This is a genomic window from Photorhabdus australis DSM 17609 (assembly GCF_000711895.1).
GTDB lineage: Bacteria > Pseudomonadota > Gammaproteobacteria > Enterobacterales > Enterobacteriaceae > Photorhabdus > Photorhabdus australis.
Map to the genome: position 1 here is coordinate 1 of NZ_JONO01000024.1, position 57671 is coordinate 57671.

Consider the following 57671-nt stretch of genomic DNA (forward strand, 5'->3'; position numbering starts at 1 on the left):
CAAATTCCAGCAGTGTCCCGTGCAGGGCGTTAATCTGTGCTGTCCGGAACCTCACCAGTTGTCTGCGCGAACGGTGCAGAACTAGCACCGACTGCTGCTCTTCGGTTTTTACTGCTATCGCCTTACCGGGTTGCTGTACTGCCATCCAGATAGCACGGGCATCCATCACGTCGTTCTTGTTACCCATGACGAACGCCTTTACAAACCGCCCCTGCATCAGCCGGACTTTATGGCCCAGCTTTTCCAGTTCGCGCGCCCAGTACTGAGAGCCTCCGCAGGCTTCCATACCAATCAGGCAGGGCTCCCGGTTACTGAAGAACGCAAGAAAATCCTTGCTGCGAAGCTGCTTATCCACCACTTCACCTGTGTACTCATTGATGAAGTGAACCTGAATCAGATGTTTTGCGATATCAACGCCAATCGGTGTATATTTCATTTTGTGGAGTCTCCAGTCTGAGGGAGCATATGCATCCCGTATTGGGCACTATGATGCCGGAAATCTGTGAGGCTCCACATCTCACTGTTCATCTTTTGTGCACCCAGTCAATGTTAGGTGGGATGCGTTCATGACATTTCCTTTGGTTTGCTTCAGACACAGTATTGCGGATCTAAAAAAATGCGGCGACAGGGGCAATGCGATTGAATTCGGATATGACGCATAACCGAATTAAACCGAAGTTAGCCGGACGTAAGGAGAAAGTTAGCCCTGCATAATGCGGGCTAAGGAATCAAGGATAGTCAGGAAAAGGAAACATGGCGAAATATTCTGATGAATTAATCAAGGTGGCGAAGTCGCTGTATCTGCGCCGCTATACTCCGGCTGAAATTGCCAGTGAACTCAATCTGCCCAATCGACGGATTGTGTACTACTGGGCGGAAAAGTGGCACTGGGCGGATATGCTCAGCCATGAAACTGTGCAGGAAGCGATTACACGCCGGGTTGCTCTGCTCAGTGAACGCAATGATAAAAATGCACTGGAGCTGGACGAACTCGACCGCCTGATTGCCCATCATGTCAAACTGATGGCACAGGAAAATAAGCACCAAGAAAAACTGGCCGATATTAAAGCACGGGCGCAATCAGGCCATGAAGGTGATGATGTTGCCGCCGGGAACGGCGAGCCGAAGAAAAAGAAACGTTATCGTAAGAATGATATTTCGGCATTGACGGAAGAAGACTTCCAGACCTTTGTTGATAATAACCTGTTCGGTTACCAGAAGCATTTACGCAACAATATCGCCAAACGACTCAGAAATATTCTCAAGAGCCGACAGGTTGGGGCGACGTGGTACTTTTCCTTTGAAGCCTTTGAGAATGCGGTGCTAACAGGTGATCCTCAGATATTCATGTCCGCTTCCAAACCGCAGGCCGAAGTGTTCCGCTCCTATATTGTTAATATTGCTGAACAGTTTTTCGGTGTGACACTGACCGGAAACCCAATCCGCCTGAGCAATGGCGCAGAATTGCGTTTCTTATCAACCAACAAGAACACCGTTCAAGGCTATGCCGGGCATTTGTATTGTGACGAGTATTTCTGGGTGCCTGACTTTAAGCGCATGAATGAAGTTGCCTCTGCAATGGCCACCCATGACCGCTGGCATACCACCTATTTTTCTACGCCCAGTGCCAAAACTCACCCAGCTTATCGGTTCTGGATGGGTGACGAATGGCGCGGTAGTGATGCTAAACGTAAGAATGTAGTATTTCCTACTTTCAATGAGATGCGAGATGGCGGTCGCGATTGCCCTGATGGGCAATGGCGTTATGTCATTACGTTGGAAGATGCCATCAAGGGCGGCTTTAACCTTGCCAACATCGACCGGCTGCGTAATAAGTACAATGCAGATACCTTTAACATGCTCTATATGTGCCAATTTGTGGACAGCGGTGCCTCCGTCTTCAAATACCATCAACTGGAAAAATGCGGCACTGATATCAATCTCTGGGAAGATCACAACCCCAACGCCCCGCGCCCGTTTGGCGAGCGTGAAGTCTGGGGCGGCTTCGACCCTGCCCGCTCTGGTGATACCTCGACCTTTGTGATTGTGGCTCCGCCATTGATGGCAGGCGAAACCTTTCGGGTACTGGCCACATTCTACTGGCAGGGCATGAACTGGAAGCATCAGGCCAAACTGATTGAAGACCTGTTCAAGCGCTACCGCTTTACCCATATCGGCATTGATACCACGGGGATTGGTCACGGGGTTTATGAGATGGTGCAGGACTTCGCCCCACGGCAAACCCACGCCATTCACTACAGCCAGCAAAGCAAAAATCAGTTGGTCATGAAGATGATTGATGTGGTCAGTGAAGAACGCCTCGAATGGGATCAGGAACAAAAAGAAATTCTGGCCTCTTTTCTGGCCATACGGCACACCACCACAGCCAAAGGCGGCGCCATGACCTTTGTCGCTGACCGTTCGCAGGAAACCGGACACGCTGACGTGTTCTGGGCAATCGCCCATGCCCTGATGAATGAACCGCTCAATTACGAGAAAAAACGCACCTCTAAATATACATTTTCAAAGGCAGCATGATGAGCAAAAAAAAGTTAAGGAAAACGGCAAAAGCACCCCAGACAAATCACCCTAAACGGAAAATGAGCCTGATCACGTTGGGTAAACCAGAGCCAATACTTACCACCATGACGGATTACCAGAAAATCTGGTATGACAATGATTATGATCATTACACCCTGCCGATTGACCGTCTGGCGCTGGCACAACTGACCAACATGAACGGGCAACATGGCGGCGTTCTCTATGCTCGCCACAATATGATTGCCTCCGATTACCTCGGTGGCGGGCTGACGCATGAGCAATTTAAGTCGGCGATGATGAATTTTCTAATTTTCGGCGATGTGGCGATCCTGAAAGTGCGCAATTTTTGGGGTGATGTGGTGAGACTGGCGGTGTTGCCCTCGCTTTACCTGCGCCGCCGTAAAGACGGGGATTTTGTGGTATTGCAGGAAGGCGAGTCCTTGATGTATGCCCCCGAAGAGGTGATTTTCATCAAGCAATATGACCCACAACAACAGGTTTACGGCTTGCCGGATTATATCGGCGGTATCCATGCAGCCTTGCTTAACTCGGAAGCGACCATTTTCCGCCGCCGCTATTACCACAATGGTGCTCACACGGGCGGCATCATTTACACCAATGACCCGAATATCTCCGATGAGACCGAAGAAGAAATTATTTGGAAACTGCAGCAAAGTAAGGGTATCGGTAACTTTGACACCTTATTTGTGAATATTCCCAATGGTGACCCGGACGGCATTAAGTTTATTCCGGTTGGCGACATTTCCGCCAATGATGAATTTGCCAATGTGAAAAGTATCAGTTCACAGGATGTACTGACCGCCCACCGATTCCCGGCAGGACTGGCGGGGATTATCCCGACCAATGTCGGCGGACTGGGCGATCCGGAAAAAGCCCGTGATGCCTACCGCAAGGATGAAGTCATTCCCGTGCAAAATATGTTCATGAATGCCGTAAACAGCAGTGATATTCCTGAAATATTACACCTCCGTTTTCAGCAAGATAACGTAAGTTCGTGTGCACAATGAGCAAGAAAATGGTAAAATCGAGGAAAATCGATACTTTTGGAATGAGGAATATGCGCGTATTAAAAATAATCTGCCCTGAGTGCGGCGCTAAGTCTGTCATCCGCAAAACCAACCGGATGCACCATCAGATCGCTGATATTTATTGTTCGTGTGCAGATGTGGAATGTGGTCATACGTTTGTCATGAATCTGACGTTTTCACACACCCTCAGCCCCAGCGCCAAAACCGGGGATATCCTGCTGCGAAATGTGATTAATAACCTCAGTTCGCAGCAGCGCCAGATGGCGTTAGATTTATTGCAGACCAGTGCCGCTTAAGTCGAGATGTGAGCCACTATTGAGTGGCTTTTCTACTTGTGTTCCCAGTTCCTTTTTCATTTCTTCAACCAATTCACCCAACCAATAAAAAACCGTCCGCCTGTCATTATCGTTAAGATCTTCCGAACAGCCCATTTTGCACATCAATTCAATACGTTCTACAAGAACGAAGGTATGTAAAGCGTCTAACATTTTTCCCTACTACTTAAAATATTATATTCAAATACTGTATGTATCCACAGATCATTATTAATATAATTGCTCTCTGAATTAATTGCATCCGTCAATATTTAATTATGTTACTCAGCTAATACCTCTAGAATTTTTCGCTAAAAATCTCTCATAAATAGCTTTTGATTTGAAAAAAATAACTTTTAAATCAAATGGATAAAATTAGGTTCTGGCTGAACTCTTTCGCATCTTACCAATACTGCTAATCCGCGCCCGCAACCTGTCCCGGCGCGCCTCTTTTTGCTGTTCTGACTCCACAGGAATAAAACTGCCATTCGTCCATAACTTAAATGACTGGCCGCCGATGTTGATTTTTCCGGCCATGGTTAATGACTTCGCCATAAATCGGCTGAAATCCATCCCGACCGAATCGGCGTAATCGATAATTTTTTCAATAAGCCCCTCACTACTGCCGCTGACCGCACCAGCCAACCCCGTACAGTTATTGACAGAACTCCTAGGCGGTGCGGACGCACCGCTAAAACCCGCCTCCGCTAACGCTTCGGCCAACTTCGGCACAATCTTCCAGCTTTTCAGACGGGTTAAGATAGGCGTATCCATGCCCACAGGCGGAGAGAAAACCCCCTTAATGCGGATCACTTCCTCACCGTGGACGTTAGTTTCCTGCTCCGTCTCATACCACAGACGCGCCACCAAATCGTCACGACGCACAAACGGACCACCCTGCGCATTGATATAGTTCGCCCAGTCGCCGTTATCAGCGGCATCATGCACAGCGGCAAACTCCACACTTAAACCGATAGCCGTATCGTGATCAGCCATGCGACGCAATTCACGGTAAACGGTCACAGGTGCACCGCCCACAAATTGAAACTGACGGACACGCCAACGCGCCGCCCATGCACTGGCCGCCAGCGCGGCTTCTTTCATGGGGCGGTCGCTTTCATCATCAAGCTCGTCGTCCATCGCGTAGCCATCAATGTTTTTAGATATGTATTTCGCCACATAGCCCGTTGCTGACCCTTTTTCCGGATCAATCTTCTCGGCATGAAACCGGGCTTTCAGAGCTTTTTCAGTTCGCAGTTCGTGGCGGTCTTCCTGTAAGGCATACTCACGGATGATGTCACGCACCTGATCAGCCTGGTCTGGCTGCATAAAAAACAGCATATGCCAGTGGGGTGTACCATCGTGATGGGGTTCAGCCACGCGGATACCAAAGATACGTAAATTGTTACGATGGAGTTTGGCTCTGATTTTTGCCCAGATACCGCTTAAATATTTCTGCGTATCCGCTGGGCTGCATCCGTTCCATTTGCGGTTACGGTGTCCGTGCCAGGTTGTGGCGTGATATTTAGAAGGGGCGGTCAGCGTATAAAATTCAGCCACGTAACCCAGTTCGTTGCAGATATTTTCAAAGCCCCGGATACGTACCATCATTTCAGTACGGCGGATCGCCGGATTCGCCACACTGCCATAATATTTATCAATCAGGCTGATGCGGTTGCCTTCCTCGTCTTCCAGCTCCATCAACTTGATAAACTCTTTCGTGCGCTGCTTCTGCTCTTTCCATTCGGAAATCGCCATCTTGCTGGCGTAGATACTGGCTTTTTTGCTGACGCGATTAATGGAAATCTGCAAATGCTCACGCCACTCTGCTGCCAGTCGGCGTAACCGACCTAACCACCATGTATCGGAAGTCATGCGGGAGATAGCCGCAATTGCCTGTGTTTCATCAAAAAAGCGGCCAGTCAGCTTATCCCAGCGGGGCGCATCCTGACGATAGGCTTTGGTGATCGCGGCTGCACGCATGTATAAGGCACATGCCCGTTTCAGATCGCTGTCTTCTGATGGTATGTCATCTGCAACCGTCTTCAATTCCTCAAGAATAAACTGAGCAATATCGTTTGCCAGTAATTCGAGATCTTCCCGTGACATATCAGGAATGCGGTTAAACCGTGCCATATATAGCGCATTATCTACATCCATTTTCTGAATCTGGTAACGCCCGGTCACCAAATTAACTCTGGGTAAAATGCGATCAACGAATGTCTTAGATAAAAAAGCCTCGGCGCGGGGTGTCCCTTGCTCCTTTTCTAAAACATTAGCCTTAAATTGAACATCCATACGAACGATAGCAGGCTGCTGCTTTAATAGCTGCTGAACACGGGCGAATGCCATGTTCTCCTTCTCAATCGCTTTGTATTCTTCTTCTTTCTGGTATTGCTCCGCATAAGTCGGGAACGGTCTGGCTATCGGTTGGATGGGTTTATCCCACGGCAGAGAAATGCACTCAGCCAGAGCTGATATCTCTGGCTGAAATTTGCTGCGTTGGCGGCTCGGTGTGGATTGAGCGCTGCTGGCTGCTGATACAGGATTCACTCACAAACCCCAGCATGTGAGGAATTAACTGCTTGACAGGCATCTAAAAAGTGCCCGGCTTTTAACAATGAGTATTCATAAAATGAAATACCAGGCTCATGGGAATTATCCATTCCGTTTTGAAAATGATAGACTTCATCAATTGTCACAACAATCCGGTATGGAATTTCATCAGGCCAAACATATTCCTCTTTCATAGAAAAAACGACACGATCTCCTTTTTTACAATGAGTCGGTAAATTTTGATTATCGAAAATATTTTCAATACCCACACATCTGACAATAAAGCATTGGCTTAATTTACCGAGTGTTTCAACATCAACTTTTTCGAAACAATTGCTTAAAACACCAATACAATGGTTTTTATTATTTACTATGAAAGAAAAATGAAGCGCATTAAGATTAACAAAGTGGACATTAGCCATATTACATACCTCTATAATGTTTCTTAATTAATTCAAAATCAGCCTGACAATCTACACAGCGGGAACAACCCAGAACCTGAGTGCGGCGCATTTCGGGAATGGCTTCGCTGCAGTCTTCACATTCCACCGCTGAAGCACTGACCCGGCGGTTAACATGCGCGGTAATCTGGCGCTCCAGTGTTGCCGCTGCGTATTCACTGGCGCGGTCAATATCATCAGCCTCAAACATAATTCCATTCCTGTATCTGGAGCTCGATTTCACTGGCTTCGCTTTCCAGCAAGCTGACAATCGCATCGCAATCTAAGTGATCACGTTTTGCAATCATGGCGAGGTAGCGCAAGCGTGAGGCTTGACCATCTGCACGAATACGTCTTTCATCTTCACGATTTTGTTTGATGCAATTTTCAATAATGACTACGTGGTTATCGGTGTTTATTTCCACCGGGAGAAATATAGGGTCTGGTATATTCATTTGTTTATTTCCTGTTTTTAAATAAAAAGAATCCCTGACGTGTTGACGCCATTAAAATTAAATTGGTATTTATTATTATTTAATTGAGTAGTGATAAATTATTTGGCAATGATGCACTCGCTGCCTTAATTAAATTCACTGCCTTTATAAGACTAATTTTTTCTTCACTGGTAAACTGCTTTAATTCCAGTTTATGCCGTTCTTTAGGAATACGGGCAAGATAGAAAATAGCGCCTAACAATCGGATGTTATCAGCATAGTGCTCATTGCGTTTATCACGCATTTCATCAATAAAGGCAGCCAACTGCTCATTGGCAGATTTAAAAAGTTTTGCCCTGATTTGAGCAAGTTGATTTAAACCATTAACACGCGTTTCAAAAGGGATTGGAAAAGCACGCGGTTCTGTTAATTCCATTTGGTATTCCTTGTTCATTTAAACCTCACCTAATTAGAAACAAAATAAAATAAGCGACGGAGCATAAGACAATTGGGAACACAAATCCGTTACCTTTGTTCGTATGGAACGACTCACTGGTTAGTTTGGTATTGGTACTGCTGTTGCTTTAACGCGTTCATTTTTACCTCAGACTAAAGATGCTCCCATCCCTACCACAACATCAACCGCCGAATTAAATACAGGGTTAGAATGCAATCTTGATGACACAGTGACACCCGCCAACGTTAATAACCTGATTGCGTTATTAACCGTCTTCTTAAACTCCGCCACACGGGTATGATTAAGACGCTCACCCGAAACAGCCTCACTTGCCAGCCTGCCCACTTCTGCCGTTGCTCCTAACAGGTAGCCTGGCATACTGGCATCACAAACTTCATTCACCGGCACGGAGGGCTGACACTGTAATTGCTCCAGCAGGCCATCCAGAATGAAGGCATCTTCGGTTGCATCGGTTAACTTCATTAAGTCAACACAAGTCAGCATGTGAGGCTGCTCTGGGTTCAATTTATTTCGCAGCATCTGCGGAGCCATACCGATAGAGTTCGCTATTTGTACCAAATCTCCCTTATGGGCATTAGAGAACGCACGACACGCATTATCAAAATGGGATTGTTTGGAAACTTGATAGTCAAACATGCTAGTCCCTCCAAAAGCTCTTATAATTGGTCTTACTAGCCAACAATGATGCGAAAATTGGAATGACCAAGAGATTCACGAACCTGATCAGTTTTGTACATCAGATAGCGCAGGCTTACCCGCTCATTATTTTTTTCTTTTTTAACCATGTACTTAGCGAGTTTTCCATGATGAATCTTCTGGTAAACAGAACCGCGAGAAATACCTTCCCATTCTGCAAACTCTGCTGGCGTTGCAAGCTCTTTTGGTACACGAATTGATATATCTATGCTCATAGTGCATCATCTCTAGGTTTAAGCGCATTTTATCTTATTTTATGAGGTTTGCTTTACAAACCACAAGTAGATATTAAGGTCACAACTTTTGTACGTCAAGGATTTTTCTTATGGGTTTAATCAAGGTTGGCAACGATAGCGGCGGGCGCGATGCGATTAATAGGCTTATCAAAGCCTATAATTTCAGCTCTCGGCAGCAACTTTGCGATCATTTATCTGTATCAAAAAATACAATGTCAAACAGATACTTAAGAGATAGTTTTCCTGCTGAGTGGATAATCCAGTGCGCTCTTGAAACCGGTGCTTCATTACTTTGGCTGACTACGGGACAAGGAGAAAAAAATTATAGTGAAGCACAGAACCAAGGGTTTGTTTTTGTTGACCAAGGTCACATCAAACCATCATCTGAGATTGCTGCTCCTGAGATCGATAAAGCTACATTGAATAGCGGCACGTTGGTAGATCAAGGCAAAACCATACTGGATAACAGCTTGATACCGTCTACAATTGAAAACCCTCTCCTAATTCATGCCGATGATGGTTCTTACCTAATTGATCGAAGCGACACGCCTCCAGTAAATGGAGTCTGGCTCATTGACATTGATGGAATAAAAACTATAGCGAAACTCACTCGCCTGCCAGGCAACCGCTTAGTAGTTCAGCAGGGAGAGTCTTCTTTTGAATGTTCTTTGAATGACATTAAAATTTTAGGTCGAGCAGTCAAGACCATAAAGAGCGTTTAATTATGACCATAAGAAAACAGCCTAATGGAAAGTGGTTGTGTGAATGCTACCCGAATGGGCGGGATGGAAAGCGGATGCGCAAGCAGTTTGCGACAAAAGGCGAGGCCATAGCTTTCGAAAACTTCACCATGGAAGAAGTGAATAAAAAACCATGGCTGGGTGAAAAGGAAGATCGGCGGCATTTGTCTGAAGTGATTGAACAATGGCATTCACTCTATGGACAGACGCTGGCTGACCCCAAGCGGCTAATGGCTAAACTAAGCATTATCTGTAATGGGCTGGGCAATCCTATTGCCTCAGAGCTGACGGCTGGCGATTTTACAAAATACCGAGAAGCCCGGTTAAAAGGTGAGGTCAAAAATGAAGAAGGTACGCTGATGTCGCCAGTTAAGCCCCGGACAGTGAACCTTGAACAGCGCAACCTATCATCTGTTTTTGGTACTCTGAAAAAATTAGGCCACTGGCCCGCTCCAAATCCGCTTGCGGGTCTACCTACATTTAAAATCGCAGAGGGCGAACTGGCGTTCTTAGCGCCGGAAGAAATTAAGCGCTTACTTGACTCCTGTGCCGATTCCCAAAGCCCCAGCCTGTTAATGATTGCAAAAGTTTGCCTGTCTACCGGAGCGCGCTGGAGCGAAGCCGAAAACCTGCAAGGCCATCAAATATCAAAGTACCGAATCACCTACACAAAAACCAAAGGCAAGAAAAACAGAACCGTTCCGATATCTCAGGCTCTATATGAGGAACTACCCAAAAACAGGGGAAAACTATTCACCCCATGCAGAAAAGCCTTTGAACGTGCAGTTAAACGAGCTGGGATTGACCTACCGGAAGGGCAATGTACTCACGTTCTGCGCCATACTTTCGCTAGCCACTTTATGATGAACGGCGGAAACATATTGGTATTAAGGGATATTTTAGGTCATGCAGATATTAAAATGACCATGGTTTACGCTCACTTTGCGCCTGATCACTTGGAAGATGCAGTGACAAAAAACCCACTTCATAATCTCAACTGGAACCGCTAATTGATGGCGGCACTTTGGCGACAAAGAGATAAAAACGCATAAAATCAGATAACGCCAGATAAATTTAACTATTTGAAAAACAAAGTAAACAATTGTTTTTGATACTATTAAAATGGTATGTAGGAATTTCGGACGCGGGTTCAACTCCCGCCAGCTCCACCAAATTAGTAGGGACAGTGACAGGACAACAGCTTTAAAAACAGTAAGTTAGCAAAGTTGATTGGACACTGACCGGACAATGAAGGGACACAAAAGGATACGCAAAGGAGCCGCGGAGCTTTTGGAAAAACCAACCATAATTAGGTTGGTTTTTTTATGTCTGTAGCACAGCAACTACCTCCATTTTATAATGCATAGTGCAAAATAAAATGCTTCACCAAATCTCTGCCTCATAGGGCATTATTCATAAATCCAGCACCTGATACCGCCAGCTTTTGACGCATGCGTGTAACCTAACTTCATGTAACAATCGCCTTAGTGATAGGTGTTTCTGGTGTGGCATATCCTATGTTCATGGAGTTCGGTTTGTGCCACTTAAGCGGTCATTTTATTTACCAATGTCACCCTATCAGCGAAACGGCTATACTATGATGAGTCGATAAACAGTTTATATTTGTGGAGTAATTTTGAAACGTATGCCGCCAGAATTGTTTAAGTCTGAAATGAAACGAAAAGGCTGGACGCGCCGCGAACTGGCTATACGGTGGGGCAAATCAGAAACATGGATCAGCAAAATAGTGAATAATATAGAACGGGATCAACACTGGAATGACGCACTCAATGGACTGCCTGAAAACGAAAAGCCCAGGTAAACTATAGGTCACATTTTTATTGCAGAAAAGTGACCTATAGTTCATAATTCAACATTGAGAGACTATTTTCACTGACGCAGAGCTACCGGGCGGGCACCCGATAACCCTGCTTACCACAACTAACTATATAAGGTAGTTAATTATGGCTAAACGCGATAATAAAACAATTCACCGAATTTCCCAAGCTGAACGTTTTGGCAAGGTAGCTAAAAACGGCATTTCTTTAAAAGGAAAATGGTTACAGGAGGCGGGATTTACCTTCGGAATGCCACTAAAAATCCGGGTGATGCCGGACTGTATTGTTATTACCGCCCAGAACACCCAGGAACTCTGGCAATGCCTGGAAGGACTGAGTATTGAGCCATTTAACCCCAATGCTGCTATTGACTGGATTAAGTATTATCCTGGTGGGTTGATGATTATCTAATAAACTAAAGCATAAATGGACTACACCTTTAAATGTTGGATGGTTATCCAACATTTTGAGGACGGTTCAGTCAGAGTAGTGCAAAAAAGCCATATTTGATTAGACTTATCTAACTATTGGGGGTCGATTCAATTGGCCCTGATTCCATTATTCTAAGGGTTTTTCGGGCCAGTTAATATCTGACGCTAAATTAACATCAACGCGGTTCAATAATACTCTATATTTTTTTAACTCTGCTAACAGCGATTTTTCCTCATCACTCGACATCTCCAAATCTACAGCATCTTGTAACGGAGCGATCTGTTTACTTACAGTGAGCATAAGTTGCTGTTTCTTATGTTCTGCTTGTTGCTGCTGTTCCCGTCTGAGCTTTATTTTATCACTTTCTGATATTATCCACTTTTCACTATCCCACTTGTGATAAACAGACTGTGCTTGTTCTGTAAGAATTGGATAACCCTCTTTATCACTGACGATAGCAAAACCGCGTGATTGACCGTCAAGTAATTCATTGTGTTTTTCTGCTGTTATTTCAACACATTCTTCATGAGCTTCATTATAAAAAACACATTCTTTTCTGGAGAAATAGACCATTTGTACCCCCCAAAATAATATATGTACAACTTTGCCTGGATTCTCATCATTGTTAGGAGTACCTGCTTGATATTCAAATGTCGATAGTGTTGCATTACGTACTAATGTGTGGCCAGTTGATGTATTGATACTCGACATACTTGCAATATAGCCAAAAAGCTTATTTTTAAAAGAAATTGGATAATTTATCTTTATCCATGATTGTTGAGCTGATGGGACTTTAACCCATTGAATAATTACCCCCGTATCTCCACATTGCCACCAGCCATTTTCGGATTTTATAGCTGTATTTTGTAATGCAAGAGTACCACTTCTCTCAGGCGTTAATATATTGTAACGCCGCTGATTCTTGGGATCGTCAGAATAGATATGCAACAATTTCCCTTCAGAACCGTTAATTCCCAATATATATCCATCTTTCGATTTGAAACGCAATTTAGGAAAAGGAGTTTTACTGTCAATCAGTAAACTGCCAACGGTTGCAGTTTTATTGCTAGAAATGCGTAAGAAAGTATTATCGCTCTCAGATTTAGCATAACTTCCCACATCCCCAGCATTCAAACTAATATCCCCGGTCAACGGCTTCCCGTTAATTTTCCGGCTATTCGGCACCGCCCCTTTAGCCAACTCCACCGTTTCCGACAAACCGATATTTTTTACAAATTCAGTTTTATTGAAGATGTCAGCACCATTTTGATTTTTAGCGAGCTTATTATTGGCATTATCATTCACATCAGAAACAAATTTCTGAGTTGCTGCAAGGGTATTACTGTTACCTGTCTTGTCTGTAAGTTGGGTGATACCTTTTTCTATGAGTGTGGCGTCAGGAATAAAATCTTGAGTTGCAATCTCTCCCAGTCCCAAATTATTACGCGCTGTCGCTTTGTTATTAATATCAGATAAGTTATTAGCTTTCTGTAGAAATAACCCATTAGGATCTGCTAGTAGATTTTTCCAACCGGAAACTGATGTACTATCCGGATCTGTATTGTTATCTTCTACCCCATTCCACCAAATTTTACTTCCATCAGAACTGGCAACAATGGCTCCTTTAGGATAACCATCAATGGCAGCACTAAAGTCAGCATTATATGAATACAAACCACCAGACATTGAATAACGTATTGCGGTAGTAATATCATTCAATATCCCGTTCATATCCTTGCCAGATGGGGGAACTCCACCAGCAGATATTGCAGTCATCGTTAACGGGGGAAAACCGCTCTGATACGTAGCGATACCTTTCGCCAGACTGCTTTCAGTAGATTTTGTTGCAATTTCGTTATAGTTACCATCTTTTGCGAACGGAACCGTAATAAGAGTGGGTTTTTCAGTTGATTTCATTTGTTGGTATCCTTTGAACGATTGCGACACTGACACCAACCGGGTAAGGCAGTGCTCCCGATGTTTGAACAATTGCTAATTCTGCTGTTGATAGCTGAAATTCAAATACATAACTCATCTTCATATTTCCATCATCAGTGATATATGCACGTCCGCTATCGCTAAACATATAAACAAGCATTCTGTTGATGTTTGGTATAGTGCAGTCAGATATATTTGACATGGCTTTCATCATAATTAGCTTTCGGTACATCTGATCTGATAGCTCAATAGTTTTTGTTTTTGACTCCCCGGAATAAAATGGTGCTTGGTCAAATGGATTTGGATCTGTCGTTGTCGGAACATTCAGTAAAGCTTCACCAAAACCTATATATTTTACATTTTCATTAACAGTAAGCCGCCTGCTGACATTCACTATTTTTCCCCACACATCCAGTCCGTAAGTATTTGCTGTGTCAATGTTCCAAATCAGATCGTAAAATGTATTAATAAATTCAGCAGAGGAAACAGCGGCATTGAAGCTTCGAATAAGTGAGTTGAGTTTTGGACTAGCGGCATACTGAGCAAGAATAGTTGCTCCCACATTTTCCATTTATGAACCTACTAATTTCACAGATATATTATCAACGTCAAGCGTTGGGATTTCATCAATACCAAAACTAATTGATGTTGAATAAGTAATACCGTCACGGCTAAGCGTAATATTGTAAATATCAACACTCGATGTATCTATGTTATAAACGCCTGAATAATATCTACCAGCAAATAATGTAGATGCTATTCTTGCTCGGGTTCCACCGTCTTCTCCGTTAAATGCTTGCGCTATAGCTGACTTAACCTGTGTTTCAATATCAGCAGGAAGGTAATCGCTATTAGCAAGTGAGACGTCAACATAGACACGAATGGGCTCTGGTATCACATAGTTAATTTCATATTCGGGATAAGGCTGAACATAGTTTTCATCATCCACAATTGTGTGAGTTGTATTTCCGTTCGTAGGAATACCTGGAGGCTTTTTCTTCCAGATTACTCTAGCGACATCCTCAGTCTTTCCCCCATACACAGCACTATAAATAGAGTTCGGCACCATTCTGTATTTTGATACCCCGACCGTTTTTACTACCGATGTATCATTTGAAATAACGTATGCGTCTGCCACGCCATTTATTTCTAATACTGCGGCATAAATGGCATGTAATGAGTTTGTCGCATTTTTAGCAACAGATTGTTTACGACGATACTCAAAATTAGCGCGGGTTTCCTCATCTATGCCAGGTACGCCAGCACTCGCATTACTGATACCGGACCAACCAGGCACCGAGCTATAAATCGTGTTCAAGTCATCAATTTGGCATGCTAACGGCCCTGTTGTTGAGTTTTGGAAAATAACATCAACAGAGCCGCTATCAGGGATCTTAGCCTCTGTTATTGAATGATAAAGATACCCTTTTTTATCTTGAGCAATACTACCAATTGGAATAACAGTATTAACTAACCCAGTGCATGTTGCTGTTACCGTTGTTCCCGATGCTGGAATTCGATCTAAAAAATAAATTCGTCCGATAGCATCTTGAAAACGTCCGGTTGCATAATCCGGGTTAATTTGATTGACAATAGCAAGTAACTGATCGTTCTTGTCAGCAATGATAGCCGCATCACTCATGGCTATTTGACCTTGCGGTGTTGTTAAGCTCGTACTCATTGCACCACCCATTGCTGTAGCCAAATCATTTAGCCGCCCATTTAAAATATCAACCTCATCGGGCACAGTTAGACCCGTCTTTGTAAAGGTTACACCTGGAACACTTGTTGTCAGTACTACAGAGTTAGTCATCAGAAATTTACCACCGTTGATTGATTATTCATGTCCGTTATTGTCATCGTGCCCGCAATAGTTCTTTCGTTCCCGTTTATAACTTTACAAATGGCAGATTGAACATAAGGTAACTTCACTGCTTCTTGTTGCATTTTGCTATTGATTAGCTGAGTTCCCGGCCAATGTCCCAAAATTCGCTGGTAATAAGGAATACCCAATGTTGTGTCATACCAGCACTCACCCAGATATGTACTACAGGCACAAGCGACATCCTGCGCTACAGAATAGGGATTATCAGTAATGGCGATATTTCCGGAGTCGTTGAGAGTTAAATCCCATGACTCGGTATCAAGAAGAAATGAACGAGTTTGCATTTTCGAACCCTATAGAAATAAAAAAACCGCAATTAAGCGGCCAGATATGAAAAAACCCGTACTGGACGGGGTTTAGTTATTATCTCTGAAATTCTGAGCTATTCTTGCCAGATAACTCATTATCTTGGGATTTCTAGCTTTTCCATGAGCATCAGGATACATTATCGCCAATAAGGAATATTTGTTTTCTTCCAAGAGACCTTGAACATATACTAGACAAGCATCATTTTCTGGGCTATTTGATTTACACGTTCTATAATACTGAACCCTATTTGTAGGGAATGAATCAGGCGGAAAACAAAGATGAATATGCATCATACATGATTTATATGCTGCTTCTGGCTGAGTGTAAGCAACATCCCTACCAAAATAATCAGGGACTTCACCGGTTTCTTTATAGTGTTTAAAATCTTGCAAAATAGCCTGTTCAAGATCTAGATGTTTTAGGAAGACGTCATCAAAAAAATCTTTCCTTGTATACTCATTTATTGATACATCCACTTGTTCCATTTATCACCCAGTAAATGAAAAATTCCCAGACTCAACCTTTTTGGTTGTATAGGCAGCCAATTCTGATAGAGCAGCTTTATTTATATCGCTTTTATAAATCTTAGGCAAAGTAAATAATTGACGAGAAAAATCATTAAGACGAGTTATCTCAAATCTGGCCTTTGCTATAGATCTCAGATACATCCTCATTTCTTGTTTTTCTTCATCAGGTCGATCTTGCTTCAACATAGCTTTGAGTCCTTGCTCAAACCCTCTTATTGTGGTTTCGCAAGCCTTATTAATTTCTATATCGTTTTGAAGCATAATACCACGAACTTGACTTTCATCAAGGCTTAGGAGATTTAAATAGTATTGGCTAATTTCATTAGCTAATGAATCAACAATCTCTCTTCTTTCTTGATATTGAGCTTTCAAATCATCCAGACTACAGATAGTTTCACCTACTTTAAAGCTAAGCATACTACAACCGTCCCTCGAATCCACATAACCAGCAGAGAATGAAGGAACCGACAGCACTCCTCCAAATAAAACTACTGCTAAACAACTCCTTAGTGATAGATTCATGACGTTCTGCCTTATCAAATAGTTTGTTATAGTGAGTCACAAACAGTCATAATGTGTCACTATGTACCATATTAAACCACTATTCTTAACCTTACAACCATGCAGTAAATGACAATTAGCTACCTATGTAAGCCTTATTCCAGAAAATAACGACACGTTAAAAGCAAGATTTAGAAAAATAGAATCACATTGACATCATTTTGTCATGAGTGTCATACGTCTGATGAAAATACGCAACAATATTGCACTGTAAGCCGAAGATGACTTTATCCACCAGCACGATTGGGGGTTTATAGGTTTTTGAACCGTTCGATTCTATATTTTTCCCGCTGCTTTTAACATGTTGTAGCTAGGAAGATAACGCTTTGGATTAACGATACATAGCTGCTGAAAATCGGATGAAACCTCTTCCCCCTGCAACAACATTGCTTCATCACGGTTCTCATAGTAATACCGAATAACATTCATTACTTGTTTCTCGTTTAGCATCAATTTTTTTCCTTGATTTACAGCATCTTCCTTTTGAGCTTTATATACCGGGCTTTCAGTCGAGTAGCTTCCTGTTTGTAACAGGACCTCTTCTGCGGGGGTGGACGGATCTATATAGAGTTAAGCCCTGCATTCGCGGCATACTGCTGTAATATAGACTGGGACATACACATAGCGGATATCTTTTCTTGCCGAGAAATGTCACTGTTTTTTGCCCCGGAGCTAAACACGCAGGCAAACAAAACTCCCGCGACAATAATATTTGATGTTAGATTTCTACACATATTTTTACTCTGGACTGTTGGTTTTTGAACCACCAGATTCTACACCACCATGCATATGTGATGAAAGTTTAATCCCATTTCCTGTAATTTCACCCTTCGCTGTTACGGTTCCACCAAATGTTGCATTTCCACCGTTACCACCACTACCTTGAATAACCGCACCATTTAATATAATAGATGGTGAGTTCATTGTGATTGAATTTGATGAAGTTATTTCCATTGTCGGAGCGACTACGTTAATTTTATTCGGTGAAACAATATTTATCTGATTATCTGCAAATTCAATATATTGTTGTGGCTCTGCGTTTAAAACACCCCCCAGATAAATTGCATCTGAATAATTGTGTGTTCTTTTTGAACCGGGCAATGCCGGTGCTTTTGTTGCTCTGACGCTGCTAATATCACGATCACAAATAACGATTAGTCCAATATCTCCCACAACCGGGTTCATAATGACAGCACTGTTACCACGCTGAAGGCGAAGTACTGGAACAGTATAGATTATTCCATTCTCGATTTTTCTCCCTGTTCCTGTCATATTATGTACCATCGGCTTTACATCTACGGTTTTCCCGTTCGATTTAATAATAAGGCCCAAAGTGATAAAAACATGCTGACTGAGAAATTGCCTCATAACAAAATCAAAAGCATTCGCTTCACTGTTTATGTCCGTTGGTTTTGTTGTCAGCTTCGCCATTGTTTTTATCCTCTGTTTTCACTGGAGTGCCACTAAAAGATGTATGCCACTGACCACCATCAAGCCAGGAGGTAAGATAGTGTTCCGCCCCTGTTATCAGATAAGTGCCGCTAGCGTTCGGCAAAGAGGTTTCTATTTGTATCTTACGACCTAAAATAATTTCATTACTGAAAAGAGTAGTTGCTGTTATTCCCACGCTAGTAAATATGGGATAGCCAATTAGCCCATATTCTGGAGACGTAAACAGCAGTTTTTCAACTTTCGGTTGACCATGAGGCCAAATGGCCACTTTATCAATCCCAAAGTCAGTGTCTATATCTAGCGCATTTGCCGCCTGTTGGATTTGATTAACAACGTTTCCTGTATAATGAGGATTTGAGATAACACCTGTGGCACCATAATTTTCAACCGTTAGATCCGCTTTTTTAGCCATTGCAGTAATAATATCGACAATATCCACATCTCCCGATGCAGTGAACGGTTCAACTTCCTTTGCTCTTAGGCCAAACATCATGCTGGCTGTTATCGTTAAGGGGGTATCAGGTAACTGATTAAAATCGGCATAGGCGTCACTAATAAAACCCTCAAATATGGCATGACTATCCACCCATACACGCATTAAGTTGAATTTCTCACTACCAATCCAGATCCCGCGATAGCTCAACGTTGCCATTTGGCTGGTTGTTAAACCCCAGATTTGTAATGTTATTTGTGTCCCTGATATGCCGCCCCACGCCGCCATGTTGACATAAGCGCGTGCATTTTCGATAGTCAGTATATTGTTACCGCTATCATCAAATGTCTTGCCGTCAACTAGCTGAAATTCAACTTTGATATTGTGTTGTTTGTACGTCACTGAGTCACCTCTCCTGGAAAAAGGTAATATAATTTGTAGCGTTGCCCTAGCTCCTCCCAATGGGGATCAGATAAACCATCCAGATCAGCAAAAAACAGTTCACCCTGGAACCGTAAATAACTGTAACGGACAATTTTATTGCAGTTGAGGCACACAACTCCCTGTAGCACAGGTTTATCATTGACGGTTAAATCCATATATAAACCTGTGCCACGTTGATTGAGGCGTATCATGCATGACTGCTCATTCAAGGTCACAGTGAACTCCTGAGCCTTAACCGCCCTGATCGCTATTTCAATCACGTTAATTTCCTCGATAATTCCTCTACTGCATCATTAAGATGGTTGGTGGCACTCAATACAGAATCATTTAATGGACCGGTAATCGTCTCTGTTGCACGCTTGAAACTGGATGAAACTTTATCAGCAACTTGCGTTGCAGCACTGGAAACGGATTTTTTCAATCCGGTCAGGGCCTTTTTGACATCAGATAATGTGGCGTGTTTTGTTGAACCTGTTGATTGTTCGGTATTTTTGCTTGGGCCTTTCGCTGTCTCATTCTTTGTTGTATTCGACTTGTCAGCAACATCGCTACTCATTTTCACTTCGGCAATGTCTTGTACAGCCTGGAAAACTGCGGTCACAATCAGTAAGGTAACACCGTTATCCTGCCTTATTCGAAAATCGTACTTAATCAAATCATAACTTGTGTACGTAGTATCCGGTGTTTCAATGTCGTAAATTTCAGCACTGGATACCATCTTATCTAACGCTTCAAGAACATCAGAACGGGAAGTCAGGGTGAGGTTTGTTAAGTTAGGCACGGAACCAGAAAAACCGGTCCACCCCTCAAACGAAAATGTCACATGAACTTCACCGGGCCGCTGCACTTTGTTGTACGATGTGTAGCCGCTTTTTTCTATCGGCGCCGTAGTGATTGACGCCTCTCGTGTGACTTCTATCGCAATGAACGAGGTGGGCGTAAACGGCTTATCACCAACTCTCTGCCCGGATGCATAATAAATACCATATCCAGGAGATATCATACTATTAACAGCAGATAGCAGGTTGCCGCTACGGAACGCACTAAGTACCGTTGTTTGATTGAGAGAAAATGCCATTATCCGGTTACCCCCGTTGAATAGCTTGTTGCCAGCGTTGATCCGCCTATTTTCTGCCGGGCATCGTCAACCACGCCTTTTACGTTTTTAGCGTTAGAGCTGACTTGAATAGTTCCGATGTGATAACTCTCAGAAACAGAGGAGGTGCGGTTGTTTACCGTATTCGAATAACGCTGAGCGGCCACATGAGCCCCCAGTTGTGGCATATTCGCCAATACTTTGGGATATAATCGCGGGTTTCTTTTGGCGCAGCGCCCAATCCTTTCCGCATGACATTTCTCTGTCCCCAGTTATAAGCCGCCAGTGCTTTACTCAAATCTCCGTCAAACATTCTCATTAGCTGAGATAAATATTTTGCCGCGGCTTCCGAAGATTTTACCGGATCAAAAACATCATCATCCATTAACCCAAAATGTTTGGCTGTACCTAGCATAAACTGGAATAAGCCTTTGGCACCTGCTTTAGACACAGCATACTGATTGCCTCCCGATTCCGTCATGGCAACACTACGTAACAACCCCACCGGTAACCCGAACTGCTGCTCAAGTTGTGCTAATTTTGGTGATAGCCAACCCAGTAATTTCATGCCGGTAGTGTTCGGTGACATTTCAGCGGCTACAACTTGAGGAACGAGCGAATCAATCAGTTTATTAATTGAATCGGTCAGCTTATCTAACGCAGTTTTTAACCAATTATTGCTGTATTCCAACCACTGCTGTCGTTCATCCTCGGCCCGAATAATACGGTCGTTTTCACTGCGTTTTTCTTCCTCTTTGACCTTCTTGATTACGGTCGTATCTGGCTGAGAGACTTTACCATCCAGTTTTGCCTGATAGGCTTCATGCTTTTTTTTACTAAAAAAGGGTGTCCAGTCGCTTGCCAGATACAATCCATATGAATCCAGTATATTCTTTGTCTCTTGCCCAACAATCGAAGTCGAGACTGACTCCACAGGATCATATAACGCATACCCGATAGCACCGTATATCCCGGCTTTCCCTATAGCCCCTTTGCCTGACAATCCGCCGCTACCTTTCCCCATTTTCAGCATGGACGAAACTATGCGATAAATTCCCCATAACCACCCCGCAAACTTCAACCCGATCAGACCAATGATGACATTACCCCAACCGCCTATCGCATCCGCGGCCTGATTAGCGACTGAAATAATAAAACTCATCTTATCGAGAAAACCACTGACCGCTTTTTTAATCTCTTCTGGGTGCTTATTCATCCAATCAGCTAAATTTTTTAGCCAGATATTGAAATCATTGATATATGGTAAAAGGGCATTAAACAGAATGTAGCCTGTTTTCTCAAAACTCTGGCTTATCTCTGTCCACTGTTCACGAAAACGACGCGCGACGGCAACAGATTTATCATCCGCACCCGAACTGGCTGTAAATTTATCCACATCTTTGAGTGCGTGACCGGATGAGAACCACTGTTGCGCGGCGTACCCGAACCCAAGCTCACCACCGTAAGCTTGCTGTTGATCTTTATTAAGCCTGGGAAAAACACCAGTCAGCTTACGAATGATGGATTCGGTGCTTTCTGAGGCAATATCAATATCCACACCCGCTTGTGATGCCGTTTTTAACAGCGTCTCAAGAGCCGGATCAAGCGCAACACCTGATTTTAGCCGGGCTTTAGCATCATTAATGCGTGAAAATGCCCCCACAATCTCATTTGCACTGACCCCGAATGCTTGACCTGCTTTTGTCCAGCCATCAAGCGCTCTAGCCGACATGCCGAACGCATTAGCAGCAGTACTTAACTGATTGAGATTACCGGTAAAGCTGGTTACAAAACTTTTCAGTCCACCGAGTGAGACCGTGACACCCGCCAAAGCCAAGATCTGACTCTTTATGCTGGAAAAAAAAGAGGAAGCTTTCTTTCCTGCCGCCTCCATTTCTTTTGCCACTTTTTCGGTTTTCTTACCGGTTTTGTCTAATGATTTTCTGGTTTTATTTTCGCCATCATTAAACGAATCAACCAGTTTTTGCATAACCTGAGTCAGTCCACCGATCCCGGCAATCACCGCGGTTTCACCTGCACTAAATTCAGCCGCGTCCAGTCCCAGCGTTATAACAAGTTCATCTATAATGTTTGCCATCAGTTTTTACCCTGCTGTAAAACGTAAGCATTGTGATTATCGACCTGAATAATCTCTATTAATTGCCAAAGGTCCTCCACTCCATAAACTGTATCCAGTTCATAGAGCGTTGCTTTTCCTGATGAGATAACGGTCGCTATTGTACCTGGGACATTTGTATAACTGATGATACCGAATGGCTTTGCGATGCTGGAATAGCGCGGCGGGATTACGATTGGTCGGCGGTTTTGAAAAAATCCACGTGTAACTTAAGCACCTCTGCACGTAATTTCAGCCGGGTAACAATTTCTTCAATGTCACTGTCGATCAGTTCGCGTTTGATTTTTTTATCTGCCGGATTCGGAACCATCTGCACACAACCCATCAGTTCATCAAGTAGTGGCCTGGCTTCATCAGGAGCAATGCGAGAAATTGCTTTCAATCCAACCACCGCTAATGCAGCCATGCCCAAATCCCGAAAATTATTAGGGATATCCAACCCCTCTCTCCCCATTGCCATCAACGCACGAATAGCCCACCATTCAGCCTGCGAAGCGGGCATTTCCTGAATGTAAAAAAGCTTTCCTTTGTCGCGATTATCATCATTCATAGTGATGAAGGTTTCTTTACGTGCCATTAGCTATATGCCTCACCTGTTATTGATTCCCACTCAATGACGGCCTGCGCCGCTTGTAAAACCTTTCCTGCGTCCGGCATGGTTTTCCATTGCTTCAGAACGCCGTTCACTAATGTATATTTACGCCCGATAGCCGGAAGAATAACCGTCGCATTACATCTGAACACAGCGACACTAGTACGTGATGTCGTCGCCCAGGTATCAAAAATGGTGCGACTTTCCGAATCAGGCATAATATGAATCGTCTGATTGATATTGCCGTAGATAAAACCCGCTGACAGTTTACCGTCCGCCCCACGCACAGTTTCAGCCAAATCTAACGCCTCAGTTTCGAAAATGTTGTCTGCGGCAAATCCCTGTAATTGCACACCAGACGGATACAAATTAGTGACTGTCAGGGTAATGACTGCATCAGCAGAAGTGATTGTGTCTGACATTATTGAACCTCCGTAGATGCCATTTCGAATTTCTGAATACTGCCTCCGTCGCAATACCACAGTGTACAGCTTGGGCTGGTGCGATTTGCACGCATAGAGGCAGACATTTTCCCAATAGACAAGTAATAACCCTTCGCGATTATTGACGTTGAAACATCAGATCCCACGGCGTTAATAATTTCCAGCTTTTGTGCAGCCGATAATGTTACGCCTGATCGGATACCGCCCCACAACTTAAACCGCTGGATAACATCACTCATTGAGGCTTCTACCAGCGCACGGCCGGCCGTGTTATAAGGAACAGTCTTATTGGATTTGAACAAGGCAATAACCGCGCCTTGCAAGTTCGCATTCAGCCAGATTTGACCACAGAAGGAATCTAACCACTTAAAATCACCGGTTATTGTGCCATCAGCCCAATAATTTTCGGTGATGTTATTGGCGGCATAATTGCCATAGAAGTTATATCCATTAGCAATCAGTGCATCATAAACATCAGAATCGATCACATCAGGACTGAGGCCGTTCAATTCTCTGAATTTAAACGGAACACGCCCCTCCGTTCGCTCAAAATCCAGCACCGCCGCATAACCCAATACTGCTGCCGGTTTCATATTATCAGAGCAGAAAACAGGAACGACACTACCGTAGCTATTAATGCCGATAATTTTATGGGCGATAGTTTCCAGGCTGCCTTTTACTTTTGCCGTGCCGCTTGTTGTCCAGGCAACATAGAAATAGCGATATGCCTGACTACTAGCCCACGCTGATAATGCAAGATGCTGTTCATCTGTACATTCAAATACCGTCGTAAAACCTGCCCATTGCTGAGACTGCGTTTTAATCACAGCGAATAGATCAGGAACCGCCGACACTGTAGCCCCCTGAGAAACCGTTGCCCCTAGTGCGCCAGTGAACTTAAGAGCCTCGGCCCCATCACCAGTACCATAGGTGATATTTGTATCTTCCGGTTTAATGCTGGCAGAGGCGACATTGATAATGAAAGCCTTACGGGTGGTATCGAACACAACCGTTACTGTCTTGCCAATCGCTGTTTCAATGCTCTTTGCTGCATCCGCAAAGGATTTAACCCCATCAAATTGATTGCGGCATTTATTGCTGTGCCATTGATATTGAATTTCAACGCACCAGATATTTTTTGCAGATCGGTAATAGCTACCCCATTAAAAGAACCTGAACGTAACCAGGCCGATACTGCCGCTCGATTAAATCGGGAAAACAGTAATTGGCCGGGTGTCTTTGTACAATTGTCGTACCCTGAAAAATAAATAGCCGCCATGCTATATTCTTCCGATGCACCGCCAAAGTATGCCGCCACATCCTCTTTAGTCGAGAACGACAACACCGCACCAACAGGTGCATATATATTATCTGTCAGTAATAACCCATTGAGATCAACAGCATTACCCGCTGCCGACAGCACCCCCGGATTAATTCTCACGTCTTTACTGATTGGAATTGCCATGAATAGACTCCACTGTTTTAGTGTCCAGCGTAATGCTGTCGAAAAATAGTTGTTCTGTTGTCACAATGGGGTTGATTTGAGCAGTAAATTCAAATGTCCAACGCGACTCATATTGCTGTTCACCATTAATCATCGTCGTCTGGATCGGATCGCTGGCATAGAGCGGTGTCATATCGATACCCGATCTCTTGAATAGCTCACTTGCATGTTCAGTACGCACCGTCGTTGCAATAATGTGAGCATCCTCATGAGCGAACTGACCGTAGCAGTCAATTTGACATGTCCAGCGTGTCGTCCGAGTGATTAGACTTTCCCCCATACCTGCTGCTATAGGTGTGTTATAAAGCTCTACACTTGTTGATAAACCCGTGCTGTTCAATGGTGTCATAACAATAAAATCGCCATCCGGCATCGGTGAGCGGTTTATCTGAGACAAAATAACGCTACGCTTAGGTATTAAGGCTATTAAAAAACCGCGTAATGCGGTTGTTATATCGTCTTGCGTTACACTTATCGTTGCCACTATTGTTCCCCACGCTGCAATGTAACAGCGAATTTGCACCAATCCGGCCACTCTTCCAAAATCTGCACTATCAACCACTCTTCACCATTAATCATCAGCAGATCGCCACCTTGCTGCCTGGGGCGGTTGACGGCATTAAAATTGCCATTCACATAAGCCGCTTTGAGTATGCCCTGAATATTCAAACCGTTTGTATGTTGTAGATCAGTAAAAGTCAGTGGCTGAATTTGTGCAGTAACGGGTGTTGTGATGTATTTCGGAATTTGCTTGCCACTGGGTGCAATATCATAGCCCGCACTTACCCGTATCTCTCCAGGCGAATGAGGATTAACAATCCCGACAGCACCAGATACAATATTATGCAGGTTCATTCGTTCCCCTCATCAACCACATAATCAACACCGTTCAGCATGTGTTTGGTGTCACGTAACGGGGCGTCAAATCCCTTTTTAGCTATAGTTGATTCCGCATTGCCTGGTGAAGTGAAAGAACGAATAGATTGTTGAATTTGCCCCTTGATAACTTCCCCGGTCATCCGTAACGCTGCATCCCCATTCATATCGTTAGCACTCAGGCCCTGTGCAAGCACATCACCCCATTCATTAGCATGTTCGTTGATAGTGTTACGAAAAAACGGACGGGGCGGTTTATTACGCCTCGGATCGCCAATCTCGTTACTGATTGCCACCATTGCTACCGAAGTGCTATCGGGATAAGTCGCGTCTTTGAAAAAACCAGCCCGCAATTTTTTGCCTTCACCCACTTTTTTAGCTAATTGCTTTAAGTAGCGTTTTGCTGCATCACCACCCTTGATACTGCTCGACATTAGCGCCTCCATTGAGTCCGTGGATAGTAATATGACGGATAGTGAGAGGGAGAGCTGCCGGGGATGTAACGCATAGTTCTATATTGTGCTGTTGTCTGCCAGTACATAGCCCCGTATTTTGTCTGCAAGAACCAAGCAGCACGTTCACTGACAGCTCCCATATCAGCCGAAACGGAAACAGATCCCTCGCTTGCGCTGCTAACTCGCCCCACGAGCGGATTGGCCGCTGTTCCGCTAACAGATAAACGATTAAGTTCGGCAATATGAGCAACAAGCATATTCAACAACAGTATTCGTTGTTCAAGATCACTAACTGGGCTTTGGGCCGTATTGTTAAGATAGAGTGTTGCTTCAATAAAATAGGTATCCAGCAGGACATCACTGACAGAAGAAAACTCCGGGTAACGAGTGCGAAATTTCACGACATCAAAAACGACAACAAAGCCCATTAGCTTAATCCTCTTCTTTTCGTTGCTCGATATTCTTACCCGGTTTTTGGGGATTGATAGGCTCTAACCCGTTCTTTAACCCGGCTTTTTCCTCAGCTTCCGTCCGAGCCTCTTTGAGTTTTTCCTGGGCAAAAATAAGCCCATTTTTGACTAATTCCGTATCTGCATAGAGCTCCAGATATTTGTCAAAAAACGCTTTATCAACATCATATGTCAGCCCATAACCACCAATAATTGTTGATGAATTTATCCCGTTTAGCGTCACGCTATTCCCATCAATTTCAATCGTTAACCCGTGAGGCAATTTACACCCCACAATGACTGTCACCATTTAAACCCCCAACATTTGTGCAATAGCGTGTGGATAACGAATAATCGCACCCCACGTACCGGCTGATTTCTTTTGTTTAAAACTGGATGAGCTCACAACAACCGCGTGTGCCCGCATTTTTTCAGTAAATGAGGCATAAGCCGTTTTTTCACCATCAAGCGTATCGGCAATCAATTGAACCAGTTCCCCCGCTTCCGTACTGTATTCAACCACCGTTTCAATCGTCAGATTCGGAAAATTCTTTTTCAATTGTTCGGTAACATTAACGTTGTACTGGTTAGTTTTTGTCAGATTGACTTCCGCTGTTGGCGACATGCAAAGTTTCAATGGCTCTGTTCGTTCCACCAACCCTTCTGTTTGTTTTGTAAGCTGTTTAAATAGGCGTTGGGAAATATCGTCATAAATTGCCTGCCCGTCTTTGGTTTCCCACGTCGTACCATTGGATTTTCCGTTTGCAGCCGGTACCACCGGTGCGCTTAATCCCGGATCATTCAACAGTCCATAGTTTTTAAGCCCCGCAATACCATAGAAATAAGACTTGTTCATAAACTTGTTTAGGGTTAATGCGCTTGCGGTGTTAAGTTGCGCTGCTCGATTGATACGGGCCGTACCGTACATATCCAGCTCACGCTCCCCCCAGACAGTAAATGTTTGGAAATGATAGCTCTGGCGTTCCACCCAATTCACGTTAGCATCTGATATGCCGTTATTGCTGTGATCACCGTATGAGCTCACTTCACCCGTTGATTCTTCAACCGGGAACTGGGTTGTCAGCGTTGTCCAGTCACCTTTTTTATTTTCACCGATAATTTCAGCCGCTCTCATCGGCGTGACCAACACACGAACCAACTCAGGATCGAGATAGTTAGTCAGATACGCAGGAACACCGGCGTTACTCACGGTCACCATAGCTGGCTGTGCATCCATAGCTAACGTATAGTTACGAACATATTGGGGATTTAAGTAATCGACGGCCTGTGGTACTACAATGCCGTATTCCCCTTCAATATATTGAAAATCTGTGTGTCGTTTCATTAGCTCCAGGTCCCCATTTTGACTAATTCACCCGAACCAGCAGCAGTACCGGCAACGAATTTAGTTTCGATAAAATCAGTGATAGTTTTTCCCGCTGCAGCGGCCTGCACCTCACCCGTTTTTAAGGATGCGTAAATCTTATCCCCAACTTTTGCTGGAGTGCTTGTTCGTACCGTAAAATCACCCGCAGTAAATAAAGTGACTTCACGTCCGGGTTGGATCAGCATGGATGCTTCTCCCAACCAAAGAGTGATAGACGCTTGTCCGTCACGCCCCACAAAACCAGACGGGGCACCCACCCCCTTGTTCGAAACGACACCATCAATCACCCAGGCAAAACGCCCAACAGTTACTCCATCGTTACCCGCAATCAGCGTGCCATCCCCTGCTAACAAAGTGGCGTTAGGGTTAGTGCTGGCAAATGCTCCCTCAATGCCGGGGGCTGGATAGTGATTAATTTTGTTCGGAAAACCTATAGTTAGACCCTCACTAATTTAGATGCGGTGGGAAAACGTTTTTCAAAAGAATCTATAGCAGCAGAATCCATTGCTAGGCGGGCTTTAGGTTTTGCTGACTCTGCTATGCCGATCTGCATTTTCACTAAAGAGCGATAAGCGGACGGATGAACACCGGTTGTATCAACACCCACCTCATCAAGCGCAACCTTGTAAATTTCGTCAGCAGAATCCATTGCTACTACATCACCGATGAGGGGTTTAACCTCAGCCTCAGCAATGCGAATAGCATTAATGCGATTCACTGTGTCTTTTTCTGCCTTTCGAGTAGCTGCACGAATAGCAGCATCCATTGCGGGCTTACTGACGCTATCCTCTTCCTTTGGTTCTGGTTTATTATCGGGATCATCGTCTTGCGCGGGAGTGCCTGAAATTAACGCCCGGATTTTTTCCAGGTCTTCCTCTGGCAATTTACCCGCCAGCAATTCAAGCACTTGCGCACAGATATCATCGTCCTGCGCGGGTAACTCCGCAGGCTCCTGTGTCTCCGCATCATCAGCAACAGCTTCAATGATTGAGGCAAGCTCCGCTGAGTCGATTTCCATATCCTGAGCCAGAAGGGTACCGAATTTGTTTTTCGCCGCTTCCGCTATACTTTTCGCGCTACCACCCGCTTTCAGTAATGAGGCAATTTCTTTTGGTGCAGCATCTTATGCTAATTTCGGCTGCAAGTATGCCCCCAGCGCCGCACGTACAGCGACAGCCACCATTTTTTTATTTAACTTCATGTGTTTTAACTCCAGAGGGAGGGAATCGCAGACAACAACATCTGCACCGACTCGCCCTTCTTCAACAAGAGCGACATGGTTCCCGACGATATCGCGCATAACGCCATCATGATGAATGCCGTCATACGTGCCGGGGGTCATATCAGCGACGTAGTGATACGCCGCTGACAATTCTTTTTGTTCATCCGATTCAATACCCGCTATGGATTCAACATCCCAAATTGCTAGGCTGTTTTTCAGGTATGTACCATCGAACATGGAATCTGATCCCGTTGTACCGACAATCAATTCTGTTGAAGGTTTAGCCGCCGTGACGGGAATGTGTTTTTTCAATAACGGCAGGTTATTGAAGGTTGCAGCCCCCTTCTTTAATTCACCAGGGTCACGCAACAGTTTGTACATACGATTAGGATCAAGCCCTAACCTTTGCCAGTTCGGGATTTCTCTTCCGTAATACGATGATACCGTCGCCTTAGAGATAGGACTTTCAGCAACATGCAAACGCCCGTCTCTGTCGTATGAGCGTACAGAAGCCCGATCTAACGCCAGACCGTGATTCATAATATTTCTCGGATTAATTAGTTGCTTAGTTTAGGAATGACGACCTGCCAACCACACCCGCAATTGATTTCTTCACCAGGCATGATCCATTTTCCGTCAATATAAAGCCCTTTTGATAAATCGAACTCTTTACCATCCGCTTTCAAGTGTGATTGACGAAATTTTTTTGCTGCATGACTGTGCCGCCAAATGCCCGTCTTAAAACCGATTGAGCGCTGCCGGGCAGATTGCATAACAGAAGTCGCTTTGTTGTTCTGGTCACGAGCAATCAGGGCTGCTCGGCGCTTAGTAATGTCGTAACGCTCTTGCAAGGCTTTTGTCAACGTTCCAAGATCACGCCCCCTTGCTACTGATTGCATCACTAGCGTTTCAACTTGGGATAAATATTGCCGTGGAATACTTTTATCAACCCAACATTCTCACCAATGACCGTCTGTAGCGCGTTATTCATTTCTGTCGTCATCGTGAACGGTATCGAAATATGTGCCGCATCTAACGCATGATTTAACGACGCATCCATGTTATCCATTGATAAAGCCGCGAATTTTTTCGCCAGCTTGTCAGCTAAAGCATCAAACTGCTTTAGCCAACGCCGGGTTAATTTTCGCATTGCTGAACGCATCAACATCTCCGGGCTAACATCCATTGCCATTGCTGCACCGCCGTTCTTATAGTTGGCGGATACCCAGTAAATCACTGAGTTATTCATCTCATCCACCAGCTTATATAACTGCTTGCTGTACCACACACGAACACCGGCATTAGGTTTAATTTGTCGGAGTGTTTGAAGGGGATCAGATGATGTTTTCCGTGTTGTCCTCTTCTTCGATGTCGTCTTCTTTGTCGATTTCATCATTGATTTCCAGAGAGTGATACGGGCTGTTTTCATCGTTGGCTAGACGTTCGCGGGCTTCATCTGTGCTAATCACATTTGCAGCAATTAATACTGAATCAGTATCTGCATCGGTCTTACGTATGCTGGCTTTTTGTTCATCATTCATTTGATACAACGGTTCGAATGTAAAGCTAATATCAGGATCAATTTCGCCAAATTCGGATAATTGAATAATATCAATCATTCGTGCCAATTCCGTTAAAGAAATCGAATCCGCCAAACCCAGGGAAGCGTACTACGTTCTCTATGATGGCGATGGCCTTGAGCTACTGATCAAATCCAGCGGGAATAAAATCTGGCAGTTTCGCTACATTCGCCCTGTCACCAAGAAACGTGCGAAGAAGAGCATAGGCCCCTACCCGTCAGTTACCCTTGCCGATGCCAGAAACTATCGAGCAGAGTCTCGTTCCCTCCTGGCGAAACAAATCGATCCTCAGTAGCATCAGCAAGAACAACTGCGCAGTTCGCTTGAAGCTAAAACCAATACTTTCCAGCTCGTGGCTGAACGCTGGTGGAATGTGAAGAAAGCCAGCATCACAGAGGACTACGCAGAAGATATCTGGCGCTCTCTTGAGAGAGACGTCTTTCCCGCGATTGGTGATATCAGCGTAACAGATATTAAAGCTCATACACTGGTTCAGGCCGTCCAACCGGTTCAGGCCAGAGGAGCACTGGAAACAGTTCGTCGCCTTTGCCAACGTATCAATGAAGTCATGATATATGCCCAAAACACAGGCCTGATTGATGCGGTGCCCAGTGTCAACATTGGCAAGGCCTTCGAAAAGCCGCAGAAGAAGAACATGCCAAGTATTCGCCCGGATCAGTTGCCTCAGTTGATGCAAACGATGCGAACGGCCAACATTAGTCAGTCAACACGATGTTTGTTCATGTGGCAGCTTCTTACAGTCACTCGCCCTGCCGAAGCGGCTGAAGCTCGTCGGGAAGAGGTAGACATGGTAGCGCGAGAGTGGAAGATTCCTGCTGCACGGATGAAAATGAATCGTGACCATACTGTTCCATTGTCAGATGAAGCAATGGCTGTTCTGGAGATGATGAAGCCGTTAAGCGGCAACCGAGAATTTATCTTTCCCAGCCGTATCAAACCCAACCAGCCAATGAATAGTCAGACCGTTAACGCATCTCTAAAACGCGCAGGTTTTGGTGGAGTGCTCGTTTCGCATGGGCTGAGATCAATTGCCAGTACGGCCCTTAATGAACAAGGCTTTCCGCCTGATTCATCACAAAGCTCATTTACGTTACTACTTCCTAAGATTCAAAATGAATGTAGAAGGATGAATCTGGCTGCTTTGAAGACAAGGAATATCACTACCCCCTTAGGAAGGAAAGAGGGTAGTAAATACCGCATAAAAATCGACAGTTAAACGTCACTGGAACAGCGGAATTATCGGTTAATTCAACAAGCTAATTGCAGAGTAATTTTCAAAGAGCCATCACAGCCTGGGGCTGACTTTATCTTAATTTTAGATGTTGGAAAGGTATTATAATGGCTATCTATTCTTAGTATGTCTAATAACCATCTAAGAATAGTGTTACTAATCAAGTAATCATCAGATCATTACTATATGGGGATAATGAGATCTGATGCCAGTATATACCTCTAACACTGTAAAAGTATAGCCCTACCTGTGTGGCAATAACCATTGGGTCTGGCAAATACCGTAGGACTAAACACATAGGAATAATAAGATGAAAACTTATGAAGGATCACATGGTGAACACGTTCTGGAATATTGGGTAAAGATTAATAGATTACTATGTCGCTTGACTGAGCGTTATCCCAGGCTAACGGCTGTACGTGTAGATCTCCACTATCCAAAAATAGTTGATAACGGTGACAATATCTGTTGCTTCCCTAATCTGGAGTCTGGGGTCATTTCCAGGATGCGTGAATCCCTCGGGGCCAAGCTGGAAGCTGGCCATATTCGTAAGAAACGTGAAGGTAAACGTATATACTGCTGACCTTTGTTTATCATCTGGGCGAAGGAGTATTCTAAATCAGGGAAGTGCCATTACCACATTTGCCTGCTTTTCAACAAAGACGCGTACTACCACCTTGGGGACTACGAGCAGGAAGACAACCTGAGAGGGATGATTACAGGTGCTTGGTATAGCGCCTTAAAGCTCCAGCGAGACGATTGCCCAGAACTGGTGACATTCCCTGATAACTGTCGCTACGTACTGGCTAACGAAGCCCCTGACTTTGAGGATCAGTTCCAAGTGTTGCTAACCCGGCTGGACTACCTGACCAAAGTTGAGTCTAAAGTGTTTGGTGAAGGGGATCGTAACTTCGGCTGTAGCCAAATCGATCTGTGATTTGTCCGTGGCCTTCCCATCTGAGGGAAGGCTCTTTTTCACGTTAGGGGTAAGTGATATGCCCGACAATTGTGCAGATTAGTCGATAATCGCTAACATAGAAGATTTCCGGGTTTTCTGCGTTTTGCTCACCGATAAAGAAGACCCAGGCTTTGTCTCTTAATCCTTTGCCTTTAGATTCTTTTGCCTCTGTCCGGGCGGCTTCGAGCTCTTTACGAACCACGGTACGTTTAGCTTTTGACCAACCAGCCCATTCGATGTGGATCTGATAGCTTCTAGTGGGCTTTAGCTTGCCTGACTCATCCTTTCCCCACTCGCCAGATAACGGAATAATAAGTTTTTCATCATTTTCAGAAAATTTATTCCAGAGTAGTTCAGCATAAAAGATCTTCGGCTCCGGGTAGGGCTGAACTTCTTTCTGGAGCTTTTTAAACACCGTCATGTAAATTTGACCACTGATACCAGGAATGTTTAACGACATCCCCCTGTCATGCGGGAAGCGAATGAAGGCACGGCAAATTGGCCGAATTGTTTGAGACGGACGGCGGGATTGTTTAGTAGGAGTATTTCCTTCACTGAATTTTGTTGATACAGATCGTTTTGAATCAGCCCTGTTTTCACCATTGACAGCGTCGGGGTCGACCATAGGACGTTGTTCTACAAGTTTTAACCCTGAAGGAGATAATCCAGGAGCACTATCCAGTATGTGCCTGACACTCTTTCTCCGCCCTTGTCCAACGACAGTTGTTTCAGCGTCAGCATCACATTTAGGAAGATGCTCAATTCCCCGTTTCTTTTTAAAATAAGCTCTAACCTTCTTATCTTTCTCCCATGCGGCTGGTTGCATGGTTATACCACAAGCCCAGCAGACGTAGCCCTCAATATCCACGCTATCAAGCAACCAAAGATCCTCAGCCTCAACAATCTCTCCAGTGCGTTTATCGCGAGCAGATTCCATCACACTCTCCTTTTGTAGAATAAAAATCCAGCATACTTAGTTTTGGCGATCAAATGCGCACAATGATGATGCACCAGAAAACTCGTCGGTGATATCTCTCTCGCTGCCAGTTCCCCCTAAAGGTTATGAGGTTCCTTTGCTTGAGTAAGTAGCGGTTGCTCGCTATGTCTACAAACGGCATACGCATTGAGACTTACACCATCCGACTCGGAGATGTCTGTTAAACCCGTGGTGATTCAATACCGTTTCGTTTAGAAGTTGAGAGCAATTCGATTGTCCCCCATCTGCCCAAGCAACATTTTCGTATTGCTTAACAATTGTAGCTTTACATCATTTTCAGGCATTGACCACGCCTCGCTCAGCAATCGAACTGTAATATTGAAATCCCATGGCATCACAGTTCGATTGTCAAATTGAGCAAATGGTCCGTCGCTCTCTGGTACAACCCTGTGTTTAGGAAGCTTGGTTGCAAGAGCTTTCCCTGCGGCAGAGTTGAAAGCTGCTGGGCCAATACTGAACCAGCATCCTTGCGCTGAAGCATCCCTCAATTCCGTAGCAGTTCCAGTGAACCAATGTAGAATAGGGACTCCGTGAGAAGGAAAGGCTTTTAGGGTAGCCAGCACATCCGGAACAGCCTGTCTTGAGTGGATGCTAATTGCTCGTCCTCCCACATCTTGGCATTTCCTGACCACCTCGGAAAACACTCGAAGTTGCATCGCGTAACTGGAGGAATATCGTTTTGAACCATCCAATCCAACCTCACCTACAGCAGCTACGTTTTGAATCAACTCGAGAAGCATTTCCAATTCTTGAAAGCGATCAATGACAATTTCAGGATGAAGTCCAGGACTGATCAATACTGATTCATGTTTTTTTAAAACACGGCTTGTAGCTTGAAAAGCCTTTGGGCTCGTTGTAACTAACCAAGTGAAAACATTACGCTCAATCACACCAGCATAAACATCTCTAGCCTTATTCCAAGCAAGGAATGCGGCACGACGGATCAAGCATGGAACACAGCGTCCACAGTGCTGACGATTATAGGTTCGAAAACGGCCACAACTTGTAGAACCAGCAGCCCATTTTTGCAAGAGGTCCTGATCAAGGCAGTCCCGCATCATTTCGCCTTTAGTTTTAAAACGGTAAGGCAGCTCAAGCTGGACATGAATACCCAAAGTATCCAAGACTCTTTGCAACATATCAATAAACATAGGGTGCGTTGTTCGAGTACTCAAACTGGAAACACGCCCCGGAACCAAAGGAGGATTAATGGAGATCACCCCATTTTCGGGGATAAATATTGTAGGCTTCGGTAGGTTGATTTTCGTTGAAGCAAGCAATGCAAATGCATAAAAAGCTAATGAGCGACCACGTGTCGAAGGTTCGCGCGATCCTTTGAAGCTGATGCCATGACTCCATTGATAATGTGAACCATTTCCCATCAGCATGGTCGCATATGCCCTCTGTCGCTCCGAATCTTTATGTGCGAGCTGAGAAACAAATAGAGGTTTTCGGCCTTTAGCCACCAAATCAATCCCACCTATTAGACTATCTAGTCCACCTGATAATAAAGATACACAGTCGTTGTTGAGAAAAGCGCCATCTCCTTGAGGAGGTTCCATACCTGCATTATTGAAATTTAATAACCAATAATCACCAGTCAGAGCTTTTAGCATATCTTCAAGATCGGATTTCAACGGTAACCACTTATCTGGATTGCACAATCCAACCGTAAGCTGAATATTCCGAGTCCAGCCATCTGCACTCGTTCTTCTAGGGCTTGATAGATCCGCGCTACATACCGCGAGGCAAAATTGTACAAAATCCCAAATCTCTATTGAAGGGCGAAACCCACCCCGTTTTAATGCGCCATGCCATCGATTCGCAATTGTACCAACACCTGCACGCTTAGCGCCTTTGAAATAGGAGAATACTCGCTCATCAGCAGGAACCTGCGCTGGTATCAGTTCTGCTTTAACACACATAACTTTAATCATTCTGAAAATACCTGTAATGCAGAGAAGAGAATAGACTGAGCCAAGCTTTTTGGTTCCGTATTTTTTGTAGTTTGTTTTTCCAATACCACTCTAACCTCAGCACCGACCCACTCGCGAATATCAGAACGTCTTTCCTGAATTAATAAAGGATCATATTTTAATTTTTCATAAGTCTGTCCAAGCTGGAGATCTATTCGATTACAAATCTCATTCGCAATGGTCAACCCCATGACTTCAGCTATTTGCGCATCCGTGAGATTGAATATGTCCACGTCCGGCTAAAGTTCATAGAGTTGCGCCATAGCCTCCGCGCCAGCATTTCGGAGCGATTCATCATCCACGCTTCCTGTCTCAGGAATAACCTCTTTCAAAATTTCAAGAGTAAGATCCGTTGCCGAAAGATTCTCTTGCCGAACGTGAGTAAGCCAATCAATCACTCGCTGGTCGCTTCCATCCCTGACAGACGTCAGGAACTCACCAAGACTACCGACACCGCTGGCAACACCTCGCATAGTAGTGGCAGCTCGTCGCGCGCCTCCCATCCCTTTGGAGACCATGCTTTTTGTAGCGCCGCGTAAATTGTCGTGACTGCCATTTTGCAGATATCTACCAAGTAGCGAACGAGCAGGTCCAAATCGTCGTTCAGGTGCTATTGCACCATCAGGAATTACATTTCCACCATTCTCTTCCGTTGGTGAATCAGACGAATCTCCTCCACCTGTTGTAGAGTCACTTTCAGGTTTTAACCATTCCGGATCAAACGGTGAGCCTGCGCGGCCTCCCCCACTAGAGGTTGATGTTCCCATTAGCGCCCCCTCCTAAGGTTCGCAATTGCATTCCTAGTTACCTTTGGTAATTCGTTAAGATCTTTCCATCGTTCCAGAAGTTGCTGTGCCCATGGCTGAGCACCAAGAGTCGGGATTAAACCTGGGCCATCAGTCTGTGAAGGTCCTATTTTCTTCATAAGTTCCACCAAGGATTCATGACCATTAGTTGCAATTTTCAGTGCGTCTCTCAATTTTCTAGAATCTGGAGTCATATTGTCATCACCGAAGTCACGAGTTCCTGAGTGCGACTGAGGTGGAGAAGCGGGCGCAAATCCTCGGTTCCCAGAGCTGGCAGGAGTTGGAGCCACTGCTGAGTAAATGGCGTATCCTTAAAAGGCTCAGGTAAACTACTCTGACCTGCTGCAGCGGCTTCAGCGTCCGCTAAAACTTGTACCCTACCGTCATTATCCGAATGAAAACGACTGGCAAGTTCCTCAGCGAGGCTTTCATCGCACCTTTCAAGGAGATGCCACTTTGCCAGTGCAGCTATATTTAAAGTTATTCCTTGAGGCGCAGAAAGAGCATCACGCAAATAAACGGTATTTAAAAACCTTTTCATTAGCCGGGGATTGGCGTTTACTGCTAAAGAACGATGAAGAAGTGCCGCAAGACCCTGAGCTAAATCCATTAAACTTTTGAGGGTATCAACATGCTCTACTAGTTCATATAAAAACTCTTGATTGATCGTTTCACCTTTCCAACTATTACGTAGTTTCTCAGGGATAACGCTAAGCGCATGATTGAACCTTTCCTTGCTAAAATGGCCTGCGTTAGTCTCTCGCTCAAGCAGTAAAAGGACCAGATACGCTTTCGCCTCATTCAAACCAAGGCGAGGAACATGGAGTGGAACCTGTATTAATTTATCGAAGTAGTTAGTTGCAACATCGCCCGTAATTCCCGCACCATCGAAGTGAACCTTCATCGCAGCTTTTATGAAATCGTTATCTGCGGTAATGACGAAAGCGCTACGGCGAATGAATAGCAACATCGGATTGCGTCTACGACATTGGATTTTCCACCATTATTTTCACCAACCAATACAGTTAAATCTGGGCGGGACTAACGGTCACATCATCAACGATGTTTTCTTTACCTCCAAACAGTGGCACAGTGCGTTAACAGTTGCAGTTATATCCACGTGATGTCCCTTATATACCCAATAGATTTCAAGATGGATCGCGACGGCAAAGGAGCGAATCCCCGGAAGCATAGATAACGATGTGACCGGGGTGAGAGAGTGCAGCCAACAAAGAGGCAACTTGAAAGATAACAGGTATAAACCAAAATCTCTTTATAGGTAATAAGCTATGGCGGAAATCGGCTAACCTGCATCAGAAGAGGTATTTAAATCGGGCACGTGCTCCGTAGCGTTGATCGTGATGACTGTTGGCAATTTTGTTGTTAGCATCCGTTTCCAGTATAGAGACATAAGCTCCAAGATAGAGATTGAAGTTCTTCATATTCATGAGGTTAGGAATCTGATATGACGTATGAATGGTACGAATGTCATATTCGCCTGGTTCATTGAACGGCTGATCAATACGTGCAGCCATACCATCAGTGTTGAACTCTTTGATATTGTTGTGAGCATAGATATAGCCCAGTTCAAAGCGACGCCACATCACATTGATTCCAGCCGTGAAATTCTGCTCGCCTGAAGCATCTAAGTAAGCGGTATTTAGATTAGCAACAATACCATTCTCTGGATCAGTCGCCAGATTGTTCCAACTTAATGTCATACCGTAGCCATTGCGTCTGGATTGATCGATCCATTGCCCTTGAGCATTCTGGTAACCGTAGGCGTTGTTGACCACATTGCTTTCCATCGCCACGGCTGCACTAAATTGATCTTTTTTCCACGCTATCACTGGACGCAGATAAGCAACATTTTTATTATTATCCAATGTGTTACCGTGATAGATGTTATCCTGAAATAGTGCAGTGCCATCTTCAAGTAACGTATTGAGTTCGAAATACCAGTTACCGGCGTATTTGCTCAGCATCAGGCTACCACCACTGTTACTGCGGCCACGTCCTTCTTTCATCATGTAGATGTAACCGAAACCATCAGCATACAAATCGTTAGCAGTATTACCAGAATACTGAATAAAAGTATCCTGGTTAAGAGGAAACATATCGTAAGCTTCAAAACGCCCAATTTTGGTCTGCCAGTTTTTCTCATTACCGAAGAAGAAGGCAGCATCATCGAGATTCATTTTTCCGGTCATATCTGCCAACGGCTGCACACTGAAACCAGCGAAGTTACCATTCTGATTACTACGATAACCATCCAATCCAATTAAGATACGACCATTGATACCCCAGCGTTCTTTGTCACCCGGTTTCCAGTCTTTGTTATCTCTCGTTTTCAGAGAAGTTAGCTGGCCACTTCGGCTAGCGCCATCAAGATTGAATTCTACATCACCGTACAATTTCAGATTACCGAAATCATTCAACTTCAAATTATTAGTTGGCGCTGCCTTATTTTCTTGCGAATTATTTTCCAACAAAGCGCTATGCTGTACCGCTTGTACAGTCTGCTGTTCGTTTTTAACGGTATGTTCCAGACTTTGTGCACGTTGTTCAGCCGCTATGGCGCGTGCTTCTGCCTGAGCAGCCCGTTGCTCTGCTTGTTGCAGTCTCTGCTCTAGTGCATTAAAGCGCTCTTCAATGTTGTTATAAGAAGAAGCAAAAGCAGAAGCTGAAAATATTAATCCTGGAGCGACAATCAGATAGTGAAGGTTTTTCATGATACTCAACCCATCGAAATATAGTTATTCTTGTTCTACTAAATTACAAAACCGATTTTTCAGGAAAAGATAATTGAGTTGATTGACAGATTCAGATAGTAATCAAGTTCGTTAACCAGCTCAAGCTATTGTAATCGATTCCTCAAATTCGGCGGGAAAGTGAAGAAATGGTAAGTCAAATACCCACCACCATATACTTAGGCGCGCATCTGTAAGAAAGTACTCAATTCATCCGCGTATGGCAGCGCAGTCATCGCACCTTTAGCGGTAGTCGACAATGCGCCGCAGGCTTGAGCCTGAGCGATAACCACCGTCCATTCGTCACTCTGCGGGATACCTCCCAGTTTTGCCAGTGCTGCCAACAGACCAGCAACAAATGCATCACCAGCGCCGGTCGTATCAACGGGGATAATTGGTGTAGCATCAAAATGACGGAGTTGTTTGCCGTCGTGCACGTAAACACCATCACGACCAAGCGTCACCAGGAGTAAGCATAATGGAAAGCGAGTCATCATCCAGTCAATCGCGTTCTCCAGTTGATCAATGTTGCTGATGAAATTAAGTTCATCGCGTGAAATTTTTACTACATCCGCCAACATCAACGCCTTTTCCAAACACGGGCGCAACTCTTTCGGTTGCTTCCATACCTCCTCTCGGATATTAGGATCAAAACTCACCCAACCACCTGCTGCCTTAATGTTTTCCATTGCATTCAATGTGGTACTACGGCTTGGCTCCTGCGACAAAGCGATTGAGCAAATATGTAACCATTCCCCAGCGCTAAATTCTGGTACATCAGCAGGCTGTAGAAACAGATCAGCACTAGGAGTTACCATAAAAGTAAATGAGCGTTCACCCTGCTGATCCAAATCGACTACTACAGTAGAAGTGTGGTATTGGTCGTCTTGTATCATGTGACGGATATCTACGCCTTCAGCATGCAGCACCTGTCGCAGGAATGTGCCAAAGCTATCTTTACCTACGCGACCAATAAAACCGCTATTACCTCCCAATCGTGCGACACCCACTGCCACATTAGCTGGTGCACCACCAGGACACTTCAGGTAACTGTTTGAATTTTCAGGTACCAAATCGATAACGGCGTCACCCAGCACCCAGACGCGATTAACCATGTTAAATCCCTATTTCCTATTAAGATAAAATAATGAGTTAAAATAAAAGAACCAATTTAGCGACACAATAAAATCATGCCAAACAACATCAATAGAGTGAAAGAGATCAAAAAACAGTGGCACTTTATTGTTCTCGTGCCATTTTTTACCACATTTGCATAGTGCTACTCGAAAGTAACAATTTATTAAATATAACATTAATATAGCTAATCGGTACTTATTCAGTATTCTTAACTGATAACGACTATTCATATAATTCATCTTTTTATCTCATACAAATAATAGGGATATATAGATTGTACATCCCAGAAGCTTGAATTAGAAAAATATAGTTTGATCAACAGCATACATTTTATTTCGTTAGAAATATAAATTTCAGGCACAATATATTCAACAGATTTTCAACAATACAGCAAAAAATTATACGAAAAGGGAACTTATTACCTATTCTTAAATAAGAATTTAGTAACGTAGATAAATTATCTGACTCCAATAAACCCCTAATGAGGTACCAACTATGAAGAAGTTATCAGCTTGCCTTTTAGCGTTAAGTATTACCACCTTCTCCGCCAACCCGGCATTCGCAACTATCTGTTTGCAAAGCGATAAGTCACTGACAAAATGTACTCAAATATGCGGACCGATAGCTCTTTATAGTATTTTTTTCTCAATGGCTTGCTTTTAAATTAATCCAATCAATAGCATGAAAAAGTGACAGGAATAATTTTATTCTTGTCGCTTTACCATATGATTATCACTCTCATTTTCTTTATAAAATATAATCTAATAGCAACCAACATAAAGCCATAGTTAAAGCTATTTTTCTGCCTATTTAAGTTTATTAATTCTTAAATCCACACTCATAAACAATCAATAAAATAGTCAAAAATATTAAACATAAACACAATTTTCAAAAATTCTTATTAATGGTTGATAGTTGCATTGATAGGCCGAAATATTAGCCATAATCCATTGCTTAGCATCCACAGACTCAAAAGAAATATTATATCCATAGTTTATAACAATATATTCAAATAACAAGCGTTGTGTTCGCCCATTTCCTTCTCTAAAAGGATGAATTACATTTAATTCTGCATAATACCCAGCAAGTTTTTTGATGAATTCTTGATGGTTTAATCCCATAAGATAATTTTCACTCTCTAACATATCGAATATTCTATTTCCTTCGATTTCAATACGTTCAGCATTACAAAAACGGGTATTACCTTTTGATATATCAATTGTTCTAAGCTGACCCGCCCAATCATATAAATCCGAAAATATTTGTTTATGGAGTTGACACCAAAAAGCTAAATCGTAAGGTGGTTCCAGAAATGAAATATTTAATATAGCAAGCTCAGTGAATTCCCTCTCCGCCTGTTCCAGAATGATTGAATCACGAATACCTAATTTATTGACGAGAATATCTGTGCCTAAGTATGTGTAGGGATCTTGTCCTGCACCATATTTATCTATCATAATCTCCCCACTGTTCACTGTATTTTCTAATTAAATGATCTCTCAGATTTTCTTGTTCCTCTTTAGTTACAGGTAAACTATTCATAGTAATATCCATTCCTTCAAGGCGCATACTGTGCCTGTAGTTTTCCAGTTTCACTCGGTCAAAATAATGTTTTTTCTCATTATAAGTTGTCATTATTGTTTTTTTATCTTTTCGGTTTCTAATATTTTTCTCTTGCTGACGGGAATATTTAAATTGAGCAAGATCCAAGTCACTCAATTTACAGTTAATTGCCTGTCCGCTTTCGAATATTCCCCAAGAAATAACCTCGAAATAACTCGCCTTACCATTTCTGATACGGTTAATCTTTACCTCTAAGTCTTGTTGTAGTGTTTGCAATACCTGTTGTACTTTACGCTCAGATATCCCTGTTGCATCCACAATTGAACGAGTATTAGGATGATTTAATTTAGCCAGAGCCGCCATAACAGCTAATTCATATTTCATTTGTATTCCCAAATACCTATATATAAGCAACAACAGTATAAAACACCAAAATAGAAAAAACCATAAAGTAAACCAAAGTTATATTACCGACAGATTCTATAGAGCACATGTTCACGAAGCGGATGTCCATTCGGTAATAAAGGATGCAAAAAAGTATTTTCATCTTTCACCATTCCAAGCTTCTCCATAACTTTTTGAGATCGCAAATTAGAAACTGTAGTAAATGCAACTACTTCCTCAAGTTTTAATCTGGTGAAAGCAAAATCTAATGCCTGACAAGCAGCTTCGCTAGCATAACCTTTACCCCAAAATGGCTTATCAAGACGCCAGGCAATTTCGACACAAGGTGAAAATGGTAATTCCGCTACAGGAATATTCAAACCGACAAAACCAATAAAATCCTCAGTTTCTTTCAGCTCCACAGCCCATAATCCCCAATCACCCTGTTGCTCAAATTTCTGAATAATTTTATCCGCCATGGCATTACTTTGTTCAATCGTCAAAGTGGCAGGAAAGTATTCCATAACCTCGGCATTACTATTCAAACGAAAGAACGGTGTCCTATCTTCCTCTTGCCATTTTCGCATTATTAGTCTGTTGGTTTCCAATATCATAATTATCTTTCCTTAAATATAAGCTAGAAAATATATTCATATGTGCGGCAAATCACATACTTTAAATGTACATCAACTAAGAGAATTAAAGCATATTATACCCAATGAATTTCAAGATGCATCGCGACGGCAAGGGAGCAAATCCCCGGGGTAAGCGAGTGCAGCCAACAAAGAGGCAACTTGAAAGATAACGGGTATAAACAGATAACCGCTATAACAGACAAGATTAAAGATAAATAGGGTAATCATTCAAAAGACTAAACATTTATCAGAAAGGAATGGCCCGTGCCGGAAACCATCAGAATCACACATCACACGGGCTTGACTATCAGGCACTTGTTTTTACCGTGGCCTTATCTTTGGATTTATCATTATTGCTATCTTTAATTGGAACAACACGCTCAGATGTGGATTTATCTTTATTCTCAATCTGTTCCGATTGACCCAAAAATAAACCACCACGTTTGATAGACATACTGCCACAACGACTGATACCACGTAGTTCACCATGTTCAAGAATATCCAACGTTGCTGCACAGCAAGTTCCTTCAACATTGCCATCAATAATGATTTCTGGCGCACTGAGTTCACCTTCAACCCGCCCGGCATGCATAATTTGAATCGCACCCTCTTTCACTCGGATATTCCCAATCACTTTGCCCCAGATCTGTATATCACCTTCCACATCAATATCGCCTTTAAATACCGAGCTTTTAGCGACAATCGTACAACGGCGGGCTTCTGCATTGGTGTTCTTTTTACCATCAACAGCTTGAGACACCGGTTCAGCAGCCACTGTCTCTGTTTTTTTTCCAAACATAGTTTTTAATCTCGACCTCATGTGAATAAAGCAAAATATTAAAGCCAGAAAAGAGAGAATCGCTGTCACGGCACAGCTAATAAGATTACCAGCCAGATAGAATCCCAGAGCAATGCTCCACATGACCCATATACAGCTGAGAAAAATGTTGTCTGAAAAACGATGTTTTGCCATGTTCTTTCGCTTTCTTATTATTTTTCATGCTTTTTTCATTAGAAAATACAAATCAAATCACTATCTTAACAGAATCAATAGCAATCAATGCTAAGGGAAAGCCAGTATTTACTGTGTTATTAAACGCTTAAAACCATTATCCATTCTTCTGTTAGGCGCTCAGATAACAATTAATAAGGAAAATTTAATATTAAAATAGAAGCATTGACCATGGAATTGATAACATACACAAATAATAAAGTCACGTTATTAATGTTTAGTTTTATTTACAAATCAAGTGATAATAAAAATATTCATCAATCGAATAGGACTGGCATAACAATAATCAAAAACAGGAAATTAAGAATGGAATACTCTATAGAAATGATAATTTAAGCCTCAAGCTCTTTTTGAAAATGACTGAACTTTTCTGTTCTATACCCAATAGATTTCAAGATGGATCGCGACGGCAAGGGAGCGAATCCCCGGGCGCATAGATAACGATGTGACCGGGGTGGATGCAGCCAACAAAGAGGCAACTTGGAAGATAACAGGTATATAATTAGAGAATTTAATCAAGCAATAACTATTAAAATGAAAATTGCTATTAATATGAGTATACGAAATTTTTTTCACTGACATGATTTTCGTAGCTTATCCGGTTTATTAGTAGCCCAAGGTAAAGCTAACAATACTTTTAAAATCACCCGAGACAATAACCGCTGAACTACTGGTTCCAAACTGCAATTTTTCCAAAGGATTTCGACATTCTTCGGGGCCATGACCTTTTTTCCTTTCAACTCTACACTGGAGATCACAGTCTGATTGGACGTATTTGGATCGACGGAATACAATATAGTAATAATAGAGTCACTGAAAGTAACAATGCAATGGTATTGAGCAGTTTTATTTACAAAAGAAACGACGCCAAATGTTAATATAGCTACTATCACAATTCTATTCAGTTTCATTTCTAATCATTTACATATTGGTAACAATAAAATCCAAGACGATCTAATAGCAATTAATATAAGCGAAGGATGAGAATGTGTTCTAAATAAAAGTAAAGGCGCATTCCATTAGACTATTTTATTTTCCCTTCTTTATCGTAAAGAGTGACTTCAGGCAATGTTCAAACTGTCTACAATAATAACGTCTATTTGAGATAGGGAGTAAATAACTTTATGATTTCTTATAAGTGAAATTTTTTTGAAAAATAGTTAGAACACCAAAACTCATTGGCATAAATACAGCTGTTAAAAATACAAAAAAATAAGAATTATTTCATTAACAATTCCACCTTAACTTCATAAGAATCAGAAAAAATTAACACAATGTATTGACCATGCAGAAATATTTATATATGAACAATTTCCCTATCGACTTTTTAAGTATTACAGAATAATTCAATTAATAAAAACAAAAAATACAAATTCAAATAATTTCACAACAAAACACTTAGATAACATTTCAATACTATAATTTGCGATCTATAGTGTCGCAAATTATATCTATATAAGAATAAAATTCTTTTTTTATTGTATTTTTTAAATTAAAAGATCTAAAATTTTAACTTTTCGATATAATTAATCGACATCGTATGAAAACCAACCTAGAAAAAACAGGATATAGCTGATAATTCGTTATGTACGAACATTCAGCCTGCCCTCATGTGTTGAAATTAGCCGTTGGATCACCCCGAGTCACTCAAGATATCTAACTGGATTCAATAATGCCTGGAGTTAATATGGAAAATCGGAAAGATCCGACGCAACCTTCCCAAACGGATCAAGTACTTAATGTCATATCCAAATTATGTACAGTTCGGAAGATGCAGGTGGATCCCCCACCAGAATCATGGCCCAGCACTCGAGACGTCGCCGAACAGTGCGATTTCACCATCTACAAAGCTCGTTATCTATTATTAAAGCTGGCTGACAAAGGATTAGTTATGGTCACGCCATCTCCCATTAAAAATTCTCTTCGATGGTATATATCGGAAGATAAAATTAAACCCATCTAACCACTTTTCTTTCAAACAAATCTGAAGAAATGAGTGTTTTACTCTATTCAATGGGGCTGTCCAAATAGTCAAAAATTTGAAGAGACAACATACGGCCCTAAGGTGTTATTTATTCAAATAGATAATATAACCGTATGCCAATACCAGAATGCTGACGATGGTAAATGTATTTCTATTTAGATAATCTGTCCTATTATTCCTACTATGATTGTATTAGCGACTTTATTCTTTTAATTATAAAATTCTTGGTAAAAACTTCCATCACAGAGATGTAATACCCAATTAATATTTTTTCATATCAGAGGAAGATAACATGGAACTCCTGGGAATACAGAATCCCCGGTCACATAGCAAACTATGTGACCGGGGTGAGCGAGTGCAGCCAACAAAGAGGCAACTTGAAGGATTAAGGGTATAGTAGGATTAGAAACTGGCATTAACACCCAAGCTAAAAGAGTAAGTGTAATTCTGGACGTCGCCATCATTGCGTGATATTGATGCAAAAGCGCCCCAATCCTTATTAATAACAGCATTCATACCAATGATATATTCACGCCAATCGGTATCCTGTTTTGGGCTTTTTCTAGTGGAAAATGTCTCAGTTGAGTTGATAGCACTGCGAATTTGATAATGTTTCTCACCAAACTGATGGTTAAACCGAACTTCAGCATAGGGATTAAAACGACCAAAATTTGTATCCAGGCGCCAGCCCAATGTTCCAACCTGAGAGTCGTAACGTTGATCGCTAAAATGCATAGCTGTAGCCGTGCTTCTATTACCCAATTCACGATAACCTTTGACATAACTCTTATCCCAGGCGTATTGGATGATCGGACTAGTCATAACTGTAGATGCCAGAGGAATATCCCAACCCGCTGTAATGCGTCCTCCCCACTGATGACCTGTAGTCGAAGCATGCTCATTATGCAGCCCCTCATTAAGCACGATACCACGAGTAATGTCTTCATATTTCATGTCCAAATAGTGAAGATCACCGCTCATCCAACCTTTATCGTAGTAACGCCATAAACCGTAGGCGGTGAATACATAACCACGGCCATCATAGCGGAAATTATTCGCTGAACGATTATCCTGATAACGCGAGATCATCCCACCTAACAAAATATTATCCGTGAGCTGATAATCACTACCTAGTGTTAAAGTATGATTATGATTACCACTATAACCACCAAATACACCTATTTTACCTTGCTCATTACCCCCGCCACGTAGCTGTTGTAAACGACCGTCAAGAGAGGCAAGTGCCCCCTTCACCGGCACATTGTTAGCTTTCGTCAGTAACATAGCCTGCTCTGGAGCATTAAGGATTGAAATAATGTACTGACCAATCATATGCTGTGCAGCAGGTGTTGGATGAAAATCGTCAGCAAATAAAAAAGGCATATTCTTATCAAAATCGGGATTATTAGAATCACAATCTTTGGCATTAACCCCCTGGGGACAAGCGTAACCTATAGTATTAAGAAAGCCATAGCGTAGAGGATCTGCTATGACTTCATGCAAAAGCGCATTAACATCAGCACGAACGATATTGCCATTCCCCTGACTTAGTTTTATATCTTCTAATCGATTATAACTATCAACCAGATCTGACGCACCTCGGCTATGCTTTTCATAATTATCAATTAATTGCTGAGTTATCACCTCCGCTTTTTTAGCATCTCCTCCTGAAGCTTCAAAGCCGATACTTTTGAAAACACCCTGGATGACTTGAAGACGGATGCCTTCATTAAGTGTTGGGTTCTGATTAACTGCCGCATGAACTTTATTCAGCGCCTCCTCAACTTGGTTTGAGGTAGCGCCTCCAATTGCAAGTCCTTCAGAGATAATGGTTTCCATAAGCTTCGGAGTGACACCAACATCAGGAACCGTAGGCACGATCACCAATCCGGCCCCCGCATCAAGAAGCATATGTACCTGGGATGCAGCGGCGTTCGCACTCTTATTAATCGTATCTTGTGCTTTACCCAGATCTTTCAATGCATCCTTAACATCATTACCACCAATCCAGTGAACATACATGCCATTAGAATCTGCACGACCATCATGACTCGCCAGATAACGAGTTATCTGATCCTGAGTGTTATCTTTACTATTTAAACTGGCTACAGCAGTCGCACCACCAGCAGCATAATTAGTTCCTCCGCTGTTAGAGTGGGCCAGTTCAGTTCCTAATTTTCGGGCAATAATATCGTGATATAGATCACTGGTCTTACCATCCACTGTGTATCGACCATTATTTCCACTATCACTTAAGCTATCACCAAAAACATATAAATTGTCATAAGCGTGTGCGTTCGAAATTGCACTTATTGAAAGTGCTAATATACCTGGTGCAAATATAGACGATCGTTTCATTAATATGATCCTCAAGAAATAATTTTATATTTATCATTGAACTAGCCGTCCAACTGGAATGAACAATCCAAATAGAATCTACGTTGGTGAAATATAACGCGTTCCTTCCCTTGGCTAACCAATACCTCATTATAGTTAGTAAAAAGGAATATCCTGTACTATTTTTTTACATCTTAAGGTTTAGTGTTGCTTAATAGTTCAAATAGCCAATTCGGTTAAAATTCAACTATCTATAAAAGATAATATTAGACCAAATAGATTCAAACCTCTTCTTAGCTTCATGAAACAGATCACAAAATAGCAACAATTTTAACAATTAGAGATCTCAATGAGGATAACCGCTAAGTCTGGGTAATATCTGAAGCGATCCATCACAATAAACGTGATAACATCAATCCATCATCGATTTAGCAAAATAAAAGATTAAGAAAAATGAATATAAAAATTCAGCAAGCTATGAAGACAGATTTCAATAAACTGATCAAAATCTGGGAAGCCTCTGTACGGGCAACCCACGATTTTTTGTCTGACGAACATATTAATGAGCTACGCCCATTAATTCTGCATACCTATTTGCCGGCGCTTACTGTTTATAAAGCAGTAAATGACAAATGCGAAATTGAGGGTTTTATTAGTGTTGATCGGCATCGGGTTGAAATGCTGTTTATCACCCCTGATTCCCGCGGTAAAGGCATCGGCAAAGCACTTCTGAATTTTGCTATCGCTGAATTAGGTATCAATGAACTTGATGTTAATGAACAAAACACCCAAGGAGTTGACTTCTATCAGCACCAGGGATTTAAAGTTTTCAATCGCTCAGAAATTGACGGCCAGGGTAATCCATTTCCATTATTGCATATGCGGATTGAACGACTGAACTCCGATGCGACATAACTGATTCCAGTTCAACATCACGCTATTGCTGTCAACATAGCGAAGGCAACTTTTTAATACCTTCGCTGTTCATGGCTTTTTCACTTCAAATTAAATTCGATGACTAACGTGAGATCTCTCGGTAAACCAGGCGGTTTCACACCTACTGACCGAGCTTGTTGGATTGCCGCAAGGGCAGCCCGATCCAGTTCATCAGTTCCCGAACTCTGCACTAATTGAGGATTGGTCAGATCACCGCTATCCAGCAAGCTAAATTTTACCTGTACCGCACCCTGTTGCTTCATCTTCTTCGCCCGACGTGGATAACGTTTATGTTTCTCAATTTCACGACGTAGGGCTGACTGATAGCCTTGTAAATCATCAAAACCCAAGCCGATCATCGGTTGGCTGGTCGTTGCCTGACGCGCCCCTGCTTGTGAATCCGCAACATCTTTTCCTGCTGTCTGAGAATGCCCTGCCGTTTGCATTGTTCGGTCTTGCTCAATTACCGTTTTACTTTCACGTTCCGCTAGCTTGGGCTGACGATCTTCTACCGGCTTTTTCTGTGGTTGAGGTTTGTTCCGTGGTTTGGAATCTGTATATTCTTCCAGTAGTTTCTTCTTTCGTGGCCGATCCACTGGTTTATTGAGCGCAATTTTTGCCTCAAACGGTGATTCCGCTACCACAATCTCTGGTGATCGTGGTGGAGGAATAGGTTCCGGCTCTACAGATTGCTCTTGCTCAACAGGTGCCGCTAGAGCAACCATTTCTATCGACATACTGACTATTGGCGAATTCACAGATTGATTATTCGCGCTGTCATCACGTAATAAATGCCATGCCATAAATACAACGATACCCGCATGTAACAGCAAAGAAATAAACAAACCAATATAAAGACGATTTTTCACCATAATTCAAGCCATCTTGAAATCCATTGGGTATAGATTGCCAGTTCTCTTAACAGCCAACCGGCTAATCTCCCTTAAAGAGTCAGAACTGACTGGTGACACTAAGCTTAAACGTCCGTCCGGGCGCTGGCATCATGGAACGGGTTAGCGGGTCCAAATAATAGCGATCGGTTAAGTTAGTGCCGGATAATTCGACGACAATATTTGGCGTAACCTTATAATTAATATAAGCATCTACAGTCATGACCGGATTCCAGCGCATCGGATTATTATTTATCCCTTTATAAGTATCCGGCATTTTTTTCATTAACCATTTTTCATCCTTATTTTCCACGCTACTGTGATACAACACCCGGCTACCAATTTCTAAATCTTCATTTAATAACCGACCGCCAATATTCAGGTTAAGAGAATAACGTGGAGGAATTGTTGTTCTTAAAAAACCACCAGGAAAACCGCCATCAATACATTCTGGAACACCAAATTTATTGGTCGAATCTAACATACCTGATGAAGTTTTATCACAAACTTTATTTTTAAGATTATAAGACAAGCCAAAATGGGTAAAGAAACCACCGTTATCATAACGGCCTTGTACTTCTAAACCCGATAATTTCTGTTTATCTAATTGAGTAAATTTAAAGTTACTATCACGGTCAAAAATATTTTCTATAACAGTATTGTAATAAGCAAATTTAATATCTGCATTATGCTCCGCTCCCAGCAAATAACTTAAATCATGCACATAACCGACTTCAACGGTTTTACTCCGTTCTGGTTTAAAAGCACGTACGGGTTTATCCGTCAAACCAGAAGAAAAGCCTACGGTATCTTCAAAAATACTCGGCATACGTACTGCTTCAGCGTAACGGGTATAGATACGTGCGTTATCACTCACATAAGCCGTTGCGGAAAATACCGGCGCCCAGGCATGATCCTTGCGTTTAGGTTGTTTAGCCCAACGCTCTTGCTCACTTTTTTCTTTATAAACGCCACTATCACTGATACTCAATATTTCTCCTGAACTATCAACATAACGGCTATTCTGTTGAACGTTACTATATTCATATTTATATACTTCTTTTTTAGTCACAGGATCAATAATGCGTTCATTCATATCAAGCTCCCCATTAAAATAGGGATTATCTTGTTTATATAACTTACCATCATCACGATATTCCCACAGCACATCTACTGGCACCATAAGGCGAGAAATTGAATCGCGTGTTTCGGAACGCGTAAATTTTTTATCGGCATATTCATCAAATTCATCATCGGTCAGACATTCAAAACATTCATTAAATTTTTTATATAATTCAGCTTCCCGTTCGGTAAGTGTTCTCTGATATTGTAAACCCTGACCAACCAGTTTTTTGTCCTTACTATAACGGGGATCACGGACTGCTAAACGTTCATTTAAAAAATCATCCTTAGACCAATAACTCACTCGCCTGGCGCCAGCACTTAATGCCAGCCATGAGGTAGGACGCCAATCGAAATTAAAGGCAATATTATTTTCCTGACGGCGCCCCTTTCTTGGTAGTGAACGGAAATTAGAGAAACTCTTTGCTTCATAATCATCATGTGAACCCAAACGCTCCCGTTGCAAGCTGGCCGACAATGTTAAATCCAGATCTGCCGTCAATGCAAAGGCATTAGAAAGGTCAACCCCCCAGCGGTTATTATGCGCATTGGTGGAAGCAGTATCGACTAAACGACCATCTTTATTCGGATCTTTTCTCTGCTGATTCTTATCCCAAACCTCATCCCGATCTCGCGGTTCACGTGGATATCCCCCGGCAGTATTAGTATTGCTAATAGTACGGGTAATCCAGAATTTCATATCAAAATCAACCCATTTGTTCCCCTCAGGCTGCCATTTATAATCCACATTAAACGCCTGCTGATGGACATTAGCCAGAGGCCATTGCGGTACAACATTATTCTCAGCCCGAACCCAACCAAGCCGCGAAGGCATAATTTCACCGTAAGTTGTTTTGGTATCGCGAATACCAAACTCAATAGTCTGTTGATTAGCCAAGTGCCAGGTATTTTTCAGTAACCAAGATTCCATTTCACTGGAGGTATTCGGTACTTCATTGCCAGGACGATATATACGTGCCACAAAAGGCAGATAAGGATCATATGCTCGGGTACCACCATCAAGAATAACTTTATCCTCATCACTGATAGGAGCATCATAACGATGAGCACCTCCCTTACCAGCAAAATAGTTGCCTTTACTGCGATAACTATAAGCCGCCATTAAATCAAAATATTCCTGCCTGGTACCTATCGCCAGGCGTATCGCATTATCTTTCAGCCCCAATAATCTATTATCTTTTGAAGTTTTTGGCGTGATTTCTAATGCGGGATCAGCATAATTAAACCCCCGCATAAAATCAGGAATATCACGATAATCTTGTCCCCATTGCAGATTCGGTACACGTTCCTTAACCGAGTTACTACTGGTTTCCAATTTCAAATTAATACCAAAACGCTCATCTATAGGTACCACATCATCAATGCCCAGGGTTTTTATCATTACGGCGCCACCTATCGAACCCTTTACCCCACGAGTCAGTGATGGCCCTTTTTCTATTTCAATACTACTGATCAAATTAGGATCAATATAATTACGGTTGTTCGCGCCGTTATAACCACGCCAGGTCGTAATTGCCTGTTCAGTACCATCAATAGTCACAGGAACCCGTCCCTGTCCCTGGATGCCGCGGATATTAGGATCTAATGCACCACTGTTTCTGGAATCTCCACTGAATACACCAACTGCACTTTTTAAAACATCCGCCGGGGAAGCACCTTTATAACGTTCTACCAAATCCTTGCCTAGGTAAATATTAGTAATATCTTTATCGTAGACCGCATCATAACCTGCCTGATCTTTTTCGCTGGTCGCTGAAACATGGATCTTACCTAAGTCAGCCTTATTTTCAGCGGGCTTTTTGACAGGCTGAGAAGAGGCTGTTGGTGTTTCTGCATCCACACGATAAGGTATTATGCTGTAGGTTAATACCAGCATGAATGTTATTTTGCTATATTTATTATTTAATTTATACATAGTGATTATCTGCCATAGTACGGATTTAACTAAATTATTACTTCAATTAGCATCAGAAATACTTTTCGAATTTAACTAACACTTCATTCTTACTATATGAATATAACCAATCGACATTGCTATTATTTTTTCTGTATCGATAAGTTATTACCGGAGTTAAGCCAAAAACTTCAAATTTAGGCATACTGAGAATTGCCGAATAGAGTTGTTCATTGTCTTTACGACGTGCATTTAAAGATACGCTGTAATCACCAAATTGCCGCTGACGTAACGCGGTAAAAACCACCGCGTTAATTCCCGGATACAGCTGAGTGGAAATACCAGCCCGTATTCCTCGCTGTTGATAATCATCCTCTTTCTCAACACTGGTTTTATAAACCCAGTCACCGCCAGCAAAAGTGATTGTTTGATCAGTTAAATAATAAGATAGCGTAGCATATACAGATGTCATATTACCATCATTATGATTATAAAGTTTATGATAATGAAACTGTTTATATTCGCCTTCCAGATTCAATGCCAAATTTTGAGATAGAATATTCATCCATTCCGCTTTCGTCCCGGTAGTACGATAGCGGAAACGATTACCGACATGATTAAACTCAATAATTGGCCCCATTAGGAAATCATTTTTCAACGCTTTATAGTTATAACCCAAATAAGCAGAAGTAGTATTTTCATTTTCCTCACTACGACTACGGTAACTTTCTCCATAAGTCATTGAGCGCAAAAAGATACCATGATGACCATTTAGCGGATATATCTTACGCAATGTAGCATCATAACTGATGCCACTCGCCTTCTTTGCCATAGGTAAACTACGTTTAGTCTTACAATCACCATTCTCATGATAATTCATACAAATAGGAGGCTTATTCGGTGACATATTCGTATTGTCGTTAAAGATATAGCCTACGGCAAAAGACCCCCGCCATGAATTACGCAAACTAATAGCATCCTGATAACTGATTATATTCTTAATGACTGCTGGTGGTAATTTATTTCCGTTATTATGATTATCAGCAAAAATTTCATTAAACAGTAAGCTGGCCTCTTTATTTTTTTGGTTTTCATAATAGACCCTGGCTAATTCTAATTTAGCGCGGGTAAAATCAGGTTGTTTGTGCAAGATAACTTGATAATGCTGTTCCGCCGTCACTAAATCACCCTGTGAACGTGCAAGATTTGCCTGAGCAAAATGGACCAATTGGGTATCATGCCCAGGTAGCTTCTGATACATTGACAAAAAGCGCTCGACATCCCTCACTTGTTGATGATTAACGGCTAAATACAATGCCTGACCAATATCATTGACATTATTCTCGACGCTAAAAGTTAGACCATTAAGTACTATCGATAAATTATCGCTATTCTGATTAACTATTTCATCAGTGATAATCTCTTTTTCTTGCTCCTGCAAATTTCGCTGTACGTTATGCCACAATCTTCTACCGGTATCTTCATCTGCAAAAACCCAAGAAGAATAAACAAATAAACAGCTAATCAATATAGTAAAACGGATAATGAGGCTATTTAACATTGGAATATCACTGCTTTATAGTCGGATCAATACATAAGCAGAATAAGACAAAGTCCCTATGAACTTTGCCTTATTCAGCTAACACAAATTCATATTATGGGTTTTTAGTCCCACCAAAAGCAGTATCTTTACTATGATCCGTAGGGAACGTAGCAGCGCCTGCTAAGCTAGCTGCATTATCACCAAAGAAGTGGCCTCTATTTGTACCGACAACATCTCCAGCTGTTGCCCTGCCGGCAAATGAACCATCTGCTCTAATTCTGGAATTAATATTAACAGTCAGTGCACTATTCGCTATTGAACCATTAAGCCTTTTCTGACCAAAATCAGCAGTAAACGTGCCTTGTAGAGCATTGTTACCACTATACTGGTTGATCCCTTTAACCGTATAAGTCGCTATGCCACCAGTAGGCAAATTGGTCGTCACATCTTTACCAGAATAGTAGGCGGTATGGGTAGTATCACTTACTTTACCGGTCTGTGACCATTCACCAAAATAGACATCAGCATTCGCCACCTTACTGAAGTTAAATACTCCCATACCTTCATGGCTACTTGATCCAGGAACAGAAATCTTATGAATTCCGTTCTTATCCGCCTCGACATAACGAGCAAGACTTGCGAAGCTGGTAATTTGACCTCTGGCAACAGATTGCACCCCAATTCCAGGCTCTCCCCCTGGGGTCGGATGACCACCACCACGCGGTTCAGTTACTCCAACTCTAATACTTTGACTATCGGTATCAAAATATTGGGTTTGCTCAAAACCTGGCGCGGCTATTGCTTGTGTTACTAATCCACATGTACCTAATACTGCAATTAACACTTTAACTTTGTTCATAGCATATTCCTTATGTTAACTAATTAAATGTTAGAGTATTGCTTAATTACATAGTTTTAGTACCGTCCGAAGACTGCAGCGCATATTAACGTACTTTTAATAAAAAATGAAATGATAATCATTATCATAAATTCATTACACATACTTGTATAAAATGGCAATAAATACAGCTAACTATCTAATTATTAAATCAATATTTACCATAGCCACAATATAATAACGAGATTAATCTTAAGTGGAAAAAACCAATAATTAGTGTAAAAAAATCAATACACAAAAATAAATACAAGGAATATTATTTCATGTTGAAATTAAAATAATAGTTATTATTCCTTGAGATACTAACTGGCTACTTATTATTTTATTAAAATTAATAAAAAATTATTTAACAATGAAAAATAAAAATCCTAAAAAGATAATTCATTTTATTGATTTAAAAATAAAAAATTATTATGAAAAGTTGGAATGCAATTATTCAGAAAAATACCTCTAATATATAATTTACAAAAATCACTAAAATAAACACCTTACCATAACGATTTAAATCCAGACAAAAATATTACCTAAAATCGGTCAGGATCTAATAACCATAATCTTAAAAAGTAAATTATTATTCACAATGAAATTTTTCTTAAAATAAATTTTCAAATGACAATATTGATATCCTTTGTCTCTATATGAAAGAATTGAATAAGCTATTTAAATAAATCAAGAAAGATCCGCTACCTTTAGATTCTTTATCTCCCATATCAGCTATTCTCTGAATATACCTGTTATCTTTCAAGCTGCCTCTTTGTTGGCTGCACTCACTCACCCCGGTCACATAGTTATCTATGCTCCCGGGGATTCGCTCCCTTACCGTCGCAATGCAACTTGAAATCTATTGGGTATATATTATCCTCTATTTCTCTAAACTATGTGATAATGCACTATTGCTATATAGGTAAACTGACAAAAAATTAGCCTCCTAACTCTATTATATTGACCTAAATTATTTACCAAAATATTCTGTAGTTAAATTAGGAAATCAGGAAATTAATTGAGAAACGACCATTCTTACTCTAACTTTTAATATAATCAATAGTAAAGCAGAGTTAACAAAAAGACCTAAAACTAATCCATACCAAAATCCTACAATTCCCATGCTTTCGGTGATCCAGTCTGTCAAAGCTAAAGTAAATCCTAATGGTAAACCAACTAACCAATAGCCAAACAACGGCGCATAAAATACCGAACGGGTATCATGAAAGCCCCGTAAAATACCAGATAAAGCCGCCTGACAAGAGTCAAATAATTGGAACAAGCATAATAGAAAAATTATGTTAATCGCGATGAGTATAACTCCATGATCGTTAGTATAGAGTGAAACAAATGAACTTGCGAAATAGTAGATTAAGACACCGATAACCGCGGAAATAGATAATATTAAAGCAATTGAGATCTTTATAGTCCCTATTAATGATGTTTTATCTCTCTTTCCAATATAGGAACCTACCCTTACTGTCACCGCGGCTGCAACTCCCCCAGTTATTGTATAAATAATAGAGGTAATATTAAGCATAATATTATGC

60 protein-coding genes and 5 pseudogenes (1 of these 65 running past the window's edge) are annotated in these 57671 nt (G+C 42.3%); 11 read left to right on the top strand and 54 right to left on the bottom strand.

Annotation, left to right across the window (positions count from 1 at the left end; translation table 11 throughout):
- Window positions 1–436, bottom strand: a 436-nt coding sequence (locus BO26_RS07840) for an IS110 family transposase (RefSeq protein WP_036770732.1), incomplete at its 3' end; no start/stop codon positions are given.
- A gap of 317 nt (window positions 437–753) precedes the next feature.
- Here BO26_RS07840 and BO26_RS07845 point away from each other — a divergent pair.
- Genes BO26_RS07845 through BO26_RS07855 form a run of 3 tightly spaced genes read left to right on the top strand, consistent with a single transcriptional unit; the run spans window position 754 to window position 3886 of the window.
- Window positions 754–2538 (top strand): terminase large subunit domain-containing protein, encoded by a 1785-nt coding sequence (locus tag BO26_RS07845; RefSeq protein WP_036770734.1) that lies wholly within the window; start codon window positions 754–756, stop codon window positions 2536–2538.
- The gene (locus BO26_RS07850; RefSeq protein ID WP_036770735.1) at window positions 2538–3569 is read left to right on the top strand and encodes a phage portal protein; all 1032 of its coding nucleotides are present in this window, start codon (window positions 2538–2540) and stop codon (window positions 3567–3569) included. The genes BO26_RS07845 and BO26_RS07850 overlap by 1 nt, the downstream gene beginning before the upstream one ends.
- On the top strand, window positions 3566–3886 hold the full coding sequence (locus BO26_RS07855) for an Ogr/Delta-like zinc finger protein (RefSeq protein WP_036770736.1): 321 nt from the start codon (window positions 3566–3568) through the stop codon (window positions 3884–3886). The genes BO26_RS07850 and BO26_RS07855 overlap by 4 nt, the downstream gene beginning before the upstream one ends.
- On the opposite strand, the gene BO26_RS07860 is transcribed toward BO26_RS07855, so the two are convergent.
- The 8 genes from BO26_RS07860 to BO26_RS07895 all read right to left on the bottom strand — a co-directional run bounded on the left by BO26_RS07860 (window position 3863) and on the right by BO26_RS07895 (window position 8723).
- A complete protein-coding gene (locus BO26_RS07860; protein ID WP_036770737.1) occupies window positions 3863–4078 on the bottom strand; it encodes a hypothetical protein in 216 nt (71 codons plus the stop codon). The two genes, BO26_RS07855 and BO26_RS07860, sit on opposite strands and share 24 nt — an antisense overlap.
- Before the next feature lie 201 nt (window positions 4079–4279).
- Window positions 4280–6256 (bottom strand): replication endonuclease, encoded by a 1977-nt coding sequence (locus BO26_RS07865; RefSeq protein ID WP_420864695.1) that lies wholly within the window; start codon window positions 6254–6256, stop codon window positions 4280–4282.
- A 197-nt stretch (window positions 6257–6453) separates the two neighbouring features.
- Window positions 6454–6882, bottom strand: a complete 429-nt coding sequence (locus BO26_RS07870) for a hypothetical protein (RefSeq protein WP_036770738.1) — start codon at window positions 6880–6882, stop codon at window positions 6454–6456.
- Window position 6883: 1 nt separating this feature from the next.
- A complete protein-coding gene (locus tag BO26_RS07875; protein WP_036770740.1) occupies window positions 6884–7111 on the bottom strand; it encodes a TraR/DksA family transcriptional regulator in 228 nt (75 codons plus the stop codon).
- A complete protein-coding gene (locus BO26_RS07880) occupies window positions 7104–7355 on the bottom strand; it encodes a DUF2732 family protein (RefSeq protein ID WP_036770742.1) in 252 nt (83 codons plus the stop codon). Before BO26_RS07880 ends, BO26_RS07875 begins: the two co-directional genes overlap by 8 nt.
- Before the next feature lie 79 nt (window positions 7356–7434).
- Entirely contained in the window at window positions 7435–7770 is a 336-nt protein-coding gene (locus BO26_RS07885) for a DUF5347 family protein (RefSeq protein WP_051690908.1), read from the bottom strand.
- 168 nt (window positions 7771–7938) lie between these two features.
- On the bottom strand, window positions 7939–8448 hold the full coding sequence (locus tag BO26_RS07890) for a phage regulatory CII family protein (RefSeq protein WP_036770743.1): 510 nt from the start codon (window positions 8446–8448) through the stop codon (window positions 7939–7941).
- A gap of 35 nt (window positions 8449–8483) precedes the next feature.
- The gene (locus BO26_RS07895) at window positions 8484–8723 is read right to left on the bottom strand and encodes a hypothetical protein (protein ID WP_036770744.1); all 240 of its coding nucleotides are present in this window, start codon (window positions 8721–8723) and stop codon (window positions 8484–8486) included.
- A gap of 110 nt (window positions 8724–8833) precedes the next feature.
- On the opposite strand from BO26_RS07895, the gene BO26_RS07900 reads away from it, so the two are divergent.
- From BO26_RS07900 to BO26_RS07915, 4 genes are all read left to right on the top strand, one after another.
- Window positions 8834–9466, top strand: coding sequence for a phage repressor protein CI (locus BO26_RS07900; protein ID WP_036770745.1), 633 nt, complete (start codon window positions 8834–8836; stop codon window positions 9464–9466).
- Between the two features lie 2 nt (window positions 9467–9468).
- Window positions 9469–10494, top strand: coding sequence for a site-specific integrase (locus BO26_RS07905; protein WP_036770746.1), 1026 nt, complete (start codon window positions 9469–9471; stop codon window positions 10492–10494).
- Between the two features lie 635 nt (window positions 10495–11129).
- Window positions 11130–11306 carry a helix-turn-helix domain-containing protein gene (locus tag BO26_RS07910; RefSeq protein ID WP_072023234.1) on the top strand — a complete coding sequence of 59 codons (177 nt, stop codon included), beginning with the start codon at window positions 11130–11132 and terminating at the stop codon, window positions 11304–11306.
- A 142-nt stretch (window positions 11307–11448) separates the two neighbouring features.
- The gene (locus BO26_RS07915; protein WP_110882712.1) at window positions 11449–11733 is read left to right on the top strand and encodes a SymE family type I addiction module toxin; all 285 of its coding nucleotides are present in this window, start codon (window positions 11449–11451) and stop codon (window positions 11731–11733) included.
- A gap of 147 nt (window positions 11734–11880) precedes the next feature.
- Here BO26_RS07915 and BO26_RS23940 read toward each other — a convergent pair whose 3' ends face one another.
- The 27 genes and pseudogenes from BO26_RS23940 to BO26_RS08040 form a co-directional block, all read right to left on the bottom strand.
- The gene (locus tag BO26_RS23940; protein WP_236637392.1) at window positions 11881–13671 is read right to left on the bottom strand and encodes a tail fiber assembly protein; all 1791 of its coding nucleotides are present in this window, start codon (window positions 13669–13671) and stop codon (window positions 11881–11883) included.
- Window positions 13658–14263, bottom strand: a complete 606-nt coding sequence (locus BO26_RS07930; RefSeq protein ID WP_036770749.1) for a DUF2612 domain-containing protein — start codon at window positions 14261–14263, stop codon at window positions 13658–13660. The genes BO26_RS23940 and BO26_RS07930 overlap by 14 nt, the downstream gene beginning before the upstream one ends.
- Complete coding sequence (locus BO26_RS07935) at window positions 14264–15505, bottom strand: baseplate J/gp47 family protein (protein ID WP_036770750.1); 1242 nt, start codon at window positions 15503–15505, stop codon at window positions 14264–14266. It abuts the gene before it with no gap.
- Window positions 15505–15861, bottom strand: coding sequence for a contractile injection system sheath initiator (locus BO26_RS07940; protein WP_036770751.1), 357 nt, complete (start codon window positions 15859–15861; stop codon window positions 15505–15507). The genes BO26_RS07935 and BO26_RS07940 overlap by 1 nt, the downstream gene beginning before the upstream one ends.
- A 72-nt stretch (window positions 15862–15933) precedes the next feature.
- Window positions 15934–16371, bottom strand: a complete 438-nt coding sequence (locus BO26_RS07945; protein ID WP_036770752.1) for a type II toxin-antitoxin system YafO family toxin — start codon at window positions 16369–16371, stop codon at window positions 15934–15936.
- 3 nt (window positions 16372–16374) lie between these two features.
- Window positions 16375–16935: a hypothetical protein gene (locus tag BO26_RS07950; RefSeq protein WP_128575530.1), complete on the bottom strand. Its 561-nt coding sequence runs from the start codon at window positions 16933–16935 to the stop codon at window positions 16375–16377.
- A gap of 315 nt (window positions 16936–17250) precedes the next feature.
- Window positions 17251–17424, bottom strand: a complete 174-nt coding sequence (locus BO26_RS23430; RefSeq protein ID WP_157835533.1) for a hypothetical protein — start codon at window positions 17422–17424, stop codon at window positions 17251–17253.
- Between the two features lie 288 nt (window positions 17425–17712).
- Window positions 17713–18405 (bottom strand): Gp138 family membrane-puncturing spike protein, encoded by a 693-nt coding sequence (locus BO26_RS07955; RefSeq protein WP_036770753.1) that lies wholly within the window; start codon window positions 18403–18405, stop codon window positions 17713–17715.
- Window positions 18365–19261, bottom strand: coding sequence for a baseplate hub protein (locus BO26_RS07960; RefSeq protein WP_036770755.1), 897 nt, complete (start codon window positions 19259–19261; stop codon window positions 18365–18367). The genes BO26_RS07955 and BO26_RS07960 overlap by 41 nt, the downstream gene beginning before the upstream one ends.
- On the bottom strand, window positions 19258–19563 hold the full coding sequence (locus BO26_RS07965) for a phage baseplate plug family protein (RefSeq protein ID WP_036770756.1): 306 nt from the start codon (window positions 19561–19563) through the stop codon (window positions 19258–19260). Before BO26_RS07965 ends, BO26_RS07960 begins: the two co-directional genes overlap by 4 nt.
- Window positions 19560–20381, bottom strand: a complete 822-nt coding sequence (locus BO26_RS07970) for a phage baseplate protein (RefSeq protein ID WP_036770757.1) — start codon at window positions 20379–20381, stop codon at window positions 19560–19562. The genes BO26_RS07965 and BO26_RS07970 overlap by 4 nt, the downstream gene beginning before the upstream one ends.
- The gene (locus tag BO26_RS23945; RefSeq protein ID WP_477707015.1) at window positions 20381–20587 is read right to left on the bottom strand and encodes a hypothetical protein; all 207 of its coding nucleotides are present in this window, start codon (window positions 20585–20587) and stop codon (window positions 20381–20383) included. Before BO26_RS23945 ends, BO26_RS07970 begins: the two co-directional genes overlap by 1 nt.
- Complete coding sequence (locus BO26_RS07975; RefSeq protein WP_051690909.1) at window positions 20536–22497, bottom strand: lytic transglycosylase domain-containing protein; 1962 nt, start codon at window positions 22495–22497, stop codon at window positions 20536–20538. The genes BO26_RS23945 and BO26_RS07975 overlap by 52 nt, the downstream gene beginning before the upstream one ends.
- Window positions 22498–22705: 208 nt before the next feature.
- The gene (locus BO26_RS07980) at window positions 22706–23113 is read right to left on the bottom strand and encodes a hypothetical protein (protein ID WP_036770758.1); all 408 of its coding nucleotides are present in this window, start codon (window positions 23111–23113) and stop codon (window positions 22706–22708) included.
- Complete coding sequence (locus BO26_RS07985) at window positions 23113–23550, bottom strand: phage tail fiber protein (RefSeq protein WP_036770760.1); 438 nt, start codon at window positions 23548–23550, stop codon at window positions 23113–23115. The genes BO26_RS07980 and BO26_RS07985 overlap by 1 nt, the downstream gene beginning before the upstream one ends.
- Window positions 23550–25036, bottom strand: a pseudogene (locus BO26_RS07990) (DUF3383 domain-containing protein). The gene BO26_RS07985 and the pseudogene BO26_RS07990 overlap by 1 nt, the downstream one beginning before the upstream one ends.
- Window positions 25017–25559 (bottom strand): phage neck terminator protein, encoded by a 543-nt coding sequence (locus tag BO26_RS07995; protein ID WP_081861869.1) that lies wholly within the window; start codon window positions 25557–25559, stop codon window positions 25017–25019. Before BO26_RS07995 ends, BO26_RS07990 begins: the two are co-directional and overlap by 20 nt.
- The gene (locus tag BO26_RS08000) at window positions 25559–25930 is read right to left on the bottom strand and encodes a hypothetical protein (protein ID WP_036770761.1); all 372 of its coding nucleotides are present in this window, start codon (window positions 25928–25930) and stop codon (window positions 25559–25561) included. The genes BO26_RS07995 and BO26_RS08000 overlap by 1 nt, the downstream gene beginning before the upstream one ends.
- On the bottom strand, window positions 25927–26385 hold the full coding sequence (locus BO26_RS08005) for a hypothetical protein (RefSeq protein ID WP_051690910.1): 459 nt from the start codon (window positions 26383–26385) through the stop codon (window positions 25927–25929). Before BO26_RS08005 ends, BO26_RS08000 begins: the two co-directional genes overlap by 4 nt.
- Entirely contained in the window at window positions 26385–26834 is a 450-nt protein-coding gene (locus tag BO26_RS08010; protein WP_036770762.1) for a DUF4054 domain-containing protein, read from the bottom strand. The genes BO26_RS08005 and BO26_RS08010 overlap by 1 nt, the downstream gene beginning before the upstream one ends.
- 4 nt (window positions 26835–26838) lie before the next feature.
- Window positions 26839–27165, bottom strand: coding sequence for a hypothetical protein (locus BO26_RS08015; protein ID WP_036770763.1), 327 nt, complete (start codon window positions 27163–27165; stop codon window positions 26839–26841).
- On the bottom strand, window positions 27166–28200 hold the full coding sequence (locus BO26_RS08020) for a major capsid family protein (RefSeq protein WP_036770764.1): 1035 nt from the start codon (window positions 28198–28200) through the stop codon (window positions 27166–27168). It lies immediately after the preceding gene.
- The gene (locus BO26_RS08025; RefSeq protein ID WP_036770765.1) at window positions 28200–28676 is read right to left on the bottom strand and encodes a structural cement protein Gp24; all 477 of its coding nucleotides are present in this window, start codon (window positions 28674–28676) and stop codon (window positions 28200–28202) included. The genes BO26_RS08020 and BO26_RS08025 overlap by 1 nt, the downstream gene beginning before the upstream one ends.
- A 2-nt stretch (window positions 28677–28678) precedes the next feature.
- Window positions 28679–29260 (bottom strand): hypothetical protein, encoded by a 582-nt coding sequence (locus BO26_RS24620; RefSeq protein WP_420864693.1) that lies wholly within the window; start codon window positions 29258–29260, stop codon window positions 28679–28681.
- 153 nt (window positions 29261–29413) lie between these two features.
- Window positions 29414–30004, bottom strand: a pseudogene (locus tag BO26_RS24625) (DUF2213 domain-containing protein); the annotation flags it as partial.
- A gap of 17 nt (window positions 30005–30021) precedes the next feature.
- Window positions 30022–30713 (bottom strand): annotated as a pseudogene (locus BO26_RS08035) (phage head morphogenesis protein).
- Window positions 30714–30798: 85 nt separating this feature from the next.
- Complete coding sequence (locus BO26_RS08040) at window positions 30799–31119, bottom strand: anti-CBASS protein Acb1 family protein (protein WP_477707016.1); 321 nt, start codon at window positions 31117–31119, stop codon at window positions 30799–30801.
- Between BO26_RS08040 and BO26_RS08045 the strand changes: the two are divergent.
- Window positions 31070–32281 (top strand): annotated as a pseudogene (locus BO26_RS08045) (integrase domain-containing protein). The gene BO26_RS08040 and the pseudogene BO26_RS08045 overlap by 50 nt on opposite strands.
- A gap of 325 nt (window positions 32282–32606) precedes the next feature.
- Window positions 32607–33233: pseudogene (locus tag BO26_RS08050) on the top strand (inovirus Gp2 family protein).
- Between the two features lie 43 nt (window positions 33234–33276).
- Here the strand turns inward: BO26_RS08050 and BO26_RS08055 are convergent.
- The 12 genes from BO26_RS08055 to BO26_RS08105 form a co-directional block, all read right to left on the bottom strand.
- Complete coding sequence (locus BO26_RS08055) at window positions 33277–34191, bottom strand: hypothetical protein (protein ID WP_036770768.1); 915 nt, start codon at window positions 34189–34191, stop codon at window positions 33277–33279.
- A gap of 251 nt (window positions 34192–34442) precedes the next feature.
- The gene (gene qatC, locus BO26_RS23960) at window positions 34443–36188 is read right to left on the bottom strand and encodes a Qat anti-phage system QueC-like protein QatC (protein WP_236637395.1); all 1746 of its coding nucleotides are present in this window, start codon (window positions 36186–36188) and stop codon (window positions 34443–34445) included.
- Window positions 36185–36460: a hypothetical protein gene (locus BO26_RS23765; RefSeq protein WP_236637396.1), complete on the bottom strand. Its 276-nt coding sequence runs from the start codon at window positions 36458–36460 to the stop codon at window positions 36185–36187. The genes qatC and BO26_RS23765 overlap by 4 nt, the downstream gene beginning before the upstream one ends.
- Before the next feature lie 6 nt (window positions 36461–36466).
- Window positions 36467–36994: a hypothetical protein gene (locus BO26_RS23965; RefSeq protein WP_236637397.1), complete on the bottom strand. Its 528-nt coding sequence runs from the start codon at window positions 36992–36994 to the stop codon at window positions 36467–36469.
- Window positions 36994–37152, bottom strand: a complete 159-nt coding sequence (locus tag BO26_RS23970; RefSeq protein ID WP_236637398.1) for a hypothetical protein — start codon at window positions 37150–37152, stop codon at window positions 36994–36996. Before BO26_RS23970 ends, BO26_RS23965 begins: the two co-directional genes overlap by 1 nt.
- A 71-nt stretch (window positions 37153–37223) precedes the next feature.
- Window positions 37224–38003: a P-loop NTPase fold protein gene (locus BO26_RS08075; protein ID WP_236637399.1), complete on the bottom strand. Its 780-nt coding sequence runs from the start codon at window positions 38001–38003 to the stop codon at window positions 37224–37226.
- A 343-nt stretch (window positions 38004–38346) separates the two neighbouring features.
- Window positions 38347–39765, bottom strand: coding sequence for a carbohydrate porin (locus BO26_RS08080; RefSeq protein ID WP_036770769.1), 1419 nt, complete (start codon window positions 39763–39765; stop codon window positions 38347–38349).
- Window positions 39766–39962: 197 nt separating this feature from the next.
- Window positions 39963–40898 carry an aminoimidazole riboside kinase gene (locus BO26_RS08085; RefSeq protein WP_036770770.1) on the bottom strand — a complete coding sequence of 312 codons (936 nt, stop codon included), beginning with the start codon at window positions 40896–40898 and terminating at the stop codon, window positions 39963–39965.
- An 891-nt stretch (window positions 40899–41789) separates the two neighbouring features.
- Window positions 41790–42377: a putative adenosine monophosphate-protein transferase Fic gene (locus tag BO26_RS08090; RefSeq protein ID WP_036770771.1), complete on the bottom strand. Its 588-nt coding sequence runs from the start codon at window positions 42375–42377 to the stop codon at window positions 41790–41792.
- Window positions 42367–42867: a YhfG family protein gene (locus BO26_RS08095; protein ID WP_036770773.1), complete on the bottom strand. Its 501-nt coding sequence runs from the start codon at window positions 42865–42867 to the stop codon at window positions 42367–42369. The genes BO26_RS08090 and BO26_RS08095 overlap by 11 nt, the downstream gene beginning before the upstream one ends.
- Window positions 42868–42950: 83 nt before the next feature.
- Window positions 42951–43454, bottom strand: coding sequence for a GNAT family N-acetyltransferase (locus BO26_RS08100; protein WP_477707017.1), 504 nt, complete (start codon window positions 43452–43454; stop codon window positions 42951–42953).
- A gap of 355 nt (window positions 43455–43809) precedes the next feature.
- Window positions 43810–44475, bottom strand: coding sequence for a bactofilin family protein (locus tag BO26_RS08105; RefSeq protein ID WP_036770775.1), 666 nt, complete (start codon window positions 44473–44475; stop codon window positions 43810–43812).
- Window positions 44476–46285: 1810 nt separating this feature from the next.
- On the opposite strand from BO26_RS08105, the gene BO26_RS08110 reads away from it, so the two are divergent.
- The gene (locus BO26_RS08110; RefSeq protein ID WP_236637403.1) at window positions 46286–46477 is read left to right on the top strand and encodes a FaeA/PapI family transcriptional regulator; all 192 of its coding nucleotides are present in this window, start codon (window positions 46286–46288) and stop codon (window positions 46475–46477) included.
- Between the two features lie 423 nt (window positions 46478–46900).
- On the opposite strand, the gene BO26_RS08115 is transcribed toward BO26_RS08110, so the two are convergent.
- Window positions 46901–48856 (bottom strand): autotransporter domain-containing esterase, encoded by a 1956-nt coding sequence (locus BO26_RS08115; protein ID WP_036770777.1) that lies wholly within the window; start codon window positions 48854–48856, stop codon window positions 46901–46903.
- 432 nt (window positions 48857–49288) lie between these two features.
- Between BO26_RS08115 and BO26_RS08120 the strand changes: the two genes are divergently transcribed.
- Window positions 49289–49750, top strand: coding sequence for an acetyltransferase (locus tag BO26_RS08120; protein WP_110882714.1), 462 nt, complete (start codon window positions 49289–49291; stop codon window positions 49748–49750).
- Window positions 49751–49830: 80 nt separating this feature from the next.
- On the opposite strand, the gene BO26_RS08125 is transcribed toward BO26_RS08120, so the two are convergent.
- From BO26_RS08125 to BO26_RS08145, 5 genes are all read right to left on the bottom strand, one after another.
- Window positions 49831–50643 (bottom strand): energy transducer TonB, encoded by an 813-nt coding sequence (locus BO26_RS08125; protein ID WP_036770778.1) that lies wholly within the window; start codon window positions 50641–50643, stop codon window positions 49831–49833.
- Window positions 50644–50722: 79 nt separating this feature from the next.
- Window positions 50723–53719: a TonB-dependent receptor domain-containing protein gene (locus BO26_RS08130; RefSeq protein WP_036770779.1), complete on the bottom strand. Its 2997-nt coding sequence runs from the start codon at window positions 53717–53719 to the stop codon at window positions 50723–50725.
- A 52-nt stretch (window positions 53720–53771) separates the two neighbouring features.
- On the bottom strand, window positions 53772–55259 hold the full coding sequence (locus BO26_RS08135; protein WP_051690911.1) for a surface lipoprotein assembly modifier: 1488 nt from the start codon (window positions 55257–55259) through the stop codon (window positions 53772–53774).
- Window positions 55260–55353: 94 nt separating this feature from the next.
- The gene (locus BO26_RS08140; protein WP_036770780.1) at window positions 55354–56100 is read right to left on the bottom strand and encodes a Slam-dependent surface lipoprotein; all 747 of its coding nucleotides are present in this window, start codon (window positions 56098–56100) and stop codon (window positions 55354–55356) included.
- A gap of 1027 nt (window positions 56101–57127) precedes the next feature.
- Window positions 57128–57671, bottom strand: partial view of an MATE family efflux transporter gene (locus BO26_RS08145; RefSeq protein ID WP_036770782.1) — the end only. Its footprint extends 815 nt past the window's final position; 544 of the gene's 1359 nt are visible here — the last part of the coding sequence; its start codon lies off the right edge, out of view; its stop codon occupies window positions 57128–57130.

Excerpts from the sequence above, each read along its gene's own strand:
- BO26_RS07845 (WP_036770734.1), top strand. The coding sequence starts at position 754 with ATGGCGAAATATTCTGATGAATTAATCAAGGTGGCGAAGTCGCTGTAT.
- BO26_RS07850 (WP_036770735.1), top strand. The coding sequence starts at position 2,538 with ATGAGCAAAAAAAAGTTAAGGAAAACGGCAAAAGCACCCCAGACAAAT.
- BO26_RS07855 (WP_036770736.1), top strand. The coding sequence starts at position 3,566 with ATGAGCAAGAAAATGGTAAAATCGAGGAAAATCGATACTTTTGGAATG.
- BO26_RS07860 (WP_036770737.1), bottom strand. The coding sequence starts at position 4,078 with ATGTTAGACGCTTTACATACCTTCGTTCTTGTAGAACGTATTGAATTG.
- BO26_RS07865 (WP_420864695.1), bottom strand. The coding sequence starts at position 6,256 with ATGGCATTCGCCCGTGTTCAGCAGCTATTAAAGCAGCAGCCTGCTATC.
- BO26_RS07870 (WP_036770738.1), bottom strand. The coding sequence starts at position 6,882 with ATGGCTAATGTCCACTTTGTTAATCTTAATGCGCTTCATTTTTCTTTC.
- BO26_RS07875 (WP_036770740.1), bottom strand. The coding sequence starts at position 7,111 with ATGTTTGAGGCTGATGATATTGACCGCGCCAGTGAATACGCAGCGGCA.
- BO26_RS07880 (WP_036770742.1), bottom strand. The coding sequence starts at position 7,355 with ATGAATATACCAGACCCTATATTTCTCCCGGTGGAAATAAACACCGAT.
- BO26_RS07885 (WP_051690908.1), bottom strand. The coding sequence starts at position 7,770 with ATGGAATTAACAGAACCGCGTGCTTTTCCAATCCCTTTTGAAACGCGT.
- BO26_RS07890 (WP_036770743.1), bottom strand. The coding sequence starts at position 8,448 with ATGTTTGACTATCAAGTTTCCAAACAATCCCATTTTGATAATGCGTGT.
- BO26_RS07895 (WP_036770744.1), bottom strand. The coding sequence starts at position 8,723 with ATGAGCATAGATATATCAATTCGTGTACCAAAAGAGCTTGCAACGCCA.
- BO26_RS07900 (WP_036770745.1), top strand. The coding sequence starts at position 8,834 with ATGGGTTTAATCAAGGTTGGCAACGATAGCGGCGGGCGCGATGCGATT.
- BO26_RS07905 (WP_036770746.1), top strand. The coding sequence starts at position 9,469 with ATGACCATAAGAAAACAGCCTAATGGAAAGTGGTTGTGTGAATGCTAC.
- BO26_RS07910 (WP_072023234.1), top strand. The coding sequence starts at position 11,130 with ATGCCGCCAGAATTGTTTAAGTCTGAAATGAAACGAAAAGGCTGGACG.
- BO26_RS07915 (WP_110882712.1), top strand. The coding sequence starts at position 11,449 with ATGGCTAAACGCGATAATAAAACAATTCACCGAATTTCCCAAGCTGAA.
- BO26_RS23940 (WP_236637392.1), bottom strand. The coding sequence starts at position 13,671 with ATGAAATCAACTGAAAAACCCACTCTTATTACGGTTCCGTTCGCAAAA.
- BO26_RS07930 (WP_036770749.1), bottom strand. The coding sequence starts at position 14,263 with ATGGAAAATGTGGGAGCAACTATTCTTGCTCAGTATGCCGCTAGTCCA.
- BO26_RS07935 (WP_036770750.1), bottom strand. The coding sequence starts at position 15,505 with ATGACTAACTCTGTAGTACTGACAACAAGTGTTCCAGGTGTAACCTTT.
- BO26_RS07940 (WP_036770751.1), bottom strand. The coding sequence starts at position 15,861 with ATGCAAACTCGTTCATTTCTTCTTGATACCGAGTCATGGGATTTAACT.
- BO26_RS07945 (WP_036770752.1), bottom strand. The coding sequence starts at position 16,371 with ATGGAACAAGTGGATGTATCAATAAATGAGTATACAAGGAAAGATTTT.
- BO26_RS07950 (WP_128575530.1), bottom strand. The coding sequence starts at position 16,935 with ATGAATCTATCACTAAGGAGTTGTTTAGCAGTAGTTTTATTTGGAGGA.
- BO26_RS23430 (WP_157835533.1), bottom strand. The coding sequence starts at position 17,424 with ATGCTAAACGAGAAACAAGTAATGAATGTTATTCGGTATTACTATGAG.
- BO26_RS07955 (WP_036770753.1), bottom strand. The coding sequence starts at position 18,405 with ATGGCGAAGCTGACAACAAAACCAACGGACATAAACAGTGAAGCGAAT.
- BO26_RS07970 (WP_036770757.1), bottom strand. The coding sequence starts at position 20,381 with ATGGCATTTTCTCTCAATCAAACAACGGTACTTAGTGCGTTCCGTAGC.
- BO26_RS23945 (WP_477707015.1), bottom strand. The coding sequence starts at position 20,587 with ATGCCACAACTGGGGGCTCATGTGGCCGCTCAGCGTTATTCGAATACG.
- BO26_RS07975 (WP_051690909.1), bottom strand. The coding sequence starts at position 22,497 with ATGGCAAACATTATAGATGAACTTGTTATAACGCTGGGACTGGACGCG.
- BO26_RS07980 (WP_036770758.1), bottom strand. The coding sequence starts at position 23,113 with ATGGCACGTAAAGAAACCTTCATCACTATGAATGATGATAATCGCGAC.
- BO26_RS07985 (WP_036770760.1), bottom strand. The coding sequence starts at position 23,550 with ATGTCAGACACAATCACTTCTGCTGATGCAGTCATTACCCTGACAGTC.
- BO26_RS08000 (WP_036770761.1), bottom strand. The coding sequence starts at position 25,930 with ATGAACCTGCATAATATTGTATCTGGTGCTGTCGGGATTGTTAATCCT.
- BO26_RS08005 (WP_051690910.1), bottom strand. The coding sequence starts at position 26,385 with ATGTCGAGCAGTATCAAGGGTGGTGATGCAGCAAAACGCTACTTAAAG.
- BO26_RS08010 (WP_036770762.1), bottom strand. The coding sequence starts at position 26,834 with ATGGGCTTTGTTGTCGTTTTTGATGTCGTGAAATTTCGCACTCGTTAC.
- BO26_RS08015 (WP_036770763.1), bottom strand. The coding sequence starts at position 27,165 with ATGGTGACAGTCATTGTGGGGTGTAAATTGCCTCACGGGTTAACGATT.
- BO26_RS08020 (WP_036770764.1), bottom strand. The coding sequence starts at position 28,200 with ATGAAACGACACACAGATTTTCAATATATTGAAGGGGAATACGGCATT.
- BO26_RS24620 (WP_420864693.1), bottom strand. The coding sequence starts at position 29,260 with ATGGAAATCGACTCAGCGGAGCTTGCCTCAATCATTGAAGCTGTTGCT.
- BO26_RS08055 (WP_036770768.1), bottom strand. The coding sequence starts at position 34,191 with ATGGAATCTGCTCGCGATAAACGCACTGGAGAGATTGTTGAGGCTGAG.
- qatC (WP_236637395.1), bottom strand. The coding sequence starts at position 36,188 with ATGATTAAAGTTATGTGTGTTAAAGCAGAACTGATACCAGCGCAGGTT.
- BO26_RS23965 (WP_236637397.1), bottom strand. The coding sequence starts at position 36,994 with ATGGGAACATCAACCTCTAGTGGGGGAGGCCGCGCAGGCTCACCGTTT.
- BO26_RS23970 (WP_236637398.1), bottom strand. The coding sequence starts at position 37,152 with ATGAAGAAAATAGGACCTTCACAGACTGATGGCCCAGGTTTAATCCCG.
- BO26_RS08075 (WP_236637399.1), bottom strand. The coding sequence starts at position 38,003 with ATGTTGCTATTCATTCGCCGTAGCGCTTTCGTCATTACCGCAGATAAC.
- BO26_RS08080 (WP_036770769.1), bottom strand. The coding sequence starts at position 39,765 with ATGAAAAACCTTCACTATCTGATTGTCGCTCCAGGATTAATATTTTCA.
- BO26_RS08085 (WP_036770770.1), bottom strand. The coding sequence starts at position 40,898 with ATGGTTAATCGCGTCTGGGTGCTGGGTGACGCCGTTATCGATTTGGTA.
- BO26_RS08090 (WP_036770771.1), bottom strand. The coding sequence starts at position 42,377 with ATGATAGATAAATATGGTGCAGGACAAGATCCCTACACATACTTAGGC.
- BO26_RS08095 (WP_036770773.1), bottom strand. The coding sequence starts at position 42,867 with ATGAAATATGAATTAGCTGTTATGGCGGCTCTGGCTAAATTAAATCAT.
- BO26_RS08100 (WP_477707017.1), bottom strand. The coding sequence starts at position 43,454 with ATGCGAAAATGGCAAGAGGAAGATAGGACACCGTTCTTTCGTTTGAAT.
- BO26_RS08105 (WP_036770775.1), bottom strand. The coding sequence starts at position 44,475 with ATGGCAAAACATCGTTTTTCAGACAACATTTTTCTCAGCTGTATATGG.
- BO26_RS08110 (WP_236637403.1), top strand. The coding sequence starts at position 46,286 with ATGCAGGTGGATCCCCCACCAGAATCATGGCCCAGCACTCGAGACGTC.
- BO26_RS08115 (WP_036770777.1), bottom strand. The coding sequence starts at position 48,856 with ATGAAACGATCGTCTATATTTGCACCAGGTATATTAGCACTTTCAATA.
- BO26_RS08120 (WP_110882714.1), top strand. The coding sequence starts at position 49,289 with ATGAATATAAAAATTCAGCAAGCTATGAAGACAGATTTCAATAAACTG.
- BO26_RS08125 (WP_036770778.1), bottom strand. The coding sequence starts at position 50,643 with ATGGTGAAAAATCGTCTTTATATTGGTTTGTTTATTTCTTTGCTGTTA.
- BO26_RS08130 (WP_036770779.1), bottom strand. The coding sequence starts at position 53,719 with ATGTATAAATTAAATAATAAATATAGCAAAATAACATTCATGCTGGTA.
- BO26_RS08135 (WP_051690911.1), bottom strand. The coding sequence starts at position 55,259 with ATGTTAAATAGCCTCATTATCCGTTTTACTATATTGATTAGCTGTTTA.
- BO26_RS08140 (WP_036770780.1), bottom strand. The coding sequence starts at position 56,100 with ATGAACAAAGTTAAAGTGTTAATTGCAGTATTAGGTACATGTGGATTA.